The sequence below is a fragment of the Micromonospora sp. NPDC047527 genome, assembly GCF_040643015.1.
Taxonomy (GTDB): domain Bacteria; phylum Actinomycetota; class Actinomycetes; order Mycobacteriales; family Micromonosporaceae; genus Micromonospora.
In genome coordinates, this window is the sequence record NZ_JBEYTK010000001.1 from 317,290 (window position 1) to 373,858 (window position 56,569).

The 56,569-nt window shown below is 71.5% G+C and carries 53 protein-coding genes; 14 read left to right on the top strand and 39 right to left on the bottom strand.

Translation table 11 applies throughout. The features are described from left to right. Both ABZ808_RS01320 and ABZ808_RS01325 read left to right on the top strand, forming a co-directional pair. A partial coding sequence (locus tag ABZ808_RS01320; RefSeq protein ID WP_356999241.1) for a hypothetical protein occupies window positions 1–246 on the top strand: 246 nt, incomplete at its 5' end. A gap of 227 nt (window positions 247–473) precedes the next feature. Then, entirely contained in the window at window positions 474–761 is a 288-nt protein-coding gene (locus tag ABZ808_RS01325) for a hypothetical protein (protein ID WP_356999243.1), read from the top strand. A 75-nt stretch (window positions 762–836) separates the two neighbouring features. Here the strand turns inward: ABZ808_RS01325 and ABZ808_RS01330 are convergent, their stop codons facing one another. The 3 genes from ABZ808_RS01330 to ABZ808_RS01340 form a co-directional block, all read right to left on the bottom strand. Continuing rightward, window positions 837–1,277: a hypothetical protein gene (locus ABZ808_RS01330; protein ID WP_356999245.1), complete on the bottom strand. Its 441-nt coding sequence runs from the start codon at window positions 1,275–1,277 to the stop codon at window positions 837–839. 83 nt (window positions 1,278–1,360) lie between these two features. After that, a complete protein-coding gene (locus ABZ808_RS01335; protein WP_356999247.1) occupies window positions 1,361–1,753 on the bottom strand; it encodes an ester cyclase in 393 nt (130 codons plus the stop codon). A gap of 24 nt (window positions 1,754–1,777) precedes the next feature. Beyond that, a complete protein-coding gene (locus ABZ808_RS01340; RefSeq protein ID WP_356999249.1) occupies window positions 1,778–2,464 on the bottom strand; it encodes an SDR family NAD(P)-dependent oxidoreductase in 687 nt (228 codons plus the stop codon). Window positions 2,465–2,575: 111 nt separating this feature from the next. Here ABZ808_RS01340 and ABZ808_RS01345 point away from each other — a divergent pair, with 111 nt between their 5' ends. From ABZ808_RS01345 to ABZ808_RS01360, 4 genes are all read left to right on the top strand, one after another. Beyond that, on the top strand, window positions 2,576–3,181 hold the full coding sequence (locus tag ABZ808_RS01345; RefSeq protein ID WP_356999252.1) for a TetR/AcrR family transcriptional regulator: 606 nt from the start codon (window positions 2,576–2,578) through the stop codon (window positions 3,179–3,181). Between the two features lie 86 nt (window positions 3,182–3,267). After that, entirely contained in the window at window positions 3,268–4,713 is a 1,446-nt protein-coding gene (locus tag ABZ808_RS01350) for a hypothetical protein (protein ID WP_356999254.1), read from the top strand. After that, window positions 4,706–8,878 (top strand): hypothetical protein, encoded by a 4,173-nt coding sequence (locus tag ABZ808_RS01355; RefSeq protein ID WP_356999257.1) that lies wholly within the window; start codon window positions 4,706–4,708, stop codon window positions 8,876–8,878. The genes ABZ808_RS01350 and ABZ808_RS01355 overlap by 8 nt, the downstream gene beginning before the upstream one ends. Window positions 8,879–8,918: 40 nt before the next feature. Further along, window positions 8,919–10,295 (top strand): AbfB domain-containing protein, encoded by a 1,377-nt coding sequence (locus ABZ808_RS01360; protein WP_356999260.1) that lies wholly within the window; start codon window positions 8,919–8,921, stop codon window positions 10,293–10,295. A 26-nt stretch (window positions 10,296–10,321) separates the two neighbouring features. Here the strand turns inward: ABZ808_RS01360 and ABZ808_RS01365 are convergent, their stop codons facing one another. Further along, window positions 10,322–10,765, bottom strand: coding sequence for a MerR family transcriptional regulator (locus ABZ808_RS01365; RefSeq protein ID WP_356999263.1), 444 nt, complete (start codon window positions 10,763–10,765; stop codon window positions 10,322–10,324). An 84-nt stretch (window positions 10,766–10,849) separates the two neighbouring features. Here ABZ808_RS01365 and ABZ808_RS01370 point away from each other — a divergent pair, with 84 nt between their 5' ends. After that, on the top strand, window positions 10,850–11,791 hold the full coding sequence (locus ABZ808_RS01370; RefSeq protein ID WP_356999266.1) for an oxidoreductase: 942 nt from the start codon (window positions 10,850–10,852) through the stop codon (window positions 11,789–11,791). Window positions 11,792–11,903: 112 nt separating this feature from the next. Here the strand turns inward: ABZ808_RS01370 and ABZ808_RS01375 are convergent, their stop codons facing one another. From ABZ808_RS01375 to ABZ808_RS01390, 4 genes are all read right to left on the bottom strand, one after another. Then, a complete protein-coding gene (locus ABZ808_RS01375) occupies window positions 11,904–12,782 on the bottom strand; it encodes a fructosamine kinase family protein (RefSeq protein WP_356999269.1) in 879 nt (292 codons plus the stop codon). Between the two features lie 164 nt (window positions 12,783–12,946). Further along, complete coding sequence (locus ABZ808_RS01380; RefSeq protein WP_356999272.1) at window positions 12,947–14,077, bottom strand: DUF4241 domain-containing protein; 1,131 nt, start codon at window positions 14,075–14,077, stop codon at window positions 12,947–12,949. A 124-nt stretch (window positions 14,078–14,201) separates the two neighbouring features. Beyond that, window positions 14,202–15,656, bottom strand: coding sequence for an alkaline phosphatase PhoX (locus ABZ808_RS01385; RefSeq protein WP_356999275.1), 1,455 nt, complete (start codon window positions 15,654–15,656; stop codon window positions 14,202–14,204). 106 nt (window positions 15,657–15,762) lie between these two features. Further along, complete coding sequence (locus tag ABZ808_RS01390) at window positions 15,763–16,521, bottom strand: IclR family transcriptional regulator (protein ID WP_356999277.1); 759 nt, start codon at window positions 16,519–16,521, stop codon at window positions 15,763–15,765. Between the two features lie 262 nt (window positions 16,522–16,783). Between ABZ808_RS01390 and ABZ808_RS01395 the strand changes: the two genes are divergently transcribed. Genes ABZ808_RS01395 through ABZ808_RS01405 form a run of 3 tightly spaced genes read left to right on the top strand, consistent with a single transcriptional unit; the run spans window position 16,784 to window position 21,261 of the window. Further along, entirely contained in the window at window positions 16,784–17,980 is a 1,197-nt protein-coding gene (locus tag ABZ808_RS01395) for a fumarylacetoacetate hydrolase family protein (protein ID WP_356999279.1), read from the top strand. After that, entirely contained in the window at window positions 17,977–19,491 is a 1,515-nt protein-coding gene (locus ABZ808_RS01400) for an aldehyde dehydrogenase family protein (RefSeq protein ID WP_356999281.1), read from the top strand. Before ABZ808_RS01395 ends, ABZ808_RS01400 begins: the two co-directional genes overlap by 4 nt. Before the next feature lie 42 nt (window positions 19,492–19,533). Then, complete coding sequence (locus tag ABZ808_RS01405; protein WP_356999283.1) at window positions 19,534–21,261, top strand: IlvD/Edd family dehydratase; 1,728 nt, start codon at window positions 19,534–19,536, stop codon at window positions 21,259–21,261. 73 nt (window positions 21,262–21,334) lie between these two features. Here the strand turns inward: ABZ808_RS01405 and ABZ808_RS01410 are convergent, their stop codons facing one another. From ABZ808_RS01410 to ABZ808_RS01425, 4 genes are all read right to left on the bottom strand, one after another. Continuing rightward, complete coding sequence (locus ABZ808_RS01410) at window positions 21,335–22,570, bottom strand: cellulose binding domain-containing protein (RefSeq protein ID WP_356999285.1); 1,236 nt, start codon at window positions 22,568–22,570, stop codon at window positions 21,335–21,337. Between the two features lie 220 nt (window positions 22,571–22,790). After that, complete coding sequence (locus ABZ808_RS01415) at window positions 22,791–23,762, bottom strand: PaaX family transcriptional regulator C-terminal domain-containing protein (protein WP_356999288.1); 972 nt, start codon at window positions 23,760–23,762, stop codon at window positions 22,791–22,793. A gap of 90 nt (window positions 23,763–23,852) precedes the next feature. Beyond that, window positions 23,853–24,461 carry a class I SAM-dependent methyltransferase gene (locus ABZ808_RS01420; RefSeq protein ID WP_356999291.1) on the bottom strand — a complete coding sequence of 203 codons (609 nt, stop codon included), beginning with the start codon at window positions 24,459–24,461 and terminating at the stop codon, window positions 23,853–23,855. 37 nt (window positions 24,462–24,498) lie between these two features. Further along, on the bottom strand, window positions 24,499–25,431 hold the full coding sequence (locus ABZ808_RS01425; RefSeq protein ID WP_356999293.1) for an SDR family oxidoreductase: 933 nt from the start codon (window positions 25,429–25,431) through the stop codon (window positions 24,499–24,501). Window positions 25,432–25,527: 96 nt separating this feature from the next. Between ABZ808_RS01425 and ABZ808_RS01430 the strand changes: the two genes are divergently transcribed. Beyond that, window positions 25,528–26,103 carry a TetR/AcrR family transcriptional regulator gene (locus ABZ808_RS01430; protein WP_356999296.1) on the top strand — a complete coding sequence of 192 codons (576 nt, stop codon included), beginning with the start codon at window positions 25,528–25,530 and terminating at the stop codon, window positions 26,101–26,103. Between the two features lie 69 nt (window positions 26,104–26,172). On the opposite strand, the gene ABZ808_RS01435 is transcribed toward ABZ808_RS01430, so the two are convergent. From ABZ808_RS01435 to ABZ808_RS01490, 12 genes are read right to left on the bottom strand one after another with little or no spacing between them, the layout of a single operon-like run. Next, a complete protein-coding gene (locus ABZ808_RS01435; RefSeq protein ID WP_356999298.1) occupies window positions 26,173–26,589 on the bottom strand; it encodes a RidA family protein in 417 nt (138 codons plus the stop codon). Then, window positions 26,586–27,299 (bottom strand): fumarylacetoacetate hydrolase family protein, encoded by a 714-nt coding sequence (locus ABZ808_RS01440; RefSeq protein ID WP_356999301.1) that lies wholly within the window; start codon window positions 27,297–27,299, stop codon window positions 26,586–26,588. The genes ABZ808_RS01435 and ABZ808_RS01440 overlap by 4 nt, the downstream gene beginning before the upstream one ends. After that, window positions 27,296–28,318 carry a 4-hydroxy-2-oxovalerate aldolase gene (dmpG, locus tag ABZ808_RS01445; RefSeq protein ID WP_356999304.1) on the bottom strand — a complete coding sequence of 341 codons (1,023 nt, stop codon included), beginning with the start codon at window positions 28,316–28,318 and terminating at the stop codon, window positions 27,296–27,298. Before dmpG ends, ABZ808_RS01440 begins: the two co-directional genes overlap by 4 nt. Next, window positions 28,315–29,226: an acetaldehyde dehydrogenase (acetylating) gene (locus ABZ808_RS01450; protein ID WP_356999307.1), complete on the bottom strand. Its 912-nt coding sequence runs from the start codon at window positions 29,224–29,226 to the stop codon at window positions 28,315–28,317. The genes dmpG and ABZ808_RS01450 overlap by 4 nt, the downstream gene beginning before the upstream one ends. Further along, the gene (locus ABZ808_RS01455; protein WP_356999309.1) at window positions 29,223–30,017 is read right to left on the bottom strand and encodes a fumarylacetoacetate hydrolase family protein; all 795 of its coding nucleotides are present in this window, start codon (window positions 30,015–30,017) and stop codon (window positions 29,223–29,225) included. The genes ABZ808_RS01450 and ABZ808_RS01455 overlap by 4 nt, the downstream gene beginning before the upstream one ends. Next, window positions 30,014–31,492 carry a 2-hydroxymuconic semialdehyde dehydrogenase gene (locus tag ABZ808_RS01460; RefSeq protein ID WP_357002690.1) on the bottom strand — a complete coding sequence of 493 codons (1,479 nt, stop codon included), beginning with the start codon at window positions 31,490–31,492 and terminating at the stop codon, window positions 30,014–30,016. Before ABZ808_RS01460 ends, ABZ808_RS01455 begins: the two co-directional genes overlap by 4 nt. Window positions 31,493–31,539: 47 nt before the next feature. Next, window positions 31,540–31,788 carry a EutN/CcmL family microcompartment protein gene (locus ABZ808_RS01465; protein WP_356999312.1) on the bottom strand — a complete coding sequence of 83 codons (249 nt, stop codon included), beginning with the start codon at window positions 31,786–31,788 and terminating at the stop codon, window positions 31,540–31,542. Beyond that, a complete protein-coding gene (locus tag ABZ808_RS01470; protein WP_356999314.1) occupies window positions 31,788–32,114 on the bottom strand; it encodes a BMC domain-containing protein in 327 nt (108 codons plus the stop codon). The genes ABZ808_RS01465 and ABZ808_RS01470 overlap by 1 nt, the downstream gene beginning before the upstream one ends. Before the next feature lie 20 nt (window positions 32,115–32,134). Then, the gene (locus ABZ808_RS01475) at window positions 32,135–32,425 is read right to left on the bottom strand and encodes a BMC domain-containing protein (RefSeq protein WP_354824231.1); all 291 of its coding nucleotides are present in this window, start codon (window positions 32,423–32,425) and stop codon (window positions 32,135–32,137) included. Between the two features lie 20 nt (window positions 32,426–32,445). Then, window positions 32,446–33,273 (bottom strand): 2-amino-5-chlorophenol 1,6-dioxygenase subunit alpha, encoded by an 828-nt coding sequence (locus tag ABZ808_RS01480; RefSeq protein WP_356999317.1) that lies wholly within the window; start codon window positions 33,271–33,273, stop codon window positions 32,446–32,448. Continuing rightward, complete coding sequence (locus ABZ808_RS01485; protein ID WP_356999319.1) at window positions 33,266–34,252, bottom strand: tRNA U-34 5-methylaminomethyl-2-thiouridine biosynthesis protein; 987 nt, start codon at window positions 34,250–34,252, stop codon at window positions 33,266–33,268. Before ABZ808_RS01485 ends, ABZ808_RS01480 begins: the two co-directional genes overlap by 8 nt. Then, window positions 34,249–36,288: a hydantoinase B/oxoprolinase family protein gene (locus ABZ808_RS01490; protein WP_356999322.1), complete on the bottom strand. Its 2,040-nt coding sequence runs from the start codon at window positions 36,286–36,288 to the stop codon at window positions 34,249–34,251. The genes ABZ808_RS01485 and ABZ808_RS01490 overlap by 4 nt, the downstream gene beginning before the upstream one ends. A 121-nt stretch (window positions 36,289–36,409) precedes the next feature. Between ABZ808_RS01490 and ABZ808_RS01495 the strand changes: the two genes are divergently transcribed. After that, window positions 36,410–37,237 (top strand): IclR family transcriptional regulator, encoded by an 828-nt coding sequence (locus tag ABZ808_RS01495; RefSeq protein WP_356999325.1) that lies wholly within the window; start codon window positions 36,410–36,412, stop codon window positions 37,235–37,237. A gap of 5 nt (window positions 37,238–37,242) precedes the next feature. Here the strand turns inward: ABZ808_RS01495 and ABZ808_RS01500 are convergent, their stop codons facing one another. The 8 genes from ABZ808_RS01500 to ABZ808_RS01535 form a co-directional block, all read right to left on the bottom strand. Next, window positions 37,243–38,865 carry a thiamine pyrophosphate-binding protein gene (locus ABZ808_RS01500; protein WP_356999327.1) on the bottom strand — a complete coding sequence of 541 codons (1,623 nt, stop codon included), beginning with the start codon at window positions 38,863–38,865 and terminating at the stop codon, window positions 37,243–37,245. Further along, window positions 38,862–39,623 carry an enoyl-CoA hydratase/isomerase family protein gene (locus ABZ808_RS01505; RefSeq protein WP_356999330.1) on the bottom strand — a complete coding sequence of 254 codons (762 nt, stop codon included), beginning with the start codon at window positions 39,621–39,623 and terminating at the stop codon, window positions 38,862–38,864. The genes ABZ808_RS01500 and ABZ808_RS01505 overlap by 4 nt, the downstream gene beginning before the upstream one ends. Further along, complete coding sequence (gene purB, locus ABZ808_RS01510; RefSeq protein ID WP_356999333.1) at window positions 39,620–40,978, bottom strand: adenylosuccinate lyase; 1,359 nt, start codon at window positions 40,976–40,978, stop codon at window positions 39,620–39,622. The genes ABZ808_RS01505 and purB overlap by 4 nt, the downstream gene beginning before the upstream one ends. Continuing rightward, window positions 40,978–42,543, bottom strand: coding sequence for a class I adenylate-forming enzyme family protein (locus tag ABZ808_RS01515; RefSeq protein WP_356999336.1), 1,566 nt, complete (start codon window positions 42,541–42,543; stop codon window positions 40,978–40,980). The genes purB and ABZ808_RS01515 overlap by 1 nt, the downstream gene beginning before the upstream one ends. A gap of 3 nt (window positions 42,544–42,546) precedes the next feature. Beyond that, window positions 42,547–44,556: a hydantoinase/oxoprolinase family protein gene (locus ABZ808_RS01520; RefSeq protein ID WP_356999339.1), complete on the bottom strand. Its 2,010-nt coding sequence runs from the start codon at window positions 44,554–44,556 to the stop codon at window positions 42,547–42,549. Window positions 44,557–44,587: 31 nt separating this feature from the next. Further along, on the bottom strand, window positions 44,588–45,346 hold the full coding sequence (locus ABZ808_RS01525) for an ABC transporter permease (protein WP_356999342.1): 759 nt from the start codon (window positions 45,344–45,346) through the stop codon (window positions 44,588–44,590). Window positions 45,347–45,414: 68 nt separating this feature from the next. Continuing rightward, window positions 45,415–46,299: an ABC transporter ATP-binding protein gene (locus ABZ808_RS01530; RefSeq protein WP_356999345.1), complete on the bottom strand. Its 885-nt coding sequence runs from the start codon at window positions 46,297–46,299 to the stop codon at window positions 45,415–45,417. Further along, on the bottom strand, window positions 46,296–47,258 hold the full coding sequence (locus ABZ808_RS01535) for an ABC transporter substrate-binding protein (RefSeq protein ID WP_356999348.1): 963 nt from the start codon (window positions 47,256–47,258) through the stop codon (window positions 46,296–46,298). The genes ABZ808_RS01530 and ABZ808_RS01535 overlap by 4 nt, the downstream gene beginning before the upstream one ends. Window positions 47,259–47,401: 143 nt before the next feature. On the opposite strand from ABZ808_RS01535, the gene ABZ808_RS01540 reads away from it, so the two are divergent. Further along, complete coding sequence (locus ABZ808_RS01540) at window positions 47,402–48,283, top strand: MaoC/PaaZ C-terminal domain-containing protein (protein WP_356999351.1); 882 nt, start codon at window positions 47,402–47,404, stop codon at window positions 48,281–48,283. Between the two features lie 46 nt (window positions 48,284–48,329). Here ABZ808_RS01540 and ABZ808_RS01545 read toward each other — a convergent pair whose 3' ends face one another. After that, the gene (locus ABZ808_RS01545; RefSeq protein WP_356999354.1) at window positions 48,330–48,623 is read right to left on the bottom strand and encodes a helix-turn-helix transcriptional regulator; all 294 of its coding nucleotides are present in this window, start codon (window positions 48,621–48,623) and stop codon (window positions 48,330–48,332) included. A 77-nt stretch (window positions 48,624–48,700) separates the two neighbouring features. Between ABZ808_RS01545 and map the strand changes: the two genes are divergently transcribed. Next, window positions 48,701–49,519 (top strand): type I methionyl aminopeptidase, encoded by an 819-nt coding sequence (map, locus tag ABZ808_RS01550; protein ID WP_356999357.1) that lies wholly within the window; start codon window positions 48,701–48,703, stop codon window positions 49,517–49,519. A gap of 21 nt (window positions 49,520–49,540) precedes the next feature. On the opposite strand, the gene ABZ808_RS01555 is transcribed toward map, so the two are convergent. From ABZ808_RS01555 to ABZ808_RS01580, 6 genes are all read right to left on the bottom strand, one after another. After that, complete coding sequence (locus ABZ808_RS01555; RefSeq protein WP_356999360.1) at window positions 49,541–50,119, bottom strand: carboxymuconolactone decarboxylase family protein; 579 nt, start codon at window positions 50,117–50,119, stop codon at window positions 49,541–49,543. Window positions 50,120–50,310: 191 nt separating this feature from the next. Next, complete coding sequence (locus ABZ808_RS01560; protein WP_356999364.1) at window positions 50,311–51,675, bottom strand: cation:proton antiporter; 1,365 nt, start codon at window positions 51,673–51,675, stop codon at window positions 50,311–50,313. Window positions 51,676–51,817: 142 nt separating this feature from the next. Then, on the bottom strand, window positions 51,818–52,342 hold the full coding sequence (locus ABZ808_RS01565; RefSeq protein ID WP_356999366.1) for a helix-turn-helix domain-containing protein: 525 nt from the start codon (window positions 52,340–52,342) through the stop codon (window positions 51,818–51,820). Between the two features lie 52 nt (window positions 52,343–52,394). Then, window positions 52,395–53,840, bottom strand: a complete 1,446-nt coding sequence (locus ABZ808_RS01570; RefSeq protein WP_356999368.1) for an MFS transporter — start codon at window positions 53,838–53,840, stop codon at window positions 52,395–52,397. Between the two features lie 680 nt (window positions 53,841–54,520). Continuing rightward, window positions 54,521–55,264 carry a helix-turn-helix transcriptional regulator gene (locus ABZ808_RS01575; protein ID WP_356999370.1) on the bottom strand — a complete coding sequence of 248 codons (744 nt, stop codon included), beginning with the start codon at window positions 55,262–55,264 and terminating at the stop codon, window positions 54,521–54,523. A 468-nt stretch (window positions 55,265–55,732) separates the two neighbouring features. Next, window positions 55,733–56,539, bottom strand: a complete 807-nt coding sequence (locus ABZ808_RS01580) for a TIGR03084 family metal-binding protein (protein ID WP_356999373.1) — start codon at window positions 56,537–56,539, stop codon at window positions 55,733–55,735. Window positions 56,540–56,569: the final 30 nt, after the last annotated feature.

Consider the following 56,569-nt stretch of genomic DNA (forward strand, 5'->3'; position numbering starts at 1 on the left):
CGGTCGGAGTCGCACCGGTCGGAGTCGCACCGGTCGGAGTCGCACCGGTCGGAGTCGCACCGGTCGGAGTCGCACCGGTCGGAGTCGCACCGGTCGGAGTCGCACCGGTCGCACGGGACGACCAGCGGGGCTGCCCGGATGGCCGCTCCCCGCGCCGAGCGGGAGTACGCCGAGACGCAGCAGGGGGAGTCGAGCTACCAGTCGACCAGCCAGCGACGCAAGGGCAAGGCACGGGCGAAACGCTGACGCCAGTCTCCACCGGGTGGGGCAGAGGTGCGGGCCGGCCTCTGCCCTGCTGACAGCAGGCGGCGCCCTGACCAAAACAACCGGTCAGGGCGCCGCTGCGCCGTTTTCGACGGCTGCCTCCCCGGGGGCGACGGGCTGTCGGCGGATGGTGCGATGCGGTGGCCGATCGCATTGCGGCGCGGATGTCGTGGCGAGAACGAGCGCGGTCCGGGATAGCCTTGCCGGATATGGCTACCTATCGCAGCGCCTCAGTGCTTCTCGCCTCGGACGGCACCAGGACCCCCGGCACCGCCGCGCTCTTTGCTGAGCCCGCCCGCAAGGGCGGGGTCCCGCCGTGGGCAGGCGACTTCCGACCCGCCAACAGCGCCGGCAACGGCCCCAAGAACGCGGTCGGTAAGACCTTCACGTTGGAGCTGCCTGACGGCAGCACCGGCACAGTCGTGGTCCAGAGCCTCAAGCGGGGCAAGGGCGGCGTCGTGCTGGCGTTGATGGGCGAGGACGCGCCCCCCTTCTGAGTCGCCACCGCCAGTGGTGGTGGCTCGGGCCGGGCTGCCCTGGCCGGCGGGCGGGCCGCCGACCAGGGCCGTCGGTCAGCGGCGACCGGCGGCCAGGGCGACGAGGTACTGTCCGCCGCCCGCGTCGACGCTCGCGGTCACCGGCAGTCCGGGCACCAGCCGGGAGAACCGGTCGACCAGCCAGTCCGCCGCCTCCTGGGCGTCCCTCTTGCTCGGACAGCGGGCCACCAACTCCCGGCCACCCTTGCGTTCGAGTCGCTCGGCGACGGCGATCAGCGGCGCGGGCTCCACCACGTGCAGGCGGTCCGGCCAGGCGATGACCACCTTGACCGCGCCCTTGCGGGTGTTGCAGGCCCGGTGCGCGAGTCGCTCGGCGACCTTGGCCTTCTTGTCGGCGGTACGGCTGTCGACGCTGGGACCACGCGGGTCGTTCACCGACCTGTCGGCGTCGACCGGCTCGTCGCACACCCAGCATCGCCAACCGTCACGCGCGGCGACGTCATCGAGGAGACTCATCCGAGCAAACTAGCCTGTCAGGATGACAGGCCTCTGCCGCGTCCGCTCGGGGGAGCGAGCGGACGCGGCAACCATGGATGCTGTCAGGCGGTCAGTTGCCGAAGCATCTCGGCTGAATCGTGCAGGGCCGTCATCTGGACGAACCGTCCGTCGCTGACCTTGTAGATGGCGTACTCGACGATCTCGAAGGACCTGCCGGACGGCGGCACACCGAGCCACTCCTTCACCGGCGTGCCGGTGTTGATCGCGCGTACGGCGATGCGGTCACGGTCGAACAGCAGTTCCTTGACCTCCCAGCGCAGGTCCGGGACGGCGTCGACGTCGTGCTTCTGCACGTTGAGGACGTCGTCGCGGGTGCCGGGCTCGCCGTTGAGCATCACCGTGTCGTTGATGAACTCGTCCATGCCGTCGAACTTGTGGGCGTTGAGGTCGGCGACGTAGCGCAGGTACCAGTCACGCAGGTTGTTGTCAGTCATCAGATTTTCTCCTGTTTCTCGGTGTTACCAGTTGAAGGGGCCGAACTCATCGGTGAAGGTTCCGGTGGGCCCGTCGGGGCCGAGCGTGGCCAGGTGTACGACCGTCTTGGCGCTCTCCGCCGGAGACCGTCCGAATCCGTAGGCGGCGGTCATGTCAGTGGCGGTGGCGCCAGGCTCGATCGCGTTGAACTTGATGCCCGGGTTCGCCTTGGCGTACTGGATCGTCAGCATGGTGGCCGCCGACTTGGACGCCGCGTAGAGCGCCGCCGGGAGGTTGTATTCGGGACGTTCGGGGTTGGTGACCGCCCAGAACGATCCGAGGCTGCTGGAAACGGTGACCGCCGTCGGGTTCGACGACTTGCGCAGCAGAGGCAGTGCTGCCTCGGTGACGCGGACGATCCCCACCGCGTTGGTGTCGAACACCCGCAGGGCTTTGGGGCCGCTGAGAGGGCCGTCGCCGAGGATGCCCGCGTTGTTCACCAGGACGTCGAGTCGGCCCTCCGCCGAATTGATGGTCGCCAGCGCGCCGTTCACCGACGCGTCGTCGGTGACGTCGAGCTGCACGAACCGTGCGCCCAACTCGGCCGCGGCTTTCTCGCCTCGTTCGACGTCGCGTGCGCCCATGTAGACGTTGTGGCCCAGTTCGAGAAGTTGTCTGGCTGTCTCGAAACCGATGCCCTTGTTCCCACCGGTGATCAGCGTGACGGTCATGTGTTTCCCCTGCTCTTTTGTACCGCTCGGTTGCCGGGTAACCGTAACAGGTTTTGTACTGAGCGGTAGGTGAGCCGGGTCACGATTTGTACCGCGCGGTACTATGGGGTCATGAGTGCGACATCCACGGGCGGACGACCCCGGGCCTTCGACGAGGAGGCGGTCCTCGACCGGGCGGTCGAGGTCTTCTGGCGACACGGCTACGAGGGCGCGTCCCTGAGCACCCTCACCAGCGCCATGGGCATCAACCGGCCGAGCCTGTATGCCACGTTCGGCAACAAGGAGCAGCTGTTCCAGCGTGCCTTCGCCCGCTACCACGAGACCCAGCTGACCAGCGCCCGCGCGGCACTCGAACAACCCACCGCGTACGCCGTCATCGAGGCCTTTCTGCGCGCCAGCGCCGACGGCCTCACCGCCAGTGACCACCCCGCGGGGTGCCTCTCCATCCAGGGCGGCCTGGCCTGCTCGCCGGAGAACGCCCGCATCGCCGAGATCCTGGCCGCCGGGCGGGCCGACACCGAGTCCGCGCTGGAAGAACGACTGTCCCGTGCGGGGACCGAGGGGGACCTCCCGGACGGCATGGACGCCCGGGCGCTGGCGCGATTCGTGATGGCGCTCAGCGAGGGTCACGCCGTCCACGCCGCTGCAGGCGCGACCCGCGAAGACCTCCAGGCCTCGGTCGACATCGCGCTGCGAGCCCTCGCGCTCCACCCCTGAGGCGGCGGTGAGGTAGCCCGGACTGGCAGAAGAGCCCTCCGTGCGGCCGTGTTTTCGATGGACGACGGTCACTATCCTCTGAGGCCATGGGCACCCAAGGTGACGATCGTCGTCTCTACCCGAACCTGACCCACGATCTCGTGGTCGTGGTGCCGGGGATCATGGGTAGCGAGCTGTACGACACGGTTCGGCGGCGAACTCTCTGGGGAGCGTCGGTGCCCCTGCTGCTCAGGTCCTGGCTGGACGGTGCGCCCCTGCGGGACCTGGCCCTCGACGAGCGTGAAACCGCCGGCGAGTACGGGCGCGTCCGTCCGACCCGACTGCTGCGCCTGCCGGAGTGGTTGCCGTTCCTGCGCGGGGCCGAGCCGTACACGAGGCTGGTCGACGCGGCACGCGGTTGCGTCGTGGATCCCCGGGCACTGCTGGAGTTCCCGTACGACTGGCGCCTCCCGGTCGGCCACAACTCCGGCCTGCTCGGCACCTCGGTGCTGGCGGCCCTGGAGCGGTGGCGGGCCACCCCGGAGCACGAGGGCGCGCGTCGCCGTCACCCCACCGGTCGCCCCGCCATGGTGGTGATGGTGGCCCATTCCATGGGCGGCCTGCTCGCCCGCCAGGCCGCCGCCATCCCGGGCATGCGCGAGCTGATCCGCGCCGTGGTGACCCTGGGCACCCCGTTTCACGGCTCCCTGAAGGCGGCGGCGCTGCTCAACACCGGCGTGGGCCTGCCCGTCCCGCTGCCCAGCCACCGACCGCTGGCATCCCTCGGACGCCCCGACGCCGACGACGGCGTCCGGGCGCTCGCCGCCACCCTGCCGGGGCTCTACGATCTGCTGCCCAGGTTTCGGTGTGTGGACGACGGCGGCGACGGACGCCATCTCACCTGCGCCGACGTGCGGGCACTCGGCGGCGATCCGGACCACACCGAGGCCTGGGCGAGCCGGCAAACCGCCACGGTGGGCACCCTCGACGACCATCGGCTCGTCCTCGGCGGAGCGCAGCCGACTCCGCAGAGCCTGCGCCTCAGCGACGGCGTCGTCACGCTCCTGCACACCGAACTCGGTACCAGCAGGTCGAACCGTTACGGGGACGGCACGGTGCCCACCGGATCCGCCGAGCTGCCGGGCCTTCGTCCGGTCCGCTTCGCGCAGCAGCACCAGGATCTTGCCCGGGCCGACGCGGTGCTCCGCGAGGTGACCCGGACGCTACGGGAGCGCGATCTCGACCAGCTCGGGCCGCCTCTCGGTGACGACGAGGGCGTCGGCGTCGAGGTGCCGGACACCCCGGTCGCGGCCGGGCTGGAGTGGACGGCGACGGTCCGTGGGGTGAGCCGTCCCTCCGAGGTCGAGGCCGCCGTCGTCGCACTCTCCAACGGACACCGCCGGGTGCCGTGGCCCGTCGAGATCCGCGACGGCTCGGTCCAGGTCCCGGTGACACTGCCGGCCCCCGGCCTCTACCGCCTGGAGTTGACGTCTCGCGCCGGCATCATCAGCCAGGTCGTGCTCGCCGGGCCATCGAGCGGCGCACATGGGTAGCGACGAGGCGCCGCTTCTCGTCCCCTTCCCGATCGGCAGGTACCGCGACACCAGCTGGCCCGAACTGGACGTCGACGCCGAGGTCGGTCGGCTCCACGCCATCCTGGCGGCATTCGGATGCGAACACCTGCCGTGGTCCGTGCCGCCCGAGGAGCGAGGGTCGGACGCGGTGACCGACCGGCTGCGCCTGTGGAACCAACAGTGGCCCCGGCGCGACACCATCATCTACTGGCTGGGCCACGGCTACCGCGACAGCCAGACGGCGCTCCTGGCGCACTACCTCACCGACCAGCGGCACCCCAGCGGCATCATCCCCGCCCAGATCGGCAACGAACTGGGCTACCGCGGCGACGGCGAGGCGCAGCCACCGTGGACCCTCGTGATCATCGACGCCTGCACCTCGGCGACGTTCGTCCAGCAACTCACCGCGTACGTCACCGGTCAGACCACGGCCCGGCGACTGCTGCTGTTCGGCACATCCGGCGACGGCCAGACCCGGCTCGGGGAACTGAGCCGCCAGCTCGACCAGACCCTGCGTACCCACTACGCGCGCAACGACCGGATCCCGTTGGCCGAGCTGGTCAGCCAACTGGAGACCGACGGTCTGCGCGGCGCGTACGTCGCCAGCCTGCGCATGCCGGCCGACGCGGCGCTGGTCCGACGGCACGCGCCAGTGCCCGTCACCGCGCCCGTGGACCTCGCCGCCGAGGTGGAGCAGGCGATCAACGCCCTCAGCGAAACCGAACGCCTGCACTTCGTCCGGCCGCTCCGGGGCGGCGAGGCCGGTGACCTGAGCTGGTACTTCACCGGACGGGCCACCGAGCAGCGGCGCATCGCGGGCTGGTTGCGCGAGCACGACCACGGTCTGCTGCCGGTCATCGGTGACCCGGGGGTGGGCAAATCAGCGCTCCTGGGCCAGGTTCTCGTCCAGTCCAGGCCGCCGATGCGTACGGTGCTCGCCCAGTTGGGTCTCCACCTGACAGCCGACCAGGAGGGTCGGCCCGACGACGACGTGTTCACCGCCGCGCTGCTGCTGACCGGGTTCGACCGCCGGTCCCTGGCACTGGCCATCGCCGAGGCCGGCGGGCTACCCGCGGTGCCGCCACACAACGACCCCCGGCTGCTCGCCGACTGGCTGGCTGACGGACTGCCGCCCGTCACGCTGCTCGTGGACGCCCTCGACGAAGCGCAGGAGCCCGAGGTCGTCGCCATGATGCTCGCCCGAATCGCCGAGCGGTCCGGCATCCGCGTCATCGTCGGCACCCGTCCGACGACCTCTCTGCTGGAGGCGCTGGGAGATCAGCCGGCCATCAGAGTCGAGTACGACGAGTCGACCGCCGTGGAGTACGTGGTGAGCCGACTCACCCACGCGTTCCCCGAACTTCCGGCGAAGGCGGCACTCACCTCCGCACGGCAGATCGCCGGGGGCGGTCGGGACTTCCTCTTCGCCCGCCTCGCGGTGGGCGAGCTGCTGGACCGTCCGGCTCTTCTCACCGACCCGACCGCACTCGACGCCGTCCTCGCACGCGGCCGTGGCGGGATCTTCGCCGACTGGCTCGACCGGGTCAGCGCAGAGGTGCCCGCGGTGCCGAGGTTGCTGCTGGCGCTCGCCTTCATGCGCGGTCGAGGTCTGCCGAGCGCGGCCTCGATCTGGGCGACCGTCGCGGAGGCGCTGACCGACGGGCCGCGGATCACCACCAACGACATCGCCGCCACCGTCCGGCGGCACGCGGCCGGCTATCTCGTCGCCGACCTGGAGAACGGCGCGACGGTCTACCGGTTGGCGCACAACGTCTACCAGCAGGTACTCCGCGAGCGCCATCGCGCCGACGAGGCCGCCGTACACCTGGTGATCGTGCGGGCGCTGCTGCGGCTCGCCGGTAACGCCGGCGACGCTCCGCCGCCCTACCTCATCGCGTACCTGTCCGCACACGCGGCGGCGGCCGGCCAGGCCGGATGGCGTGAACTGGCGGGCCGCCCACGGATTCTCGACCTGCTGGACGGTGCCCGGCTGCGGACCGACCTCATCCGCGACGCCCTCGGCACCCCCGACCTGCCGGCGGAGATCAGGGGGGCGACCGCCGCCGGCCACCTGCTGGCCACCGCCCGGCACGCCGACCGACGGGGCATCCGCGAGGTCGCCATGGCGCGGTACGCCGGCGTCAACCGATTCTCCGGGTACGACGACCGCGACTCCTGGTCTCTGGACGGCGCCTGGCTGGCCCGGGAGACGACGCATGCCATGGTCGGCCGACACCACGGGCTGGTGCACGCGCTGACGGCGTTCACCGGAATGGGCCGCACCCGACTGGTCAGTGCCGGCGACGACGGGGTCATCCGGCTCATCGATTCGGCGACCGGGCAGGTCGATCGGCTCGGGAGGCACGGCGGCCCCGTCTGGGCCCTCACCACGGTTCCCGAGGCGGACGGCCGCCACCTCGTCGTGTCGGGCGGCGCCGACGGCACGATCCGGTTCTGGGACCCGTACCGTCGCCGATCCCGACCGGAGCCGCTGGTGGGGCATGTCGGCCGGGTGCGTGCGCTCGCAGCGGTGGCCACCGGGGATCGCCTCCTGCTCGTCTCCGGGGGAGAGGACAGGCTGCTGCGGGTCTGGGATCTGAAAAGCCATGAGCTGTTGTTCGTCTGCGCGGGGCACGAGCACTGGATCATGGCGGTCACCGCCTTCACCAGCGTGGACGGGCAGCCCTTGGTCGCCACCGCCGGTCGTGACCGGCACCTGCGGATCTGGGATCCACTGACCGGCGAGCCGCGGGGCGTCCTGTCCGGCCACACCGACTGGGTCTACGACGTCACCAGTTTCACCGGCCGGGGCCACCAGTCGCGTCTCGCCTCGGCGGGCGGTGAGGGTCGCATCCGCATCTGGGATCCGCAGACCTGCCGGGAGGTCCAGCAGCCACTCCGGGTCGCGGGCCCGGACGGTATGAGGGCGGTGCACACGGTGGCGTCGTGCACCGGGGTTTCCGGTGCCGCGCTGCTCGTCTCCGGCGGTGACGACCGCATCGTGCGGATCTGGGACCCCAACGCGGGCGAGGAGATCCTGGTCGATCCAGAACGGAAGCACCGTCGTGGCATCCGGGCGGTGGCCGTCTTCTCCGACCAGCGACAGTTCCCGGTCGTCGCCTCGGCAGGGCACGACCACGACGTCCGGGTCTGGAACCCGTACGCCGAACCGCCGTCGGGCACCGCGGGCCGACGCCACATCGGTCGGGTCCTGGCCGTCGCGGTCTACCCCCGGCGGCGACGCCAGATGCTCGCCAGCGTCGGTGCCGATCGGAAGGTCCGGATCTGGTCGACCTCCGACGCCGAGCAGGCGGGGGACTTCATCGCGGGGCACCGAGGCGCGATCAACGCGGTCCTGGCGGCGACCGACCCCAGCGGCGCGCCCTGTCTGGTCACCACCGGCAGGGACCGGACGGTACGGATGTGGGAACCGGGCAGTGGCCGCCAGATCGGTGAGGCGAACTGGCGGCACACGGCCGAGGTGCTGACGCTCGCGGGCTTCCGTACCACCGCCGGAGAGCAGTTCGTGGTGAGCGCCGGCGTCGACAAGACGGTGGCGCTCTGGGCACTGAACACCCGCGGCCCGCGCCTGCGTGCCGTGCTGGAGGGGCACTCGGGCTGGATCAGGGCTGCCGCCGTGTTCCGCGCCAACGACGGGAGCCGGAGCGTACGCGTGGCGACCGGTGGCGACGACAGCACCATCCGACTCTGGGATCCCCTGCTGAAGCAGGAGGCCGACGAGCCGATCAGGGTGCGCGCCAAGCGGGTCCTCTCGCTCGCGGCCTACGAGGTCGGTGGTCGATGGCTCATCGCCTCGGGTTGGCGCGACGGCACCCTCCACCTGTTCGATCCGGCGTCCCGGCAACCCGCGGCCACCCCGGCCCGGGCCCACGCGAGCGGCGTGTCAGCCGTCACCACGTTCACCACACCCGCTGGGCGCCTCCTGCTCGTCACCGGCGGTTGGGACCGGACCGTACGGCTGTGGGACCCGCTGACGCTGACGCCGGTGGCCGTGCTGCCCCTTCAGGTGACCGTCAACAGCCTCGCGGTGGCCGGTCACCACATCGTGGTGGCCGCGGTGGAGGGTGTGCTGCTCGTGCACCCTGGACCGCTGCCCGCCGAGCATCGACCCGCCCTCGGCTGAACGCCCGCTGACAGCCAACCCCTCGAGAGGAAACCGTCTCATGAGACTGACAACCCGCTGGCGCGCCATCGCGTCCGTGATCGTGTCCTTCGCCCTGGTGACCACGACCCTGGTCGCCATGCCCGCACAGGCGGCGAACCCGATCGTGACTCGATTCGCCGGGGACCCGTCAATGCTCGTCGCCAACAATCGCGTGTACGTCTACGCCACGGACGACCAGGGCAACAGCGGTACGTACTGGGACTCCAACGCGTGGCGGGTCTACTCGTCGAGCAATCTCGTCGACTGGACCGACCACGGCGCGCCCTTCTCGGTCAGCGGATTCTCCTGGGCGACGCGGTACGCCTGGGCGCCGTCCGCGGTGCAGCGCAACGGGTACTACTACCTGTACCTTCCGGTCGACCGGACCAAGATCGGGGTGGCACGCAGCACGTCGCCCACGAGCGGCTTCAGTGATCCTCGTGGCAGTTCCCTCGTGGAGCGCGGGCGCGACGCCAACACCGGCGAGGAACCGATCGACCCAGCGGCCTTCGTCGACGACAACGGGCAGGCGTACCTGTATTTCGGCGGTGCCCGCGCACCGAAGGTGATCCGGCTCAACGCCGACATGATCTCGACCTCCGGCGGTGTCCAGAACCTCACGATCACGGGCACCGGCAGCAGCACCGCCTTCGGCGAGGCCGGGTTCGTGCACAAGCGCAACGGGATCTACTACTTCTCGTACTCCACCGGCTGGCCCGGCCAGATCGCCTACGCCACCTCGAGCAGTCCGCTCGGCCCGTTCACCTATCGCGGGATCCTGCTGGACTACACCAACAACAACACCAACCACCACTCGATCGCGGAGTACAACGGCCGCTGGTACATCGCCTACCACCGCAACGGTCTGCCGGGGAGCAACGACTACCGGCGATCCCTGGCGATGGACTACCTGAACTACAACAGCGACGGAACCATTCAGCGCGTCACCCAGACCAGCGTCGGCGTCGGCACGCCCACGCTGCCGGTGAACCGCTTGCAGTCGTACAACTTCGCCGACCGCTACGTACGGCACGCCAGCTACGACGTCCGAATCGACGCGAACGTGAGCCCGTCGGCCGACAGCCAGTGGCGGATGGTGCCCGGCCTGGCCAACGCGTCCAGTGGCTACGTCTCGTTCGAGTCGGTGAACTTCCCGGGCTACTATCTCCGGCACTTCGACTACGACTTCTCGCTGGCCCGTAACGAGGGCACCGCGCAGTTCGCCGCCGATGCCACCTTCCGACGGGTGGCCGGGCTGGCCGATTCCGGCGCGGTGTCGTTCCAGTCGTACAACTTCCCGGACCGCTACATCCGGCACTGGGAGTACCTGTTGCGGCTCGACCAGATCACCGACTCCACCGGACGCGCGGACGCCACCTTCCGCGTCACCAGCTAGACCTTGGGGAGTCTGACCCGGGGGCGTCAGCCGACCTGGTGTCGGTGCGCCCCCGGCACGGGCGGTGGTTCCTGTTGCCAGGGATCTCCGGTGCCGCCGGCGGCGAGGTGTCGCTCGTAGCTGGCCACCTTGGTGTCGACGAGGTCGAGACAGTCGCGCAGTTGGGCGAGCTGCCCGGTGATGTGCTGCCGGTGTTCGCGCAGCAACGTCAGCCGCTCGGCCTCGTTGCCGCTGCCCTCGCGGACGAGTTGGGCCAGGCGGCTGATCGTGGTGAGGGGCATTCCGGTGGCCCGGAACTTCACGCAGTTCACCAACCACTCGACGTCCCAGGCACTGTAGACACGTCGGCCGGCCCGGTCGCGCCGCACCTCGCTGGCCAGCAGACCCGCCCGCTCGTAGAGCCGCAGCGTGTGCACGCTCAACCCGGTGCGCCGCGCCACCTGCCCGATGCTCAGGTCCCCGTCCGCCATGGCGTCGACGGTAGCCCGTTGACCGTCGTCCGTTGACCGTCGCCCGTTGACCTAGACCTTGGTCTAGCACCTAGCGTCCGGGCCATGACCAGCGACACGACCCACACCACGTTCGGCGCCCACAGCACGGCCGGAGACGTCCTCGGCGGGATCGACCTCACCGGCAGGACGGCTGTCGTCACGGGCGGCTACTCCGGCCTCGGCCTCGCCACGACCAACGCGCTCACCCGAGCGGGCGCTCGTGTCGTCGTCCCCGCCCGTAGGCCGGACGACGCGCAGCGGATGCTGGCCGGCGTGGGCGGGGTCGAGGTCGACCAGCTCGACCTCGCCGACCTCGCGTCCGTCCGGACGTTCGCCGACCGGTTCCTGCGCGACCACCCGAAGCTCGACATCCTGATCGCGAACGCCGGGGTCATGGCCTGCCCGGAGACGCGGGTCGGGCCGGGTTGGGAGGCACAGTTCGCGATCAACCACCTCGGCCACTACGCGCTGACGAACCTGCTGTGGCCCGCGCTCACCGCCGCCCGGACGGCCCGGGTGGTCTCGGTCGCCTCCGGACGTGACCCGTCGTGGCGGATCCGCTGGGATGACGTGCAGTTCGAGCGCGGCTACGACAAATGGGTGGCCTACACCCAGTCCAAACTCGCGAACGTCCTGTTCGCCCGCCACCTCGACCTGCTCGGAAGGCCGTACGGCGTCCGCGCCTTCTCGGTCAACCCCGGCTGGATCCTCACCCCGCTGCAACGGCACCTCGCGGTCGAGGAGATGGTCGCCGCTGGCTGGATCGACGCGGACGGCACTCCGAAGCCGGGCCTTTTCAAGACCGCCGAGCAGGGCGCGGCGACGCAGGTCTGGGCCGCCACGTCGCCCGATCTCGACGCGGACGGCGGCGGCTACTGCGCGGACTGTCGCATCGTCGTCGGCGGCGACCCCACCGAAAGCGGCGGCGACCCCTCGGACAGCGGTGCGGCGGCCCGCCTCTGGGCGCTCTCGGCCGACCTGACCGGCCTCGGCCTCGTCCACTGAGCCTGGCCCGGCCGGCCCGCGCACACCCGCGGCGCCGCGCGTCCATGCCCCGAGCGGCCCTGAGAGGCCGTGCCCGAGCGGTTCGGCCATGCCGAGCCGAGGGCACCTGCGGTCAGGTTTGCGTACGGAACGGGGCGAGGGTGGCGCGGATCTGGTCGGCCGCGCCCCAGTCGTCGTCGAACTGGGCCAGCACGGCGAGATGCTGCCGCAGTTGGACGATCGGCATACGGGCCCGCCAGTCGCTGTCGAGCGAGGTCAGTTCCGCGTACACGTCGAAGAAGCGTCGCGCCTCGGGCGGGGGAGCAGTGGACCAGACGTGGGCGAGGTCGACCTCGGCCCACATGTAGGACACGGCGGGGTCGATCAGCGCGGGCTGCCCGTCCGGCGTGGCCAGGATGTTCTGTGCCCACAGGTCACCGTGGGTCAGGCAGGCCGGTCGGTCGGGAAGCAGGTCGGGCAGCCTGTCGCAGAGCCGTTCCAGCGCCGCCCGGTCGCCGGGGTCGAGTGCCGCGTCGACGCGCGGCTGCCCGAGCCAGCGCAGCAACCGGTGCTGCGCGAAGAAGGCGAAGCCGTCGTCGTCCCAGGTGTTGATCTGGCGGCGGCGGCCCAGCCAGTTGTCGTGGTCCCAGCCGAAGCGCGGGGAGGTCGTGCTCAGGTGCATCCCGGCGAGCGCGTGCGCGAACCGTTCCCAGAAGTGCTCGTCGTGCGGCCTCGGCCGCAGCACCGACAGCACCAGCAGGTCCCGGCCCGCAAGGATCACCTCAGGCGTCGCCACGCCGCCGCGCTCGCACAGGGCGGTCAACCCGTGCGCCTCCGTGACGAAGACGTCCTCGGCCGGTGCGTCGGCGAACGCCTTGACGAACACCGCGGGCGCGTCCCGGCGGGTGGCTATGCCGGCGAGCGCCGCGAGCCCACCCGTCACCGGCTCGACCGCCACGACGTCGCGCATCCCGGCCCGGTGCAGGCGTTCCAGCAGGATCTTCGAATCCATCGGGCCGCACTCCCTTGGGGCCGGGGCGTCTGCCGGCCGATCGTAGGGGACGGTTGACGATCGAGGAACAGCTCCACGTCGCACCGTTTCGCCGTAGCATCGTCAGGCGTCCGGGCTCGCGGCTCGAACCGGCTGACGTTTGTCGGCTCGCGAGTCCTGTCAGCTCAGTCGTCGTCCTCGTCGTTGTCGGTGGGGAACAGCAGCATGTCCGCGACAAAGCAGGTCACGCTCTCGGCAGCGTCATAGCCGATCCAGGTGGGGTAGGCACCGTCGCCCCAGCCGCTGGACCAGGCGACCATCGCTCCGGAGTCAATCGTGCGATGCCGGGGATCGATCAGGCCGTCGAGGGTCAGCCAGACGTCCTTCATCCGCTCGCGGGCGTCCGCATCGACGAAGCAGGCCATGCCCGCGTCCACGCCGAACCCGAAGAACTCCCGATGGCCCAGATCGATCGGCTCCTGGCCATCACGCAAGGCCAGCTCCCACCGCACGGTGGGCCGGTCGTTGACGTCAAGGCGGGCAGCGCACACCCGGCGGTGGCGCGGGTCGTCGAGGAAGGTGGCAAGGCTGATCGAGACCGGGTACGCGCCCGCTGGCACGCTGACGGTGAACGGCTCGGCGTCGAACTCCAGCGACGAGGGGTCGGCCGCCACCAGACGGCCGGAGGTCAGGCGAAGCTCCCCGGCCTGATGAACCGACAGGCGAAGCCGCTTGTCGTGGATGTCGACGATGGCGCCGGAGACGAACAGCTCCGCAATGCCGTCGGGCCGCAGGGGACGGGGCGGTCGCCACGGCGCGCGGGTCTCCACGCGCACCGGCAGCTCGTGCTGGACGGCGTCGACAATCTCGGCGGATGCCTCCCCGGCGAGGCGCAACAGCTCGTTCCATTGGCCAAAAGCCGGGATGGGAAGCCTTGGTGGTCGCTGCTCCGACGTGGACTCCTGCCGGGCACCCCGGTCTCCGCGCGGCTCCACGATGTCGGCACGCATTCCGGAGATGCCGTACGTCGTGGTTGTCCTAGCCGCGACGTGCGGATACTCGTACTTGCCCGCGTCGGCTGGGCCATCCCAGGTGCGGGCTTCGCGCAGGAACAGGTCGCCTTCGTCGGTGCCGCGCAGCAGGTGCCGAGACAGTTGCCTGTCAGCGGGGTCGAATCGAGTGATTCGGCAATACCCATCGCTCCAGGACAGGTCCATCACCGCGCACAGCCGACCGTTGAGCAACAGCAGGACGGTGTACGGCTCGCCCACCGCGTCGCGTGCTCTCGCATCAACCGACGTCAACGGGTTGACCACGCCGGCGTCCCACCCGTCGCAGTAGACAGCCTCAAGCCTCGCTGGCACGGCGGTGACCCTACCTGCCGCCTCGACCCGCGTCGTGGGGGCCAGGCCGGTCGCCTGACCCCCACTGGTGTGGGCGTCAGCCCAGGTACTTCTCCCACGGGCCGGTGATGGCCAGGGTGAGGCCGGGGTCCTGCATGTTGACGAAGAGGACCTTGCCGTCGGCGGTGAAGGTCGGCCCGCAGAACTCCGAGTCGTTGAGCTGGTTGCGGGCGATCGCGTACGTCGGGCCGCCCGGAGTCGCGCTGAGCACGTGGGAGGCGCCCGAGCCGTCCTCGGCGAGGACGAGGCTTCCCCACGGGGTGACTGTCACGTTGTCGGGGCCGTCGAACGTGAGGTCGTTGTACCGGACCGGCGTCCCCTCCTCCGAGGCGGTCTGGTGCGGGAAGTACGTCACCAGTTGAATCGTCTGGTCCCTGTAGTTGTAGAACCAGACCATGCCGTCGTGCGGAGCCGCGTCCGCCGGCAGGTCACCGTCGTCCCAGGCGTAGGAGTTGACCACGTACACGCCCTCGTCGGTGCCCCACACGCCCTCGAACTTGCGGCCGCGGGTGACCTGGCCGTCGGTGAACTGCTCGCGCACGGGCTTGTTGCGCGCGTCGCGGTCGGGCACCTCGATCCACCGGACCGGGAAGGGCCGGCCCAACTGGGCGGAGGTCAGGTAGGCGACGTCGGGCAGCACCGAGCCGTCGTCCATGATGATCTGCATCGCGGCGAGTACCCCCGCGTTCGGTGCGAGACGGGTGAGCACGCCCGGCCCCAGCTTCACGCCGTGTGGCGCCGTCCAGCGGTAGAAGAGGCCGTTGGGCTCGTCGGCGTCCTCGGAGAGGTAGATCCTGGTGCGGTCCCTGTCGACCGCCAGGGCCTCGTGGGAGTAGCGGCCCAGGCACTTGACCGGCCTCGGGTCCGCGCTGCCGTCGGCCCAGACCTCGAAGACGTAGCCGTGGTCCTTCTGGTAGACGCCGGACCGGCCGCCCTCTTCCCACTCGTCGCCGGCCCGGTCCTCGGTCTCCTCGCAGGTGAGCCAGGTCCCCCAGGGGGTCGGCCCGCCGGCGCAGTTGGAGATGGTGCCGGAGAGGGCGACGAACTCACCCAGGTTCCGGCCCGCACGGTCGGTCTTGATCACGGTGCAACCGCCGGCGTCGACGGCACCCGGGTCGTACACCGTGCCCTTGACGTGCGGCACTCCGAACTCGGCGCCGGGGTCGATCTCGTGGTTCTGGATCAGGTGGTAGCGACCGCTGCCGGCGTCGTAGACAGCCATGCCGTCGTGGTCGGCCGGGGTCACGCCCTGGCCGCGGTCGAGCCGGGTGACCCCGGTCCGGGTGACCACTGTGTAGCTGAAGCCCTTGGGCAGGGCCAGGATGCCCTTGGGGTCGTTTACGAGCGGGGGGAAGGGCACGGGCCCGGCCTTGACCAGCGGGTGCGGCCGGCCCGGGCTGGCCTGCGCCAGCGACGGCAGCCCGCCGGCGACGGCAAGGCCCACGCCGGCGGCGGCGCTGCCCGCGAGGAAGGTACGACGAGAGGAAGGCACGTGGATCAGCTCCTGGTCCAGGCAAGTGCGACGCCTGACAGCCAATCCGCGTGGACCGACTCCGACACGTCATCGATGCGATCGACCGGTGACATCGGAGTGACGATCAGGGGGAGGGAGGTGTGTAGCCGAGCTCGCGTGAGATCTTGTTCGCGGTCTCCAGCAGGAGCGGAATGGCGCTCATCAGCTCGTCGAGGCTGGCGATGACCTCGATCGCCGTCATCGAGGCGGCGGCGATGACCTGCCCTCGCGAATCCCTGACCGGTGCGGCCACACACATCACGTACGCGTCGTGTTCGCCGTTGTCGGTGGCCCAGCCGCGTTCGCGGATGCTGGTGAGTTCGGCTTCGAGGGAGTCGTGGTCGGTCAGGGTGGTGTCGGTGAACCGTTCGAAGACCACGTGGGCGAGGAGACGGCCGCGCTCATCCGGGGGCAGGTAGGCCAGGATCGTCTTGCCGACGGCGCTCGCGTAGATCGACACCGCGCGCCCGACCCGGGACGGCAGCTTCACGGCGTCGAACGCCTGACTGTCGACCTTGTCGATGTAGATGATCTCGTCGCCGGTCAGCTGCGCCAGGTGTACGGTGTGGCCGGTCTCGCGCTGGAGCGCACGGAGGTGCGCGGCGGCGAACTGCCGCAGGTCCATCGAGCCGAGCGCGAGCTCGGACAACTCGATGACCCCGCTGCCGAGCACGTAGGTGCCCGCGCCGGTCCGGCGCACGAAGCGGGCGGCCTCCAGCGTCTGCAGGATCCGCAGGGCCGTGGACTTGTGGACGCCGAGCACCTCTGCCGCCTCCGTGAGCGACATCGGGTGCTCCGCCGACCGACGGATGAGGTCGATCGCGCGGCGAATCGATTGCGCCAAGACCCTGTCTCCCCTCGCACGGCGGGTTGACCCGTCGCTGTCGTTGCGTCATGTGCAATGTAGTTCACGGGCCGCGCAATCATTGCTTGACACCGTTGCACATAGCGCTACGATCGTTGCAATTTCCTCCGATTGACTCTGATGGGTATTGGTCGCCCCGTCGATCGCGGCGAAGGGCTGGGCGAAACATGAAGATCGTCGCTGTCGACACACCGGTCGTCGGCTTCCACCGCGCCAACCGCGCCATCGTGGAGAGCGGCTCATGACGGAACTGTCCGCTGGTGCGGACTGGTTCGGTTCCCCCGCCGAGGCGCTGCCGGACGACGTCGACCAGAGTGTCCTCATCGGTCGGATCTGGGACCCGTCCGTCGACGGCCCCTCGCCCGTCACCGTGCGGGACGGCGAGGTCATCGACCTCAGCCACCTGTTCCCGACCATCCGGGACGTGTGCGAGCTGCCGGATCCCGCCGCGACGGTGGCCGGGCTCGACGGGCCACGGGTGGGCGACTTCGGGGAGATCCTGGCCAACACGGCCGCCGCGTCCCCGGACCGTACCCGGCCCTGGTTGCTGGCCCCGGTCGACCTCCAGGCGCTCAAGGCCGCGGGCGTGACCTTCCCGGTCTCGATGATCGAACGCGTCATCGAGGAGCGGGCACGGGGAGACCTGGCGGTGGCGGCGGACATCCGTCGGCGCATGTCCGACGACATCGGCACCGACCTGTCCAGCCTGGAGCCGGGCTCGACAGAGGCAGAGAGGCTCAAGAACCTGCTGGTCGGCGAGGGCCTCTGGAGCCAGTACCTGGAGGTGGGGATCGGCCCGGACGCGGAGATCTTCACCAAGGGACAGATCCTCTCCGCCGTCGGCACCGCCGTGCCGGTCGGTGTGCTCGCCGCGTCGACCTGGAACAACCCGGAGCCCGAGGTCACGCTCATCGTCCAGTCCAGCGGCCGGATCGTCGGCGCCACCCTCGGCAACGACGTGAACCTGCGGGACGTCGAGGGCCGCTCGGCGCTCCTGCTGCCGCTGGCGAAGGACAACAACGCCTCGTGTTCCCTCGGCCCGCTGATCCGGCTCTTCGACGAGCGCTTCGGCCTGGAACAGGTGCGTGAGCTGAAGGTGGGTCTGGAGGTCTGCGGGGTGGACGGCTTCCGACTGGAGGCGGTCTCGGAGATGACGCGGATGTCGCGCGACCCGGAGGCGCTGGTGCGTCAGCTGATCGGCCCACACCACCGCTACCCCGACGGCGCCGCCCTGATGCTCGGCACCATGTTCGCGCCCATCCAGGATCGGGACCGCCCCGGCGAGGGCTTCACCCACAAGGTCGACGACGTGGTGCGGATCAGCTGCCCGTCACTCGGCACCCTGGTCAACCGTGTGCGGCACGCGGAGATGTGCGAGCCCTGGCAGTTCGGGGTCCGGGATCTGATGGCCAACCTGGCAAAGAGAGGACTGCTGTGAACGTGGTCAGCACGGTCGATCCGCGCGACGGCCGACGCCGCGCGACGGATCTCACCGAGACCGACGAGTCCCGGCTGGAGGCGATCGCCGGCCAGGCGTCCGGGGCGGCGCGGTGGTTGTCCGGTCTGGGCAGACTCGGCAGGGCGGAGATGCTGGACGCGATCGCCGCGTCCCTGGAGTCCCACCGCGCGGAGTTGGTCGCCGCCGCGGAGACGGAGACCGGGCTGAGCCACGCGCGTCTTGACCAGGAACTCACCCGGGCCGCGCTCCAGTTCCGTCTCTTCGGCGACGTGCTGCGCGACGGTGGGTACGTCGAGGCGGCCATCGACCACGCGGCCGAGACACCGCTCGGGCCCGGCCCGGATCTGCGGCGGATGCTCATACCCCTCGGGCCGGTCGCCGTTTTCGGGGCCAGCAACTTCCCGTTCGCGTTCTCGGTCGCCGGGGGCGACACCGCCGCCGCGCTCGCCGCGGGCTGTCCCACCGTCCTGAAGGCCCACCCGTCGCACCCGCTGACCTCGCACGCCTCCGCCGAGGCGATCGGGTCGGCGGTCCGCGGCCTGGGCGGGCCCGACGGCGTGATCGCCACCGTGTACGGGGAGCAGGCCGGTCGCGCACTGGTGCGCCACCCCGCGATACGCGCGGCGGCCCTGACCGGTTCCGTCGGCGCCGCGCGTGCCATCCAGGCGGCCATCGACGAACGGCCCGATCCCATTCCCTTCTACGCCGAGCTGAGCAGCGTGAACCCGATCGTCGTCCTGCCCGGCGCGTCCGCCGACCGGGCCGACCAGATCGCCGAAGGGCTGTTTGTCTCCTTCACCGGCTCGGGCGGTCAGCTGTGCACCAAACCGGGTCTGGCGTTCGTGTCGTCGGATCCGGACGGTGAGCACCTGGTCGACGCGCTGCGGGGGAGGGTCGCCGCCTCGGGCGGCACGGTGCTACTGAACGAGCGCATCCGGGACGCGTACGAGAGCGGGGCCAGGGCGTTCGAGCGGGCCGGCGCTGAGGTCGTGGCGCGGCCCGTGGTCGATCCTGGCGTGGGTTTCACAGTCGCGCCGACGCTCCTGGAGGTCGGTCTGCCGGGGCTGACCGCCGAGATCGCCGACGAGTGTTTCGGCCCGCTCATGGTCGTGGTCCGGTACCGCGACGTCGCCGACCTCGACGCCGTGCTGGCGACCGTCGCGCCGTCGTTGACCGGCTCCGTCCATCTCGGACCGCGCGATGATGCCGCCGTCGTACGCCGGCTGGCCGACGTTCTCGCCGCCAGCTCGGGTCGCATCGTCTTCGACGGATATCCCACCGGTGTCCGGGTGTCGTGGGCCCAGCACCACGGTGGGCCCTGGCCGTCGACCAATGCCGTGCACACCTCGGTGGGCGCCACGTCGATCCGGCGATTCCTTCGGCCGCTCGCGTGGCAGAACGCGCCGGAATGGATCCTCCCCGAGGAACTGCGCGACGAGTACACCGTCATTCCCCGGCGCGTCGATGGACGGCTCGAATTCGACCTCTGACGCCGGCGCCCGTCAACATCCCGATGACAGAGAGGTGTGCTGATGTCGACGACAGATCGACCGCGGCGTAGCGCCGAGTGGTTCGGTGCCGAAGGCCGTAACGGGTTCGTCCACCGGTCCTGGATGCGTAACCAGGGGTTCGCGGACGACGTCTTCGACGGTCGCCCGGTGATCGGCATCGCGACCACCTGGTCGGAGCTGACACCCTGCAACGCCCACCTGCGCGACCTGGCCGAATCGGTGAAGCGCGGCGTGTGGGAGAGCGGCGGCCTGCCGCTGGAGTTCCCCGCGATGAGCCTGGGCGAGCCCCTCATGCGACCCACGACCATGCTCTACCGCAATCTGCTGGCGATGGAGTTGGAGGAACTCGTCCGCGCCAACCCGCTCGACGGGGTGGTGCTGCTCTCCGGCTGCGACAAGACCACCCCCGGCCTACTGATGGGCGCGGCGAGCGTGGACCTGCCGACCCTCATGCTGACCGGCGGCCCGATGCTCAACGGCAAGTTTCGCGGCCAGGACATCGGCTCGGGCACCGTCGTCTGGCGCTTCACCGAGGAGGTGCGGGCCGGCCGGATGACCGTGGCCGACTGCGCGGAGGCCGAGGTCGGCATGTCCCGCAGCCGGGGCCACTGCATGACCATGGGTACGGCCTCCACGATGGCCTGCGTGACCGAGGCGCTGGGGGTGCAGATGCCGGGGGCCGCCGCCGTGCCGGCCGTCGATTCGCGCAGGTACGCGCTCGCGCACGCCGCCGGCCGCCGGATCATCGCCATGGTCGAGGAGGACCAACGACTGTCCACGGTGCTCACGCGGCAGGCGTTCGAGAACGCCATCCGGGTCAACGCGGCGATCGGCGGCTCCACCAACGCCGTCGTCCACCTGCTCGCGATCGCCGGACGCCTCGGCGTTCCATTGTCACTGGAGGACTTCGACACACTCACCGCCGACGTGCCGATGCTTGTCAACCTGATGCCGTCGGGGACGTACCTCATGGAGGACTTCGCCTACGCCGGCGGGGTCCCGGCGGTGATGACGGAGATCGCCCCGCTGCTGCACCTCGACCACGTCACGGTCAGCGGAAAGAGTGTCGCCGACAACATCAGTGGCGCCCAGTGCTGGAACCGGCAGGTCATCGGCACCCTCGCGGCGCCGTTCCAGCCCGCCGGGTCGGGCACGGTGGTGCTGCGCGGGTCGCTCGCGCCGTCCGGGGCGGTGCTGAAGGTCTCCGCCGCCTCCGCCCACCTCCTCACGCACACCGGCCCGGCGCTCGTCTTCGACCGGATCGAGGAGTACGTCGTCGCGGCCGACGATCTGGACCTCGATGTCACCCCGGACACGGTGATCGTGGTGCGGAACGCCGGGCCACGGGGCTACCCCGGTTTCCCGGAGGTGGGCAACGTGCCCATGCCACGGCGGCTGCTCGCCGCCGGCATCACGGACATGGTGCGGATCTCCGACGCCCGCATGAGCGGCACCGGGTACGGCACCTGCGTCCTGCACGTGGCCCCGGAGGCGTCGGTGGGCGGCCCGCTCGCGCTGGTGCGTACCGGTGACCTGGTCCACGTCGACGTCCCGACGCGACGCCTGGACCTCCTGGTCGACGACGCGGAACTCGCGCTACGTCGTGCCGCCTGGCAGCCACCCCCGCTGACGGCTGACCGGGGCTGGACGCGGCTCTACAGCGAGCACGTCCTGCAGGCCGACAGGGGAGCCGACCTCGACTTCCTCGTCGGTGGCAGCGGCAGCGCCGTGCCCCGACACTCACACTGACCGGCGGCGGAACACCCTCGGCGGGCCGGTGATCGGGCACCGGCCCGCCGAGGGGCTCACGCGGTGGTGGAAATCAGCTTCCGGTGCAGGTGGCGGTGGCGCCGCTGCCGTTCCCGGTGCCCTGGAACCCGAACGTGGCAGTCTGGCCGGCGGCCAGTCGCCCGTTGTAGCTCTGGTTCGTGACGGTGATGGTGCCGCTCGTGCCGCTGTTGACGCCGTTCCACAGCGAGCTGACCGACGCCCCGCTCGGCAGGTTGAGGGTGACCCGCCAGCCGGTGAGCGCGCTGGCTCCGGCGGTCACGGTGACGTTGGTGACGAATCCGCCGTTCCACTGGTCCTGCACGGCGTAGACAGCGGTGCAGGCCGGGCTGCCGGTCGGGGGTGGCGTGGTGGGCGGTGGGGTGGTGGGCGGTGGGGTGGTGGGTGGCGGCGTCGTGGGCGGCGGGGTGGTGGGCGGTGGGTTGTCGCCGAGCGTCAGGTTCTTCTGCTGGACGGTCCACTGGGTGCGGCACAGCCCGCAGTTCGCGCCGACGAAGTTGCCGCCGGCGGTCGTGTCACCCTTGAGACGCCACTTGAAGTAGAGCACCGCCACGCGGCCGAACTCGCCGCCGTTGGTCTGGTCGTAGGTGCCGCCGTGACCGACGTTCAGGTTGCCCATGAAGGCCGGCAGCCCGGAGGGCAGCTTGCCCCAGTCGTCCATGGCGTTCGGGTAGGCGATGTCGCTGGGACCGCCGACGAAGTAGGCGATTGGCTTGGTCAGTCTCCGCAGTTGGTAGTCGTCGGCGTCGTTCAACAGGCCGCTGCTGAAGATGCCGGTCGTGGTGACCCGGGGGTCGCCTGAGACGGCGTACGCCTCCAGACCTCCGCAGGAGAAGCCCGCGACGGCGACCTTGGACGTGTCGATCTTGTTGTAGTACTTGCTGCCCTGCCGGGAGTTCTCCGCGACGGCCCAGTCGATGGACTGGGTGAGCATCTGGGAGTTGGTGGAGCCGGACCCGTTCGGGGCGCCGTTGGCGATGGCGAGGAAGCCGTGGGAGGCGATCTCGCGGAGGAAGTTGCCCTGGGAGAGGCCGTTGGCCGAGCATGCGCCGTTGCCCCACACGACGATCGGAAGGCGCTCGGACGGGAGCGTCTGCGGGCGGAAGATGGTGTGGTTGGCCAGGGTGGCCGACGTCTCGTAGTCGGCCGGATAAGGCCCGGAGCCGCCGACCGCGGCGCTGGCCGGCGTCACGCCGATCGCCATGATCACGGACGCGACCGGGACGATGGTGGCCGCCAGCCCGGCGTAGACCTTCGATCTTTTTCGCATTGACCCCTCCAGGGATATCGCGACGGCGCTCCCTGTGACGGCGGCGGCGATCGTGCGGTCGCGTCGCGACCAGCGTGGTCGGCGCGGGCCACGGGCCGGGTGGATGTGGGCGGCGTCCACCATCCGGCCGCGGTCGCCACGGGCGATCCGACGGGAGCTGTATGCACTTACTATCACCGCCGTAACGAAAAGTGTCAATGTCTGGTCTGCTGGGCCGCTGTCAGCCTGGGCGGGGCCGGCTGCCGTGCGTACCGCCGGTCGGCTCCGGTCGCGCGGGATCCCGCGAAGCCTGGAAGTGGGTGATCCAGGACGCGGCGTCCGGCCAGTGCGGTGACGCCACCTGGACGAGACGCGCCTGTGCGAGCGAGCCGAGCGTGGAGTGGATGTCCAGGAAGGTCTCCCTGGCCTGCTGGCGAGGCCAGGGCTGCGGCAGCAGATGCGGGGGCAGATCCGGGTCGGCGTCCGCGAACTTCCGCCAGGAGTCCATGGCGGAGGTCCGCGCCACCAGTGCCCTGGCCGGGGCCACCTGCCCGGCGAGGGCGTCAACCCGCAGCTCCGCGTACTGCTGGATGAAATCCGAGTACGCGGCAGCGAGACCGGTCAGGTCGTACGCGGAGGCTGGGCCGTGCGGCCCCGACTCGTCGTCGAACCGGACGTGCATGACCGACCACCGCGCACCCTCGACGTGGTGCAGCAGCTCGGTCAGCGACTCCTTCGCCGGCGCGGCGTCGGTTCCCGGCCGGATCCACACGCTGTCGTACAGGCCCACGAAGCGCAGCGCGCTCAACGCCTTGCGTACGGCGTGACGGGAGGCCTGGCCGGCGTTCGGAATCGAGAACGACACCAGCACCCACTCGCCGGTCCAGTGCGGCTGGTGGGCGCCGAAGGTCAGGAAGTGACGCATCCGGGAGCGGTGCTTGGCGATCGCCTGGGGCGTGAGGTGATAGACCGGCGACCGTCCGGTGCCCCGGGCCGCGATGAGACCACGTTTGACCAGTCGGGACAACGCGGCGCGGGCACTGGCTTCGCTGACCCCGAACTCCCGCAGGATCGCGATGACCGCCGACGACGGCAGGTCGGCGTCCGAGGAGTCGAGATATTCGCCGAGCAGGGTCGTCAGCAGATGCTGCGGGCTGGGCCCGACCTGGGCCCGGGGAACTCGGACGTCGTCGGCCGGCTCTGGGGCGTTCACCCCATCAGATTGCCCCACCGCGTCGCGCTCATCTCGCCGACCTGCGGTGAGACGGGCCCTGAGCGCGGCAGACCAGGTCGCCTGGGCGGCTCATCCTCCGGTCGCGATGGCCGCGATGGCACCATGCGGTCGATGCTGGCCGTCGCCGGGCCGCCGCAGACGCTCGACCTCCGTGAAACCGGCTCGCGCCAGCCGCTCGGAGACCTCGTCGAAGGGCCAGCGATAGGCCGTCGTGACCTTGTGGTCGAAGGCGGCGACCTCGTCACCGTCGAAGAGACCGAGCACCAGCATTCCGGACGGGGACATCGCTCGCCGGAACTCGGCGAGCACACCGTCGAACTCCTGCGGCGGCAGGTGAATCAGTGAGTACCAGGCCAGGATGCCGGCCAGGGAGTGGTTGGCGACGTCGAGGCTCTCCAGCGACCCGAGCTGGTACCGACCGTTCGGGTGGGTCGCCCGCGCGTGGGCGATGAACTCTCCGACCAGGTCGAGACCCGTCGCCTCGACGCCCAGCGCGCGGAGGTGGTCGGTGAGGTGGCCAGGACCGCAGCCCAGGTCGAGCACCAGGCCCGGTCGGCCCGCCAGATGCCGCCCGATGAAGGCGAGGTCGTCGGGGTGTACCTGCTCGCTGGTGCCGAACAGCCCGATGTAGACCTCGGCGACGGATGCGTACGCCTGCCGAACCCGCTCCACGTTCACCGCCCGACTATAGGAGCCCGCGGGGTCGCAGGGTTGCTCAGGCGAAGTAGTGGCCGAGCGCGAGGTCTGCGATCAGCCCAGGCCGAGTCGGTTGCCAGTCGAGCAGGTCACGAGTGACATGCGCCGAGGCGGGTCCGTCGATTCCCCAGAGGGCGCCAAGCCAGCCGACGTAGTCGCCAGCCTCCTCGGGGCTGACCGAGACGGCGGGGACGCGCAGGTGGGCGGCGAACGCCTCGGCGACCGCGCGGATCGGTACGCCCTCGTCGTCGACCGCGTGCAGCACGGAGCCGGCGGGCGCGGACTCGACGGCGAGGCGGAACAGCCGTGCGGCGTCATCGCGGTGGACGGCGGGCCAGCGGTTGCTGCCGTCACCGACGTATGCCGCAGCGCCCTTGTGGCGGGCGAAGCCGACCGCGGTGGTGGTGAAGCCGTTGTCGCCCTTGCCGTGGGTGGCGGGTGGGAGCCGCACGAGCGAGGAGCGGACCCCGTGGTCGGCGAGGGCGAGAGCGTGGCGCGCGGTAGCCATCCGTCCGTCGGCACCGCTGATCGTGCCGGCGCTGCCGATGTCCGGGGTCAGCCCGTCGCGTTCGGTGGCGACGACACCGGACGGTAGCCCGAGCACGCCGAGGATGCCGGAGGCCATGACGAAAGGCTTGTCGGTGCCGGCGAGGGCCTCGCCGAAGGTGTCGACCGCCGTGCGATCGGCGGTGGTGGCGCCGGCAGCGTCGCCCGCGAAGAACAGGTCGTGCTTGAACGCGAGGTGGACGACGCCGTCGGAGGAGGTGGCCCCGTCGCGGAGGACGTCGAGATCGTCCAGCGATCCCGCGCGGACCTCGGCTCCCATCGCCCGCAGGGACTGGGCCGCCGCGTCCGAGCGGGCCAGGCCGGTGACCTTGTGGCCGGCGGCGATCAGCTCGGGGACGAGCCCTCGACCGACCCAACCTGACGCTCCGGTGACAAACACGTGCACGGGGACCTCCCTATTTCTAGAACGATCGTGCTAGGAATGAAGATAGTACGATCGCTCTAGTAACTGCAAGGCGAGCTGGATCACGAGGCGGAGCTGATGGGGCGGCCGGTCAATCACCAGCGGCGGGCCGACCTGCTCGACGCCGCGGTCGACTACGCGGTCGAACACGGGTTCGCCGAGCTGTCGTGGCGGCCGGTGGCCAGCGCCCTGGGGGTGTCGACCACGACGCTGGTGCACCACTTCGGCACCAAGGAGCAGATGCTTGAGGCGATCCTCGGGCGGTTGCGGGAGCGGACGTTCGCCGCCACGAGCGACGCGGTCGGCGACCAACCCGACCTGGCCTCGGCGGCGCGGGCGGTCTGGGCGCGCACCTCCGACCCGCGCCAGTCAGCGGAGTTCCGGCTGTTCTTCGCGGTCTACGGACGAGCCCTGCAGGCGCCGCAGCAGTTCGTCGAGTTCCTCGATCGGGTCGTGGCCGACTGGATGCGCTCCCTGGTCGACGCGCAGGGGCCGGGCACCGACCCGGCGGCGGCGACCCGCACCGCAACCCTGGTCATCGCGACGATCCGCGGCTTGCTCCTCGACCTGCTGACCACCGGTGACCGCGACCGCATCCAGGACGCCGCCGAGACCTTCCTGGCGACGCTGGAGCACGACGCGCCGCCGCGCTAGGCCGCGGGTGGCACCCGGTGCGAGCCTGGTTCGGGGAGGGAGGCTGGGACGTGGCGCAGGCCACTCCGGTCACCCGGCCGGCAACACCGCGATCCCCTGCATCTCGATCAGCAGGTGCGGGTGGGGTAACTGGTGCACGGCCACGGTGGTGCGCGTCGGCCCGGTCTCGTCGAAGAACTCGGCGTACACGTCGTTGTAGCCGCCGAAGTCGTTCATGCTGACCAGGTACGTGGTGACCTGCACGAGGTCGGAAAGGTCCGCGCCGACGTCGCGCAGGATGTCACGCATGTTCTCGACGACGGCACGGGTCTGCGCGGCGATGTCCAGCGACGTGGTGCCCATGGCGTCCACCGTCGCACCGGCGATCGTGTTGTCGGGGCGGCGGCTGCTCGTACCGGACACGAAGACGAGACCGCCCGCGACCTTGACGTGCGGGAACCGGCCGCGCGGCACGGCCTTGCCGGCGACGACCCGGGCCCCGCTCATGCCGACGCCCGCAGCGACGCCGTGCCGAGCTGCTCGACGGTGACCCGCACGTGCGCGCCCGGCCGCAACGGCACGGCGGCCGTCGCCGCGCCGGCCAGCAGCACCCAGCCGTCGCGCAACTCCCCGGCGAGGCGGGCCGCCTCGGGCAGGGCGCGGCGCGGGTCGCCGAGTATCGCGGCGGTGGAGCCGACCTGCGCGACGCGGCCGTCGACCTCCAGCAGCACGCCGAGGTTGTCGACGCCGTCCGGCACCGGCCGCCACGGCCCGACGACGAAGCCGGAAGCGGACGTGTTGTCCGCGATCACCTCCGGCAGGGTGAACCGGAAGTCCACGTAGCGGGAGTCGATCAGCTCGATGGCCGGGGCGATCGCGGCGATCTCGCCGCCCTCGACGAGGAACGCGACCTCCGGCTCGACCTTAGGGTGGATGCGCCCGGACAGGTCGACGGTGCCGCCGTTGGGTACGTGCATCGCGTCGGTGAGCCGGCCCCAGATCACCTCGTCGACGCCCATCTGGGTCATCTTCGCGCGGCTGGTCAGGCCCAGCTTCAACCCGACCAGGGCCTCGCCGCGGTCCAGCCGTCGCGCCACCAGGGCCTCCTGCACCGCGTACGCGGTGGTCACGTCGAGGCCGGCGTCGGCGCCGAACTGCGCGACCGCGGTGTGCGACACGGCGGCCTCGTCGAGGCGGCCGGCGAGGGTGTCGATCACTTCGGGTCCTTTCCGGCGTCCCGGAGCAGGTCCAGCGCCACGTCGACGATCATGTCCTCCTGGCCGCCCACCATCCGGCGGCGGCCCAACTCCATCAGGATCGTGCGTACGTCCACCCCGTAACGCCCCGCGGCGCTCTCGGCGTGCCGCAGGAACGACGAGTAGACGCCGGCGAAGCCCAGCGACAGCGTCTCCCGGTCCACCCGCACCGGCCGGTCCTGCAACGGGCGCACCAGATCCTCGGCGGCGTCCATCAGCGCGAACACGTCGCAGCCGTGCTGCCAGCCGTTCAACTCCGCCACCGCGACGAACACCTCAAGCGGCGCGTTCCCCGCCCCGGCGCCCATCCCGGCCAGCGAGGCGTCCACCCGGCGCACCCCGTGCTCGACCGCGACGAGGCTGTTCGCCACCCCGAGCGACAGGTTGTGGTGCGCGTGGATGCCGATCTCCGTCGCAGGGTCGAGCACCTGCCGGTACGCGTCCGCCCGCTGCGCCACGTCCGCCATGGTGAGCCGGCCACCGGAGTCGGTGATGTAGACGCAGTGCGCCCCGTACGACTCCATCAGCTTCGCCTGCGCCGCCAGGGTGCCCGGGTCGGCCATGTGCGACATCATCAGGAACCCGGCCACGTCCATGCCGTTGTCCCGGGCCCAGGCGATGTGCTGCGCGGAGATGTCCGCCTCGGTGCAGTGCGTCGCCACCCGCACGCTCGTGACGCCGAGATCGTGGGCGGCCCTCAGGTCGGCGATCGTACCGATGCCCGGCAGCAGCAGCGTGGTCAGCTTCGCGCGGGTCAGCACGGACGCGGCCGCGCTGATCCAGTCGGCGTCGGTCGCGGCGCCGTGGCCGTAGTTGACGCTGGATCCGGCGAGGCCGTCGCCGTGCGCCACCTCGATCGCCGCCACCCCGGCGGCGTCCAGCGCCGCCGCGATCTCGGTGACCTGCCCGATCGTGTAGCGGTGCCCGATGGCGTGCATGCCATCGCGCAGGGTGACGTCCTGGATGTAGAGGTCGGTCACGACGAGGCCATCCGTTCGGCGGTGCGCAGCGCGGCGCTTGTCATGATGTCGAGGTTGCCGGCGTACGCGGGCAGATAGTGACCGGCGCCGGAGACCTCCAGGAAGACAGCGACCTGAAGGCCGGTGAAGTGCCCGCCGAGCGCCGGCACGTGCGCGTCCACCTCGGTGAACTGCACGTCCTGCTTGAGCCGGTAGCCGGGCACGTACTGCCGCACCGACGCCGCCATCGCCTCCACCGACGCGGCGATCGCCGCCCGGTCGGCGTCCACGTTCGGGCACAGGCAGTAGACGGTGTCGCGCATCAGCAACGGCGGCTCGGCCGGGTTCAGCACGATCACCGCCTTGCCGCGGCCCGCCCCGCCGACCACCTCGATGGCACGGGCCGTGGTCTCGGTGAACTCGTCGATGTTGGCGCGGGTGCCCGGCCCGGCCGAGCGGGAGGCGATCGAGGCGACGATCTCGCCGTACGCCACGGGCGCGACCGCGGCGACGGCCGCGACGATCGGCACGGTCGCCTGACCGCCGCAGGTGACCATGTTGACGTTGCGCTCGCCCAGGTGGGCATCCAGGTTCACCGGCGGTACGACGTACGGGCCGATCGCGGCCGGGGTCAGGTCGACCACCCGGATGCCGTGCTGGCGAAGCACCGCGTCGTTGTGCCGGTGCGCGCCCGCGCTGGTGGCGTCGAAGACGATGCCGACGTCGGCGAACTCCGGCATCGCGACGAGCCCGTCGACACCCTTCGCGGTGGTGGCCACGCCGAGGCGGCGAGCCCGGGCCAGGCCGTCGGAGGCCGGGTCGATGCCGGCCATCGCCACCATCCGCAGCGACTCCGACAGCCGCAGCACTTTGATCATCAGGTCGGTGCCGATGTTGCCGGAGCCGATTACCGCCACGCCGGTGGTCATGCGTCACCCTTCGAGAAGCAGGCCCGGACGCTGCCCAGGCCGGAGATCCGAGCCTCGTACGCGGCGCCCGGGGTGACCGTCACCATCGGCCCGAGCGCGCCGGACAGCACGGTGTCCCCGGCGCGCAGCGGCCGACCGTTCGTGGCGAGCGTCGCCGCCAGCCAGGCGACGGCGTGCAGCGGGTTGCCCAGGCACGCCGCCCCGGCGCCGACGGAGACCGGCTCGCCGCCGTGCTCCAGCACCGCCCCGCACAGCCGCAGGTCGACGTCGCGCACCCGGCGTGGGGTGGTGCCCAGCACGTACCTGCCGCTGGAGGCGTTGTCGGCCACGGTGTCCACGATGGAGATGTCCCAGCCGGCGATCCGCGAGTCGACGATCTCGATGGCGGGCAGCAGGTGATCGGTGGCCCGCACCACGTCGGCGACGGTGACCTGCTCGTAGGAGAGGTCCCGGCCGAGCACGAACGCCACCTCCGCCTCGACGCGCGGTTGCAGCAGGCCACGCAGGTCTATCTCGGCGCCGTCCGGGACGGCCATGTCGCCGAAGAGGACCCCGAAGTCGGGCTGGAAGACGCCGAACGCCTCCTGCACCGTCCGCGACGTCAGGCCCACCTTCGCGCCGACCGGCCGGCGGCCCTCGGCGAGCCAGGCCGTGACCTGCGCCTGCTGCACGGCGTACGCGGCCCGCAGGTCGCCGGCCGGCAGCAGGTCGTCGCGCAGCGGAGCCCGGGCAACCCCGGTGGCGTACGCCTCGCGCAGCGCCGCCGCCGCGGCTTCGATGTCGGCGCTCATCCGAGGTCCACGCAGACGTTGGTGAGTTCGGAGTAGAAGTGCAGCGAGTGCGTGCCGCCCTCACGACCCACACCGGACGCCTTCACCCCGCCGAACGGGGTGCGCAGGTCCCGCAGGAACCACGTGTTCACCCAGACCAGGCCGGCGTCGAGCCGCGCCCCGGCCCGGTGCGCGCGGCCCACGTCGCGGGTCCACACGGTGGCGGCCAGGCCGTACTCGCTGTCGTTGGCGAGCGCGAACGCCTCGTCCTCGTCGTCGAACGGCGCGATGTGGCAGACCGGCCCGAAGATCTCCTCGCGGACCGTACGGGAGTGCTGCCGAAGTCCGGTCAGGACGGTGGGCTGCACGTACGAGCCGCCGTCGCGGTCGTCGCCGAACACCGGCACACCACCGCCGGCCAGCACGGTGGCACCCTCGGCGCGGGCCAGTTCGTAGTGGCCGAGCACCTTCTCCCGGTGCTTTCCGGAGATCAGCGGCATCGTCATCGTCGCCGCCTCCGACGGCCAGCCGAACGCCAACTCCTCGGCACGCTTCGCCAGCCGGGCCGCGAACTCGTCGAAGACCGGCCGCTGCACGTACAGCCGCTCGGTGCACAGGCACACCTGACCGCCGTTGGTGAAGCTGGACCGCACCGAGCCCTCGACTGCCGCGTCCAGGTCGGCGTCCGCGAAGACCAGCCCCGCGTTCTTGCCGCCCAACTCGAACGAGACGGCCTTCACGCCGTCCGCGGCGGAACGCATGATGGCCGAGCCGGTCGAGGACTCGCCGGTGAAGGTGATCGCGTCCACGCCGGGGTGCCGGGTGAGCGCCTCGCCCGCCGAGCCGGGACCGAAGCCGTGCACCAGGTTGAAGACCCCGTCGGGTACGCCGGCCGCGGCCATCACCTCGGCCAGCACGGTCGCCGACGAGGGCGTCTCCTCGCTGGGCTTCACGACCACGGCGTTGCCGCACGCCAACGCGGGCGCCACCTTCCAGGTCAGCAGCAGCAGCGGCAGGTTCCACGGAACGATGATCGCCACCACGCCGACCGGCTTGCGGACCGCGTAGTTCAGCGCCCGCCCACCGCCCGCCGTGACGGTGGTGAACGACTCCGTCGGCGTGGCCGTGATGACGTCGGCGAACGCGCGGAAGTTCGCGGCCCCGCGCGGGATGTCCAGGGTGCGGGCCTGGGACACCGACTTTCCGGTGTCGGCGACCTCGGCCGCGACGAGGTCGTCGAAGCGGCGTTCCAACTCGTCGGCGACCCGGCGGAGCACGACGGCCCGTTCGCCCTCACCCATCGCGCCCCACGGCCCGCGCAGCGCGGCCCGTGCGGCGGCCACGGCCGCGTCCACCGTGGCGGAGTCCGCTTCGGCGACGTGCAGGATCGTCTCGCCGGTCACCGGCGACACCTTCGCGAACGGGGTGCCGCCGGTGACGAATTCACCACCGACGTAGTTGGGCAGCAGCAGGTCGCCGCTCGGACGGCCGTCGATCAGGCCGCTCGGCCAGCGGGTGGTACGCCCGGATGTCATGGCGGTCCTTATCGTTCGATCGTGGAGTCGGCGACGAGTGCCACGATGGCCGCGTCGGCCGTCGGCTCACCCGTCGCCGCGGCGGCCGCCTCGTCGGTGGCGACCAGCACGACGGTGCCGACGCCCACGTTGAGCGGGTCGATCGCGACGAGGTCGGGCCCGTCGGTGCGGGGCCGGACCAGCACCAGCCGGCGGCCCTGCAACGCCGGCAGGATCTTGTCCGGCCAGACCTTGGCGATGACCTCGCCGAGCATCATCAGGCGTCTCCCCGCAGGCTCGCCATGACCTCGCGGATCCGGGAGGCCTCCGGGTCCTCCAGCAGCGCGGCAGTGGTGGGGTGGGGCTTGGGGTACACCTGCGAGCTGCGCAGGTCGCCGTGTGCCCGGATGGCGGCCTCGCCGGAGGCGACGGCCTGTCGAACGGCCGCGAGGGTGCCCTGCACGGCGACGGCGAGGTAGCCGCTGGTCACCCGCTCCACGGCGATGCAACGGACGTCCGCAGTTTTGATCATGGCTTCGATTCCGGCGGACAGGGCCACGACGCCCCGGGTCTCGACGATGCCGATGGCGATGTCAGAAGGCATGTGCTGTTCTCCTTACCGGGTCAGTTGCCGACGAGACGGGGGTCGACGGCGAGCGCCGACACCGCGTCGCAGGGGCTGGCGAAGACGATGGAGTGGACCGTCCGGCTCTTGGCCTTGGCGGTCGCCTCGCCGATGTCGACGGCCTCCTCGACGGTGGCCAGGTCGCCGCGCAGCGCGACGGCGACGATGCCGCCGCCGAGGCGGACGACGCGGGTCACCTCGACCTCGGTGGCCTTCACCATCGCATCGACCGCGTCGAAGATGGCGGTGTAGCCCTCGGCCTCGACGAAGCCGGCAGCCATGTTCCGCATGGTTTCTCCTTTTCCAGTGTTTAGGGCAGGTTCCAGGACAGGACGGCGCCGCCGGTGCCCCAGAGCGGTCCGTACCCGTGCAGCTGCGCCGGTCCGGTCGCCGCCCCGGCGCCGGCGGCGAACGCCAGCGCGCGGAACTGGCTGTCGGCCTGCGCCTGGCGGGCGAAGTCCTCGCGGATCTTCAGCGCCTCGTCGACCTTGCCGGCGGTCAGCAGGTCCAGCACCCGCCGGTTCCAGCGGTCGTGCGCGGGGTCGCCGATGTGGTCCTCGTGCGGCTCGATCCACTGCTGGATCAGACCGGACGACATGCCGGAGACCACGACGACGGCGGCGCGTACGCCCGCCTCGCGGGCCGCGGCGGCGCCGGCCGCGCCGACGTCGGCGAGCGTCTGCGCGTCGGCGTACAGGTTGCACGACACCTGTGACCAGCGCAGCTCACGGCCCGGGTCGAGCAGCGCCGAGGTGACGATGGTGCCGGTGTCGATCGGGAAGCCGTCGTAGCGGGTCCGCCGGGCCTGCATGCCGTCCTTCTGCACCTGGTCGGCCCACCGCTCGGTGAACGGCACGTCGAAGCGCAGGTCGTAGCGGAGCAGGCCGTAGTCGTAGGCGTACCAGTTCTCGTCGACGTGCTCGCCGCGCGGGTTCGGGTCGCACTGGAACTGGTGGCCCAGAACCGTGAACCACTGCGTGGACAGCAGCAGCACCACGTCGGGCTTGAGTCGGCGCAGCCGGTCGCCAACGTCGCGGGCGGCGTTGGCCAGGTCGGCCCAGCACTGCGCGGGCTTCTCCGCCAGCAGGTGCGGCATGCCGGGCAGCAGCGCCCCGGCGATGATCCCGGTGTCAGGCACGGCGGTCTCCTTCGGGCGTCCACTCGACGACCGCGTTGCCGGTGCCGATGATCGTGCCGTAGCCCATGACGTCGCCGGGTATCTGCGGCCAGCCCATCGCGGCCAACATCCAGGTGAGGCTGCCCGCCTTGGTCTCCGACGCGGTGGCCTCGATGTGCTCGGGGATCAGCTCGCGCAGCGGCGCGGTCGGCCCGCGGCGGATCGCCTCCAGCAGCTTCATGTCCCAGCGGTACTGGTGGTTGTTGTACGGGTGCTCGCGTTCCATGTCCTCCGGCAGCTCCGGCTCCTCGTGCCAGTGCAGGTGCGACAGGGAGTTGGAGGCCAGCAGCACGGCGCGGCGGCCAGTGCGCTCCACGGCCCGGCGGGTCGCCTCGCCCAGCACCTCCATCTCCTCCAGCGACGCGTCGGAGTAGAAGTACGGGTTGTTGTTGGCCGACAGCGACACCACCGGGATGTCCCAGGCGGGGTTGACCAGGTGCAGCGCGCCGATCGTGGCGTAGTCCACCCGTACCCGTGGGTCCCGCAGTTTGCGGGTGACCAGGCCGAGGTCGCTGGCCTCGTCGGCGATGGCCTCGCCCAGCTCCACGTCGGAGCGGAAGTCGTAGGAGTACCGGAACAGGTGCGGGAAGATCGGCTCGACGGAGACGCCGCGCGGGTTGGGCACACAGTTGACGTGGTGACCGACCATCGTGATCCAGTGCGGGGCGTGCACGATCAGCACGTCCGGGCGGTGCACCTCGCGGATGCGCTTGCGCAGCCGCTCGTACGCCCAGCGCAGCACCTCCCAGCCGCCGGTGGAGCGCGGCTCGTTCTGCGGCGGGTTCTCCGCGTAGATCAGGTGTGGCGGGTGCGGGCTCATGATCCCGGCGACGATGCCGGCGCGGGCGGACGCCTCCTGCGGCAGCCGCTCGGTGGTGCCGGTGCGGCCGACGCCGCCCGGACGGGCGGGCGCCACGGGCACCCGGAAGACTCTGCTCATGCCGGTCCCTCCCCGGTCGTGCCCCGGTCGGCCAGCACCCGCACGAACGTGCGCTCGTCGGGTTCGGCGCCGAGGATCTGCAGCCCGTCGTCGTCGAGGGCCAGTTGGTCGTCGGCCAGGCCGGCGTCGTGCCGGACCCAGGCCCGCAGGGGCGCGGGGTGCGTGCCGTGGATCTCCACGAGGGCACCCTCGGCCAGGCCCGCGCCGGGTGCCACGTAGACGATCCGGCGCCGGCCGCGCTCCCCGGCGTACGGCTCACGGTCGGTGGTGGTGACGCGCAGCCACCGCCGCCCCCCGCGCATCTCCTGCCGGGTCGCCGCGGTCCCGCCGAGGTCGACCCGGCCGTCGTCGTCGAGCCGCAGCCCGTAGCGGCGTTCGGCGTCGGCGGCGCTGAGGTATCCCTGCGTCACGTCGTCGGCGACCTCGGCGGGTTCGCGGTCGAGCGGGTCACCCCACCCGCCGCCGCCGGCGGACTCCATGACGAGGACGTCGCCGGCGCGCATGGTGAAGCCGGCGACCTTGCCGGGGGTCGCGAAGTCGACCCGCTCGCCGCTCGCGCGGCGCACGAACGTGACGGTGGGGGCGCCGGGGCCGCCGTGGTGCAGACCGTACGGCGGCACCGTCGTGCGGTCGGTCTGCACGGAGTAGGCGCCGGTGCTGGCGAGCAGCCGGGTCTCGCGCCGGCTGCCGAGCCCACCGCGGCGCGTCCCGTCGCCGCACGAGCCGAGGCGCAGTTCGGACGCGTCGATGAGGATCGGGATCTCGGTCTCCAGCCGTTCGACGGACTGGATGGTGGAGATGTCCCCGAGGTCGACGGGGTTCATCGCGCTCGGCCCGTCGGATTCGAGGAATCCACCGTTGCCACCCGCGGGGTAGTCGTAGTACAGGTAGGGCCGGCCGGTGCGTTGGTCCACGCCGCCGATGAGGTTCTGGAAGGTGGTTCCGAATTGGTCGGCCGCGATGAGGTCGGGTGCGACCTGGCTCAACGCGGCCATGACGGCGGAGATGACGCGCTTGCGCACCTCGCTGTGCGCGTTGGCGGGGGCCGGGTAGGCGACGTGCACGACGGTGCCCTGCTCGGTGTGCACGCGCAGCGGGCGGAAGGCGCCGTGGTTGACCAGACCACCGGGGTCGAGCGCGCTCTTGACGGCGATGAAGACGCCGGCGACGGTCATCGCTCGCGAGGAGTTGACGACGGCGGCGACCTGTGTGGACGAGCCCCGGAAGTCGGCGTCGATCTCGTCGCCGTCGACGGTGAGCACGCAGCGCACCAGCGCGGGGTCGTACCGGCCGTCGGTGTAGAGGTCGAGGTAGTCCTCGTAGCGGTAGACGCCGTCGGGCAGCTCGCGGATGCGGTCGCGCAGTCGCTGCTCGGTGCGGTCCATGTTGGCGGCGACGCTGTCGAGCAGCAGTTCGGCGCCGTAGCGGCCGACGAGTTCGCGCAGCCGGCGCTCGGCGGTGTGGCAGGCGGCGATGCAGCTCTCCAGGTCACCGCGTCGCTCGTCGGCCATCCGCACGTTGGCGAAGAGGATGGCGTACGCGGCGGCGTTGGGACGGCCCTGCTCGATCAGCTTGATCGGCGGGACGCGCAGTCCCTCCTGGAGGATCTCGGTGGCCTGCCCGGAGACGCTGCCGGGGGTCATCCCACCGATGTCGGCCCAGTGCATGCGTACGCAGGGAAAGAGGAACAGCTCGTCGTCGACGAAGACCGGGGTGATCAGGGTGACGTCGTTGAGGTGGCTGCCGCCGCGGTACGGATCGTTGACCATGTAGAGGTCACCGGGGCGCATCTCGTCGGCGAAGTCGGCGAAGATCTCCGCGACGGAGGCGGGCATGGCGATGACATGCCCGGGCATGTCGCGCCCCTGGGCGACCATCTGACCCTTCGGGTCGAACAAGGCGCAGGAGAAGTCCTGCGCGTCCGCGATGACGGGGGAGTGCGCGGTGCGAAAGATCGTTTGGCGCATCTCGCGCACGATCGAGATCAGACCTTCGGTGACGATCTCGAGGTCGATCGGGTTCAACGTCTTGGTCATGCGACGCCTCATGTGTTCCGGCTCGTGGTGCCAAGTGGCTTGGCTCTGACCTCCCGTGGACCACATTGTGGTCCGTGGTTTATATTATGAAACACTACCAAGCGAGAAAGTGGGAAGCAAGATGTCGCAGGCCGCAGGACCGTCCCCAGCTGCGGAGGAGCCCGTCACCCGGGAGTCCGGCACCCAGGCGCTCGACCGCGCCCTCAGCGTGCTGCTGGCCTTCCGCAGCGGGAGCGTCGAACGCAAGGTCAGCGACGTCAGCCGCGAGCTGGGACTGCACAAGTCGACCGCCAGCCGGCTGTTCCGGGCCCTGGCCGACACCGGCTTCCTGCAACGCAACGACGAGACCGGCGCGTACCGGCTCGGCGTCACCGTCTTCGAGCTGGGCGCCCGCTTCCTCTCCGGGCTCGACATGCACGCGCTGGCCCGGCCGCTGCTGCACCAGCTCGCGCAGGACCAGGGCGAGTCGGTCAACCTGTCCATCCGCGACGAGCTCGACGCGCTGTCGATCTACATCGAGCACGGCACCCGCAACGTGCAGCTCGTCTCCCGCCTCGGCCGGCGCATCCCGCTGTGGTGCAGCGCGGCCGGCAAGGCGCTGCTGCTCGACCACGACGACGAGCAGATCCGTGCCCTGTTCGTCGACACCGAGTTCACGCCGCTGACCCGCAACACCGTCGCCGACCTCGACACGTTCGCCGAGCGGATGCACCAGGCCCGCGAGCAGGGGTGGGCGCTCAACGACGAGGAGAGCGAGGAGGGCCTGCGCGTCGTCGCCGCGCCCGTGCGCGACCAGTTCGGCCACGTCACCGCCGCGATCAGCGTCTCGGGGCCGATCTTCCGCCTCGACGAGGCCCGCGTCGCCGAGCTGGCCGCCGCCGCCGTCCGGACCGCCGACGAGCTGTCGCGTCAGATGGGCCACGGCGTGGGCGCGATCTGGGGACACTGACCGGCTCAGAAGTGTTCCTGCACGGCGTCGGGGTGCACCCGCACGTGCAGCAGGGCGGGGCCGGTGACCGGCAGCACCGCGTCGAACGCGGCGTCGGCGCCGGCCTCGTCCGTCACCGTCCACGACGGCACGCCCAGTGCCCGCGCCACGGCGGCGAGGTCGCGTTCGGGGAAGCGGGCCAGCGCCGGATCCACCCCGCGCGGGCGCAGCTTGCGCACCTCCGCCCCGTACGCCGCGTCGTCCAGGACGATCAGCAGCACCGCGGCGCCCGTACGGGCCAGCGTGTCCAGCTCACCCAGCCCGGTGAGCAGGCTCCCGTCGCCCTCGAACGCCACCACCGGCCGATCCGGACGACCCACCGAGGCGCCTACCGCGAACGGCAGCCCCACGCCGATGCTTCCGAAATCCCACGGGGCGATCAGCGCCCGGTCCACCGCTGGTGAGTCCAGCAGCAGGTTCGGCCAGCCGCCGAAGTGCCCCACCCCCACCACCGTTGTGCGGTGCCGCGGCAACCGCCGCGCGCACACCCGCAGGAACGCCCGCGGGTCGATCCGGTCGGCCGCCCGCAACGGGACCAGCCCGGCGAACGGGTCCGCCTCGGCCACCTCCCGCGCCAGCTCCGCCGAGCGCCACTGTGGCCGCGAGATCGGCGGCAGCGCGGCGGCCACCGCGGCGGCCACCGCCCCCGCGTCACCCACCACCTGGGCGTCCACCGGCCAACGGGCGCCCAGCGCCGCCGCGTCGATGTCGACACCCACCACCTCGGCCTGGGCGAACAGCCGGCCGTGGTCCGCGGTCCACCGGTTCAGCCCGGCCCCGAACGTCAGCACCAGGTCCGCCTCGCCCAGCACCCGCCGGGTCAGCGGCCGGGCCAGCCCACCGGCCACCCCCAGGCAGTACGGGTGGTCGGCGAAGACGCCCGCGGCCATCAGCGTGGTGGCCAGCACCGACCCGCTGCGGTCCGCCAACTCCCGTACCGCCGCCGCGGCAGCCTCGGCGCCCCGGCCGGCCAGCACGACCGGCCGCTCTGCCTTCCGCAGCCGCTCCGTGAGCATCACCACGTCGTCCGGGTGCGGGGTCGGCGGCCCCGACGGGCGCGGCCGGACCACCGCGACGGGCGGAGGCACGTCCTGTGGGACGTCCTCGTCCTGCAGGTCCATCGGCACATTCAGCACCACCGGCCCACGGGCCGATTCGGCCAGCCGGAACGCCGCCGCGACGTCCCGGACCGCGCCCGCCGCGCCCACCACCGGCACCACGCGGCCCGCCGTCGCCAGGGCGAACGGCTGCTGCGGGAAGTTCTGCACGTGCCCCGGGTCGCCGGGCGGGGTGTCGCCCGCCACCAGCACCAGCGGGGTGCCCGCCTGGCGGGCGATCGTCAGCGCGGCGCCCGCCACCGCCAGCCCCGGCCCCTGGGTCACCGTGGCCACCGCGCACCGCCCGGTCGCGCGGGCGTACCCGTCGGCCATCATCACGGCGGCGTTCTCGTTGCGGGCCGCGACGAACCGCACGCCGTGCCGGTCCACCAGGTCGCTGACGAGGAACATGTTGGCGTCGCCCAGCAGGCCGAACACCGTGTCGACGCCGTGTGCGACAAGCGCGTCGGCCAGCAACTCGTACACCTTCACCGGCGCTGGCCCTTCGGGTAGGCGCCGGCCGGTCGCAACGCGACGCTGAGCGCACCCAGGTACGAGTCGTTGGCGGCGGCCTCGAACCGCGGCCCGGCCAGGCGCGCGGCCCGTTTCGTCATGGACCGGCCCACCGGCGACACGGCCAGCAGCCGGTCGACCACCGCGTCACACGCCGGGCCCAGCTCGTCCGCCGGCACCGCCGCCGTGACCAGGTCGTGGCGCAGCATCTCGGCCGGGTCGATCCGGTCGCCCAGCAGCAGCCAGCGCTTCGCTCGGTCCGCACCCACCAGATCGGCCAGGATCGCCATGCCGCTCCAGGTCAGCGGGATGCCGAAGGTGACCTCCGGGAACGTGAAGAAGCAGCTCTCCGCCGCCACGCGGACGTCCGCGGCCAGCCCGAGCACCGCGCCGGAGCCGATCGCCGGACCGTTGAACGCGGTCACCGTCGTCTGCTCCAACCGGTACCAGCGCTCCACCAGCTCGGCCGTACGGCGCTGCACGTGCATCGTGGCGGACGCGTCCAGGGTGGCCAGCTCGTCCAGGTCGGTGCCGGCGCAGAACGCCGACCCGGCGCCGGTGAGCACCACCACCTCCACCTCGGAGTCGCGGCCCACCTCGTGCAGCACGTCCTCGAACCGGGCCAGCATCGCCAGGTCGAAGCTGTTGCGCCGATGCGGCCGGTTCAGCGTGATCCGGGCCAGCCGGCCCGCTCGGTCGAGCAGCACGGAAGACCCGGAGGACGGTTCGGTGATCATGGTGACTCCGAGGTGAGTAGGGCGCGGTCCACCAGGGCGGCGGCGTGACCGACGTACGACAGCGGGTCCAGCAGCCCGGCGACGTCCTCGCCGGGCAGGGCGGCGGCGACCTGCGGGTCGGCGCGCAGCACGTCGGCGAACGGGCGGTCCTGCTCCAGGCTGTCGCGCACCACCCGCATCACCAGGTGGTGAGCCTCCTCGCGGCCCAGCGTGCCCGCCAGCCGCAGCATCACGGCCTCCGACAGCACCAACCCGCCGGTGATGTCGAGGTTGGCGCGCATCCGGTCCGGATTGACGCCCAGGTCGCCGAACACCTCGACCAGGCGCTCCAGGGCGCCGCCGATGAGGATGAAGCACTCCGGCAGCAGCTTCCACAGCGTCATGCCGACGCCCATGTCCCGGTCGTCCTGCGCGACCATCGTCTGGAGGGCCAGCGGCACCTGCGCGCGTAGCGTGCCGGCCGCCGCGATCACCGCCTCGCAGCGGATCGGGTTGCGCTTGTGCGGCATCGTGCTGCTGCCCACCTGGGTCGCGCGCTGCGGCTCGTACGCCTCGCCGATCTCGGTGCGGCCCAGGAAGTACACCTCGCGGGCCAGCTTCTCGCCGCTGGCCGCCACCAGGCCCAGCACCATCAGGCACTCGGCGAACCGGTCCGAGGTGGCGTGCCACGGGGTGTCCGCCACACCCAGGCCCAGGTCCTCGGCGACGATCCGCTCCAGCGCGAACGCCTGCGGCCCGTACCCGGCCATCGTGCCCGCCGCCCCGCCCATGCTCGTCACGAGCAGTCGGGCGCGCAGTTCCCGCAGCCGGTCGCGGTGGCGCTGCAACTCGCTCTGCCACACCGCGCAGCGCAGCCCGAACGTCGTCGGCAGCGCCTGCTGGCCGTGCGTACGCGCCGGCATCGGGGTGCTGCGGTGCCGCAGCGCCAGCCGGCGCAGCAGCCGCACCAGCTCGTCGAGTTGGCGTCCGACGATGTCCAGGCCGGCGCGGGCACGCAGCACGAACCCGGTGTCCATGACGTCCTGTGTGGTGGCGCCCAGGTGCACGTACCGCCCCGCCTCGCCGGGGCACGCCGCGGTCAGGGCGCGCACCAACGGCACCAGCGGGTGCACGGTGTCCGCGGCGTCGGCGGTCAGCGCCGCCGTGTCCAGCTTCTCCAGCCGGGCCGTCGCCGTGATCGCCTCCGCGGCGGAGTGCGGGATGATCCCGAGTGACGCCTGACCGCGGGCCAGCGCGGCCTCCACGTCCAGCCAGGACTGCATGAGCTGCCGGTCGTTGAACACCCCCCGCATCTCGGCGTTGCCGAAGAAGCTGGTGACGGTCAGCGAGTCGAGGAAACAGGACCCCAGGTGCATCAGTTCTCCCCCTCGAACAGCGCCAGCGCGGCGCGCCGGTCGACCTTGCCGGACGGCAGCAGGGGCAGCCCGGCGACCGCGCGTACCCGTGTGGGCAGCTTGTGTCGGGCCAGCCGCCCGGCGGCGGCGGCGAGCACCACCTCGGGGTCGAGCCGGGCGTCGGGCGCGGCGACCAGCAGCGCGCCGACCTCCTCACCCCAGCGCGCCGACGGCACGCCGAGCACACACGCCTGGCCGACGGCGGCGTCGTCGAGCAACACGGCCTCCACCTCGGCCGGGCTGACGTTCTCGCCGCCACGGATGATGAGCTCCTTGACCCGGCCGGTGAGCGTGAACACCCGCTCGGCGGTCAGCGCGCCGAGGTCGCCGGTGCGCAGCCAGCCGTCGTCGGTCAGAGCCGCGGCGGTGGCGTCGGGGTCGTCGACGTACCCGGCCGCGACCGACTCGCCGCGGACCAGCAGCTCACCCGGCTCGCCCGGCGGCACGGCGTGCCGGGTGCCGGGCCGCACCACGGCCGCTTCCAGGCCGGGCACGATCCGGCCGACGGTCAGGCCGACCGGGGCGCAGCTGCCGTCGCCCGGGTCGACGCTGATGGTCGGACCCGCCTCGGTCTGGCCGTAGACGACGGCGGCGCGGTCCAGGCCCAGCACGCGCACGGTGCGCTCACGCAGCGCGGGCGGGCACGTCGCGCCGCCGAGGAAGCCGACCCGTAGCGACGACAGGTCCCACCGGCCCGGCTCGCGCTCGACCCGGTCGGCGAGCATCGTGGCCATCGTCGGGACGGCCTGCACCACGGTGCAGCGGTGCCGCTCGATGAGGTCCAGCACGGTCTCCGAACGGAACCGCCGCGTCGACACCCAGAGCGCCCCGGTGACCAGGGCGAGCACGGCGCCGCTGCTCAGCCCGGCGGCGTGCGCCAGCGGCAGCGGTGAGGCGAGGATGTCGGCCGGGCGCAGCCCGGCCGCCTGGGTCGTCCACTGCGCGTTGCGCACCAGGTTGCGGGCGCTCAGCGCCACCATCTTGGCGGGGCCGGTGGAGCCGGAGGTGAACTGGATGTTCAGCACGGCATCGGCGTGACCGGTCGGTGCCGGTGCGGGGTCTGCCCAGCCGGTCAGCGCCGCGAGCGCGCCCCGACCGCCGTCGTCGTCGAGCGTGTGGATGCCGTCCGGCGCGTACGGCGTACCGGCCAGCGCGGCGGCCGCCTCGGCGGGCGCGTTCCGGTCGCGGATCCGCGCGGCCACGAACAGCCGGCGCGGCCGGGCCCGGGCCACCGCCTCGGCCAGCTCCGCCGCGGTGAGGCCCGGGTGCAGCGTGACCAGGGCGGCGCCGCGCCAGGCCGCCGCCGCGAGCAGCGTCAGCCAGGCGAGGCTGTTCTCCGACCACACCGCGATCCGGTCTCCGCGGCCGATCCCCTGGGCGGCCAGGACGGCGGCGCCCCGGCCCGCCAGCTCGGCGAACTCGGCGTGCGTGACCGGGCGGTCCAGTTCCGCGAACGCGTACAGCGGCCGGTTCGGGCACCGGGTCGCCCCGTCGAGCAGGACGGCGTCGAGAGCGAGGTGCGACACGGGTCAGTCCCGGGTGAGTAGCAGGTTGCCGTGCTCGTCGGCGGCGCCGCGCCAGCCGGCCCCGACGACGGTGGTGCTGCCGTTCTCGCGCACCACGGCCGGGCCGGTCACCGTGTCGCCGGGGGCCAGTTCGGCCCGTCGCCACACCGCGGCGTCCACCCAGCCGTCCAGCCCGTACAGCCGGGTTCGGCCCGGTTCGGCCCTGCCGGCGGACGGTGCGGCGAAGCGCACCTCGGGGCTGGGCCCGAACGCGGTGAGCCGACAGTTGACGATCTCCGCCGGGTGGCCGGTACGCACGTAGGCGTACCGCTCGGCGTACGCGTCGTGGAACGCCGCGACCAGGTCCTCGGCCCGGGCGGGCAGGTCGTCCACCGCGACGGCCAGGTCGTGGCTCTGCCCGCGGAAGCGCATGCCCACGGTCAGGGCGAACGACACCTGGTCGGCCTCGATGCCGTCCTCCGCCTTGAGTTGCGCCCGGGCGGCGTCCTGTAGCTCCGCGACGGCCTCGCGCGCCGCGGCCAGCCCCGGCTCGTCGGCGGCCACCAGGACGGTACGCACGTAGTCGTGCCGGGCGCGGGCCGTGACGAACCCCAGCGCCGAGAAGTTGCCCGGCACCGGCGGCACCAGCACCCGGCGGATGCCCAGCTCGTCGGCGAGCGCCGTGGCGTGCATCGGCCCGGCCCCGCCGAACGGCATCAGCACGAAGTCGCGCGGGTCGTGCCCGCGGGCCACGGAGATCTCCTTGATCGCGCTGGTCATCTTGATGGTGGCCAGCCGCAGGATGCCGTGTGCCAGCTCCATCTCGTCCAGCCCGAGCTGCCCGGCGAGCGCCGCCGCGGCAGCCGTCGCCGGCGCCCGGTCCAGCAGCACCTCGCCGCCCAGGCTCTCCTGCGGGTCGAGGTGCCCGACCAGCAGGTGGGCGTCGGTGGTGGTCGGTTCGGTGCCGCCACGGCCGTAGCAGGCCGGGCCGGGCGTGGAGCCCGCGCTGCGCGGCCCGATCCGCAGCTCGCCGCCGAGGTCACGCCAGGCGATGGAACCGCCGCCCGCCCCGATCGTGTTGATCTCCACCTGGAAGGTGCGGTTCGGGTACCCGGCGATCGTCCCGTCGCTGGTCATCAGCGGCGAGCCGCCCTTGATCAGGCAGACGTCGGTGCTGGTGCCGCCGATGTCGCAGGTGATCACGTTCGAGTGTCCGGCCAGGCCCGCCACGTAGACGGCGGCCGCGACACCGCCCGCCGGGCCGGAGAGCGCCAGGTTGATCGGCAGGCGGCTGGCCTCGTCGGTGGAGACGACGCCGCCGCTGCTGGTCATGATCGACAGCGGGTGCACATACCCGGCGCTGGCCAGGGCGGTGCCGAGCCCGCGCAGGTAGTCGGCGACGGCGCCACGGACGCTGGCGTTGAGCACCGTCGTGGCGAACCGCTCGTACTCGCCCTGCTCCGGCACGACATCGGAGGAGACCGTGCAGACCAGGTTCGGGTGGCGTTCGGCGAGCCGCTGCGCCGCTGCCCGCTCGTGGGCGGGGTTGCGGTACGAGTGCAGCAGGCAGACCGCGACGGCTCCCGGCCCGGCGGCTGCCACCCGGTCCAGCACCTCGTCGAGGTGGCCCGCGTCGAGTGGTTCGGTGACCGAGCCGTCGGCGGCGACCCGCTCGCGCAGCGCGTGCCGCAGCGAGCGGGGCGCCAGCGACGGGCGGGCCGCTTCCTTGACGCTGTAGAGCTGCGGGCGGTGCCCGAGGCCCATCTCCAGTACGTCGCGGAAGCCGGCGGTGGTGACCACGCTGACCGGGTCGCCGGAGCCCTCCAACAACGCGTTCGTCACCCGCGTGGTGCCGTGCACGAAGCGGTCCACCGTGTCCAGCGAGACGCCGAGCTTGGCGAGTCCTTCGAAGATCGCGGCCGCGGGGTCGTGCGGCGTCGACAGCGTCTTCGCCTCGGCGAGCCGTGCGGTGGCCGGCTCGTAGACGATCACGTCGGTGAACGTGCCGCCGATATCGACGCCGATGCAGAGCATGCGGGGGGTGCCTTTCGTGGGAGGGGGACCGTCAGAAGGTGACGCCGTAGCGGCGCAGCGTGGTACGCGTGACGGTCCGCAAGATCCAGTCGAAGAGGTAGCCGAGCAGGCCGAGGGCGAGGATGCCCACGAAGACCCATTCGGTCTTGGCGTAGTTGCGGGCGGTCCAGATCAGCGAACCCAGCCCGCTCTGCGCCGCGACGATCTCCGCGGAGACGATCGTCAGGAACGAGTTGCCCATGGCGAGCCGAGCGCCGGTGACGACGTGCGGCACTGTGGACGGCAGCACCACCGACACGAGGCTCTGCAGCGGCGAGGCGCCCAGGGCGCGGGCCGCCCGCAGTCGCAGATCGTCGACGGCCAGCACCCCGGCCAGGGTGTTGAGCGCGACGATGAAGACGGTGGTGTAGAAGATCAGCGCGACCTTGGACGCCTCGCCCGGGCCGAGCCAGATGATCGCCAGCGTGACGAAGGCGATCGGTGGCACGAACCGGAAGAACTGGATGTACGGGTCGAGCATCAGTCGCAGCCAGGGGATGCACCCCATGAGCAGCCCCACCGGCACGCCGATCACGACGCCGAGCGCCCAGCCGGTCAGGATGCGGGTCGACGAGGCGCTGATCGAGGCCCACAGGGTGCCGTCGCGGATCAGGTCGACCGCGCCGTTCCAGGTCAGCATCGGCGACGGCAGGAAGAACGCCGTGTAGTTGCGGCTCACCAGGTCCCAGACGGCGATGCCGAGGGCCACCGAGAGCACCGACAGCCCGACCCGTGTCAGCTGGGGTCGCATGGTTCGCCGGCGTGCCGAGTGGCGCGGCCCGACGGGGGTGGGCGCCGGGTCCGTACGCACGTCGACGGTCATCGTCCCGCCCCTTTCTGGTCGCCGGTCGGCCGGCCGTCGTGCCCGTCGTCGAGCCCCTGGGCCCGCAGGGTCCGGGCCACCTCCTCGCCGATGTCCTCGCGCAGCTGCCGGAACAGGGCGGCGCTGGCCGGGTCGGTGAGGTCACGCGGCCGGGGCAGGTCGCATTGGTACACGTTCTTGATGGCGGCGGCGGGGCCGGCGGTCATGGTGACGATGCGGTCGCTGAGCAGGATCGCCTCGCCGATGTCGTGGGTGACGAACAGGATGGTGGCGCCGGTGTCGCGCCAGATCCGGTCCAGCTCGACCTGCATGACCAGCCGGGTCTGGGCGTCCAGCGCCCCGAACGGCTCGTCCATGAGGATGACGGAGGGCTCGTTGGCGAGCACGCGGGCGAGTTGCGCCCGCTGCCGCATGCCGCCGGAGAGCTGGCTGGGGAACCGGTCGGCGCTGTGGCTGAGCCCGACCATCGCCAGGTAATGGTCCTCGATGGCGGTGCGCTTCGCCTTCGGCATGTTCCGCATCCGGGGGCCGAACGCGACGTTCTGCCGGACGGTCAGCCAGGGGAACAGCGCCTCCGCGCTCTGGAACACCACGCCGCGCGCCACGTCCGGCCCGGTGACCGGAGCGCCGCCGCAGGAGACCTCGCCGCTGGCCGGGGTGACGAACCCGGCGACCGCGTTGAGCAGGGTGGACTTGCCGCAGCCGGAGGGCCCGAGCAGGCAGATGAACTCGCCCGCCGCGATGTCGAGTGTCGCTCCGCGCACCGCGTCGAAATCGCCGAAGCGGATGTCGACGTCGCGTAGGGAGACGGGGGCCCCGCCCCGGCCGGTCGAGGACGACCGGCCGGTCGGGGACGCCGTACGCGTGCCGTGGGGCGTCACGCCACGCCCCTGACCATCACCGTCGCAGGGTCAGCGGCCTTCTCCACGATCTTGCTGTCCTGCTGGAACTTGGCGATCTCGGTGTAGCGCTGGAGGTCCTCGTCGGTGAAGTCGCGGACCTTGCACTCCACGCCCTGCAGGAGGTTCTGGGCCTCGGCCGCCGGGACCTTGATCGCCTTCTCGGTGACCGCGCCGGCCTTGGCGGCGTCGGCGGTGAGCTGCTCGCACGCCTTGCCGACGGTGTCGACGACCTTCTTGGCGGCGTCCTTGTTCGCCTCGTACCAGGCGCCGTCGACGCCGATCACGAGGTTGTAGACGTAGCCGATGTCGCCGCTGGTGAGCAGCACCTTGCCGCCGTTCGCCACACCGCGCGACGGCCACGGCTCCCACATGATGTAGCCGTCGACGTCGCCGCGCTGCAGCAGCGCCGGCATCTCGGCGGGGGAGGCCTTGACGAACTCGACGGCGTCACGGCTGATGCCCTTGGCCGCGAGGACCTTGTTGGTGGCGTACTCGTTGACGGTGCCGGGCACGACGCCGTACTTCTTGATGGCGGCGACGTCGTTGATGCCGGAGCGGGCGACGAGCTTGATGAAGCTGGGCGACTGGGAGAAGACGGCCAGGCCCTTGATGTCGCCACGGGTGGCCCGGTTGAGCAGGCTGGACTCGGTGCTGGCGGTGACCTGGCCCTGCTTGGCCAGGATCGCGTCCAGGCCGCCGGTGCCCTCCTGGAACTGGGTCACCGTCACGTTGACGCCGGCCGCGGCGAACAGCTTGTCCTGGTCGGCCAGGTAGATGGGGGAGTACGCCGGGTCGACGCCCACCCCAAAGGTGACATTGGCGGACGGTGCGGTGGCGGCGCCACCGGCCTCGTCGGCCGTCTGGTTCTCGGCGCACGCGGCGCCGGAGACCGTTATCAGCAGAGCCGCGGCCGCTACCCGCAACGTTCGCATCTTCATGGCTACCTCAGTCTCCGACTGGCTCATATGGTGGTCCGTGTTGCTCAATGTGGGACGGTACTGTGCGGCCGCGCACACCGTCAAGGGATCACGGCCCGCTGACCAGGGGTTGGACACAATCCCCCTCACGATCGAGGTTGCTCATGACCCCCAGCACGGGCCCCGAAGTGCCCGATGACCGTTTCTGCCCCGCCGCGTTACGCCGCTGGCGGCACACCGTCGAGCGGCGGTGGGTCAGCGGCGACGCGTTGCTCTACGCCCTCGGCGTCGGCGCCGGGCAGCGCGACCCCGCCGCCGAGTTGCGCTTCACCACCGAGAACTCCGCCGGCCACCCGCACGCGGTCCTACCGACGTTCGCGGCCCTGCTCGCCGCCGATCCGCCCCCGCTCGGCGACCCGGCGGCCGTCCGCCACGCCGAACAGTCCCTGTGGCTGCACCGCGAACTGCCCTCCGCCGGTACGGCCCGCGTCACCGCCGCCGTCACCGCCGTGTACGACCAGGGCAGCGGCGCCCTGGTCCGCGTCGTCTCCCGGATCCGTGACGTCCAGGGCCGCCCGTTCGCCACCGCCGTCGCCGGCTTCTTCGTCATCGGCGCCGGCGGCTTCGGCGACGACCGGGCACCCGCGCCCGCCTGGCTGGCCCCCACCGGGCCGCCCGACCACGAGATCCGCTACCCGGTGCCCGCCGACCAGGCCCTGCTCTACCGGCTCAGCGGTGACCGGAATCCGCTGCACAGCGATCCGACGGTCGCCGCACGTGCCGGTCTGCCCCGGCCGCTGCTGCACGGGCTCTGCACGTACGGCTACGCGGGGCGCGCGCTGCTGCACACGGTGGCCGGATCGGACCCGGCCCGGCTGCGTCGCGTCGACGCGCGCTTCACCGCACCAGTGTATCCGGGCGACACCCTGACGATCCGCGTCTGGCGCCACCGCCACGGCGCCGCCTTCCAGGCCGTGGACGGCGCCGGCCAGGTCGTCCTCGACCGGGGCGTCGCCCGGGTGCGGCCACCCTCGGCTGAGTCCTGAGAGCACATCCGGGCGCTCCGCTGGAAGCTGAGCGGCGGGGCCCGCTCTACCGGAGCACCTGGGCGGCCGGCCTCCAGGACGACTGGCCGATGGGCATGTCGGCCATCCAGATCTCGGCCAGGTCGGCGAGCGGGACGTCGAGGGCCTGGCTGAGGCACACCACGGTGCCGAACGCCGGCGCGGGAAGGCGGCCCGCCTCGATCTTGCGCAGCGTCTCGGGGGAGATGCCGGCTGCCAACGCCACCTCGACGAGGCTACGGCCGCCGCGCGCGGCCCGGAGGGCGGCTCCGAGGCGCTGGCCCGCGGCGATCTGTTCGGCGGTGAGGGGTTGGCGAACCATGCCACCAGGATAGTCCCTCCGGAGCGCCGCCGATCTGGCGTGGTATAAAAATACCGCTAACGGAGAGGGAGGCTGTCGTGATCGAGCTCAAGTCCGCCGAGGAGATCCGCCGGATGGCGGTGGCCGGCCAGTTCGTCGGCGAACTGCTTGCCGAGCTGAGCGGTGTCGCCGCGGTCGGCGTCAACCTGATGGACCTCGAACACCACGCCCGCCGCCGGATCGCCGAACGTGGCGCCGAATCCTGCTACTGGGACTACGCCCCGTCGTTCGGTCGTGGCCCCTTCCGCAATGTGCTGTGCCTGTCGGTCAACGACGCGGTGCTGCACGGCCTCCCGCACGACTACGTCCTGCGAGACGGTGACCTGCTCAGCATCGACATGGCGGTCGGCATCGACGGCTGGGTCGCCGACTCCGCGCTGTCGGTCATCGTCGGCAGCCCCGACCCGGCCGACGAGAAGCTGATCGAGGCCACCGAGGTCGCACTGGAGGCCGGCATCGCCGCCGCCCAGCCCGGCGGCCGCCTCGGCGACATCTCCGCCGCGATCGGCGAGGTCGCCCGCTCCTACGGCTACGGCGTCAACGCCGAGTTCGGCGGCCACGGCATCGGCCGCACCATGCACGAGGCACCGCACGTCTCCAACGACGGCCGCCCCCGTCGTGGCCTGAAACTCGACCCCGGCCTCACCATCGCCATCGAGCCCTGGTTCTGCCGTTCCACCAACAAGATCAAGTTTGACGAGGACGGCTGGACGATCCGCTCCGCCGACGGGTCCCGCACCGCCCACTCCGAGCACACCGTCGCCATCACGGCTTCCGGCCCCCAGGTCCTGACTCGCCGCCCCACGCAGGGCGCCACCGCGACCGACCCCATCGACCGGTCCGCCGCGACCTCCTGACCCCGCCGTTTGGGGCTGGGCTCAGCTGACCGGGGCGGCGGCCGGCGGCACGGGCAGCACCGATCCGTAGCCGGCCTCGATGATCCGACGCGTCGTCTCGGCGTAGGCGTCCGGACCGACGGGTGCGAAGGTGCCGAGGCCGTCGACGTACCTGTTGAACATGCAGAACGCGGCGGCGATCAGGACGGTGTCGTGGATTTCCAGGTCGGTGGCGCCCTCGGCGCGGGCGTTGGCGACCAGTTCGGTGGTGACGTTGCGGCCGCTGATCTGGACCGCGCCGGCGATGCGCAACAGTGCCCGCAGCTTGGCCGAGATCGGGGCGGTGTCGAGATCGGCGCGTACCTGGTCGACGAGGGTCATGCCCTCGTCCAGTTGCGCCGCGGCGAACGCCGAGTGTGACGCGCAGCAGAAGGTGCACTCGTTGCGCCCGGAGACGTACGCGGCGATCAGTTCCCGCTCGCCGGCCGGGAGCGAGTGCGGTGCGCGCAGCAGCACCTCGGCCAGTTCGTTGAGCGGCTTCGCCGTCTCCGGGCGGTACCGCATGGGGCCGGTGATGCCGGGAAACTGCTTCTCGTCGACCCCGAGATCGATGTGCGCCATGGTCGTCAACCCTCTCCGCCGTACGCGGTGGGCCCAGCCGGACGACGCCTCCGCTCAGACGACTGCCCGCGTGGGGCGGCGGGACCGCCGCCCGACCATGCTCCCATCCGGCCCGTCGGGGGCGTTTCTCTGATCGTGCTCTCCCGGCGACGCGGTGCCGGCGGCTGTCGCCGCACGCCGGACGGGAGGGCTCAGGGGGGCGGTGACCCGTCGGTCGTGGTCGGCGGTGCCGCCGCCACCGGACTTCGGCCCCGCCAGGTGTCGTGTTCGAGCAGACGCAGCCGTTCCTCCTCGCCCTCGGCCATCTGCCTGGTGGCGTACCGCATCAGGGGTGGTGTCATCAGCGAGGTGACGATGGCGACCAGGACGACGACGGTGTACATGGCCGTGTTCAGGACGCCGAGACGCAGGCCGGTGAGCGCGACGATCACCTGGATGACACCGCGGGCGTTCATCCCCGCGCCGAGGGCCACCGCGGACCACCTGTCGAGCCGGCCGATCCACGCACCGAGGAACGCGCCGGTGAACTTGCCGACGATCGCCACCGCCAGCATGGCGAGCCCGGTCAGCAGCACGGCTGGCTCCACCAGCGCGGTGAGGTCCATCCGCAGGCCGGCGGTGGCCAGGAAGATCGGCGCCAGGACCGACAGCACGATCGCCCGCAACGGCGCGAGGAGCACCTGGGCCGACCGGGTGGTGGCGATGAGGATTCCCGCGATCAGCGCGCCGAAGAGCGCCTCCATGCCCAGCGAGTGTGTGATCACCGCGCCGATCAGCACGATGATGACGGCCGAGGCCACCGCCGGCCCGGAGTCGCCCGAGCGGGCCGCGCGTTCCATGACGCGGCGGACCAGAACTCGGCCCACGGTGGCGGCGAACGCCACGAACCCGATCAGATACCCAACGGCGACGCCGACGGCACCGACGGTCAGGCCAACCGTCGCCGCGGCGGCCACCAGCGAGAGCAGGAGCCACCCGACCACGTCGTCGATGACGCTGACGGCGAGGGTGAGCTGACCGATGTCGCGGTGCAGCAGACGCATGTCCGAGAGGGTCTTGGCGATGACGGGTACGGCCGAGACGCAGATCGCCACCCCGACGAGGAGCGCGAACGTCCACCGCTGCGCGTCCGGTGTGGCCGATACCGAGGCCGGGATCAGCAGGCCCAGGCCGATGCCCAGAGCGAGCGGGATCAGCAGTCCACAGATGCTGACCGCGGTCGCGGCGCGCCGGTGGCGGCGCACCACCGACAGGTCGACGTGGGTTCCGGTGACGCCGACGAGCAGCAGGAGGCCGAGCTGTGCGACGGCGTCCAGCAGGTGCATCTGCGCCGGGTCGTTGGGTAGCAGCCATCCGGCGATCCCCGGGGCGAAATGCCCGAGCAGGGACGGGCCCAGAATGACGCCGGTGAGCAGTTCGCCGACCACGGCGGGCATACCGAAGCGTTCGGCGAGCGCGCCGAGCAGGCGTGCGAGCAGCAGCAGGACCGTGATGGCGGCGAGGAAGACCAGGAGCTGATGGTGGGCCAGTGGTGCCGGAGTGGCGGACAGGACCACGGGGACGACCTCCTCGCCGGATGCGTCCCACAATTCTCCGCCCGGGACGCGTCGCTGGCGTCTCCGGAGATGCCCTCCCGGTCGGTGCCGACGTGCTCCGATGCCCCTCCTGGGCGCGGCTCATCGAGCCGCCGGAGCGGGGTCAGGAGCCGGCGGGCGGGACCGAGGCGAGAGCGGCCGGAGGTGCGTCGTCCACCGTGGTGCGCGGTTGCGGCGCGGTGGTGGACGAGGTGGTCGGCCGGGTGGTCACCTCATCCATGGGGACCGGCCCGCCGCACGAGGTGCAGACCGTCACCAGCTCGACGCGGTGGCCGCAGCTGGTGTGGATGGTCTCCCGCTCGGGTGGCCCGGCGCCGGCGCTGTGCTTGTCACCCCACTGCATCAGCGCGGTCAGCACCGGCGCCAGCTCCCGGCCCCGGGGAGTCAGCCGGTACTCGTGCCGAAGTGGACGGTGTTTGTAGGGGACCCGCTCGAAGATGCCCGCCTCGACGAGGGTGTTGAGGCGTTGGGCGAGGACGTTGCGAGCCATCCCCAGGTCGCTGAGGAACGAGTCGAAGCGGCAGTCACCCACCATCGCGTTGCGGATGATGAGTAGCGTCCAGCGCTCGCCGACGATCTCGAGAGCGCGTGCGATCGAGCAGTTCTGTCCGTACCCGCGTCGAGACATTGAGTTATCGTAGTGCCCGCCAGGCCCTGAGAGCTGTGGGAATTGCCGCATCTCACGCGTCCGCCCGTCGGGCTGGTTGATGGTTGCCGCCGTGTCGGAGCAGCAGCGCCGCCAGCACCCCGACCACGGCAAGGACGGCGGCGACCGCGAACGCGGTGTGCAGGCCGTCCGCCACCCGCCCCGGTGCCGCAGGCACTCCGGGCGCCGTCTGGTGCGCGACGAGAACTGCCGACACGATGGCGAGCCCGATGGCCCCACCCATGCTGAACGAGGCGTCGGTCAGGCCCGAGGTGGTGGGCGAGTCGGCGTCGGTGGCTCCGAGGGTCACGGCGATCTGCGCGGCCACGAAGGCGGCTCCCGTGCCCACGCCGATGACCGGCAGCACGCCGATGAGGTGCCCGGCGGCCAGTGGGCCAGGCACCATGGCCAGCGCCAGCAGACCGCCGCCCACCATGGCCATGCCGCCCAGGGCGACCGTCCGCAGCCCGTGCCGCAGTGCCACGGCCTGACCGGCGTACGACCCGATGACCGACGGCAGGGTCAGGGCGACCATCAGGATGCCGAAGCGGCTCGCGGAGAAACCCAACGACTCCTGGCTGTACAGGGCGATCAGCAGCAGCACGCCGTCGACGATCGTGCCGGCGGCGAACAGCACGACGAGGCCGGCCAGTCGGGTACGGGAGCGCAGTAGTCCGGGGCGTACCAGGGGACGGGTGGCTCGTGACTCGACGGTCAGGAAGAGCAGGAGCAGCATGATCGCGCCGGCCAACCGCAGCAGGGCCGCGACGGCCGAGCCCCCGGGGGTGAACGCGCCGACGATCGTCCAACCGAACAGGGCGAGGGCGCCGACCAGGATCGCCGTGCCGACCACGTCCAGCGGACGCCCGGCGGGAGCGCACCGGTCGGCGGGCAGGAGTGGGACGAGGAGCGCGGCGGCGAGACCCACTGGCACGTTCAGCAGGAACACCCAGCGCCAGCCGGGCCCGTCGGTGAGCACCCCGCCCAGCAGCAGCCCGCAGGTGCCGCCGAAGGCCCCGATCAGGGTCCACAGGCCGAGCGCGCGGGACCGGGCCGGGCCGTTGCCGAGGGAGAGCGCGAGCAGCGGCAGCGCGGTCGTCGCGACCAGCGCCGCGCCGACGCCCTGCAGGGCGCGGGCCGCGATCAGCACAGCGCCGGACCAGGCCACGGCCGACAGCAGCGAGGCGGCGGTCACCAGTGCCAGGCCGGCGGTGAAGAGCCGTCGGCGGCCGAACATGTCGGCCAGGCGGGTGCTGAGCAGCAGCATGCCGCCGAAGCTGATCAGGAACGCGGACATGACCCACTGCACTGTCCCCGTGGACAGGCCCAGGCCACGTTGGATGCTCGGAATGGCGACGTAGACGATGGTGCTGTCTACTGTCACCATCAGGAACGAGGCGCCGAGCGCGCCGAGGGCCAACCGTTGACGTCTGCCGAGCCGCACCGCCGATGGCGACGGTCCACTGAAGTTGTCCACCATCCAGCCCCTTGGTTTCCCCGTGGTGCGGGAGCTAGCCGCATCCGTAAGCGGCAGACGTGCCGCGGGTCTGACCGGCCCACGACGGGCCACGGCTACGACAGACCCGAGGTGCCACGGCCGGGGGTGTGTCTGGGCGCGTCCCCGGGCTGCCGCTGGCGCGGCGTTGCCTACAACCACTCAGTGCGGATTAAAAACTGACGTTGGGCAATGAAGATAGCAGCAGAGCCTCCCTCGCACGACCCTGCGGGCCGGAGTCGAACGACAGCGAGCACATCACAACAAGACTGCGACCATGAAGGTGGATGGTGGTGTGGTCGAAGTGCATGTTGCACGCGATTATCGACGCCGTCTTCTAACCGATTTCCGGCAGGTTGGCCGCGACGGTCACCAGTGCTCCAACGGCGTTGTGGACGGACCGGACCACTGTCGCGGGCCGCTACGCCGCCCGGCGGCCCAGCGGGTGTGGGCGACGGCTGCGGGCGTCGTCGACCGCGAGGTTCGGCCCCGGCCGTGGTGCGACTCGACCTCGGGCGGGGTCGTCGATCAGCGAGTGTCGGCTGCCGTGCTCGGCGCGGAGGCTCCGCGCCGGTGGAATCGTGCGGCGACGGGCCATCCCCGAGTCGGCCGTGGCTGAGCAGCCCTGGCCGACGGTGTCGGGCGGCTACCGGCGGCGTGTCGGATCAGCGGATGGGAAGAGCCAGCAGGATCGGCGGGTCGAGCGGCGTAATTCGTCGTAGGTGCAGGTCGACCTCTGTCGATCCCGGACGCCGGCAGATGGTCAGTGGGCCGTGCGCGCCGATGAGGGCGTCCTGGTCCTCGAAGGTGGGGCGCCAGTAGTTCTGCTCCTCGCGGAGCCGGGAGTAGGCGAGGACGTACCACTGCCCCGGTGGTGGGCTCTCCAACCGGTAGGGGCCGGGGCGTTCGAGGACGGTGCAGCTCGCTGGCCGCCCGAGTGGCACGGGGTCGCGGAAGAGTCCGATGAAGACGGTGCGCTCCGCGTTGTGGTCGGACTCGGGGGCGTGCACGGTGCCGCGGATCGCGGTGACCGGCGGCTGGACAGTCGGTCGTAGGTCGACGGGAACCTGCGGGGTCACCCCTCCCAGCCTGCGGAACGTGCTCGGCGAGACGCCGACGCTGCTGCTGAACCGGGAGCTGAAGGTGCCCACGCTGGCGTAGCCGACCTCATGGGTGATCTCGGTGACGCTCAACGAGGTGGACAGCAGGAGTTGTTTGGCGCGGTGCAGCCGCATGACCATGAGGAAGCGCCCCGGAGAGATGCCGGTGGTCCGTTGGAAGATCCGGGTGAAGTGGAACTTGCTGAACATCGCGGTCCTGGCCATGCCGTCCACGGTGTGCTCTTCGGCAAGATCCTCCCGAATTGACCTGATGACTCGACCGACGGCTCTCTGGATAGAGTCTTCCATCGCATCCCCCAATCCGATGGTTGGTGCGCGTGTGACACAGGATTTCGTGGCGGTGACTCGACCTGTCAGGTCTAGCGTGTGGCGATACGCGTTCCGCTTGCCGCCGGGTTGTTAAGCCGGCGGCAATTGCGTGTTTAAGAACTGACAGGGATAGACATAGGGAAATGATTGGCGACGGTGGGCTTATGTTAGCCCGCACCGGACCGGCAATCAATACACATATTTCCCCAGGTGGAGATACAGTTTCGTTAGGAGACTGGTCAGGGGTGACGAAAATGGACGCTTGCCCCGTATGTGATGACAGTGGTATGTGTTGCCGGGCAATGTCTGACTGTTCGATCCGGTTTGTCGGTTGACGACCTGGTCGGCCTGGTGGAAAAGGGGCGATCCGTCGTCCCGTCCAGTGGACGGAACGGTTGCGGACGGATTTCCGACGCTGTGTCGGGTGAAATCCGGGTCAACCGGGTGCTATGACTGTCGGGTTCGGGCGAACTGGCCCGGCGACCGTCCCGAGCCGGCCGGCCCCCGGTACGCCTGGGCGATGTCCAGCCAGCGGTCGGCCTCGCTGCCGACCGCCCGCAGGGCCAGGTCGTCGCGGTGCCGGCGGCGGGTGGTGAGCAGGCAGAAGTCCTCGGCCGGGCCGCTGATCCGCTGCTCGGCGTCCTCCGGGCCGAACGTCCAGGCCGCGCCGGAAGGGGCGGTGATCTCGAACCGGAACTCGACGTCCGGCGGCGTCAGCCCGCGCGCCAGGTACCCGAAGTCCCAGGTCCGGACGGCGAACGCGACCAGGTGGCCGAGGCGGTCGGTGGGGGTGCGGTGCACTCCCAGGGCGTCCGCGACGTCCTGGCCGTGCCCGAAGACCTCCATCATCCCGGCCGCCGCGAGCACCGGTGCCGGCAGTGCGCGTACCAGCCACGGCACCGGCTGGCCGGGCGGCACCGCGGCGAGCGCCTTCTCGGCCGTGGCCCGCTCGGCACGCCAACGGGACAGCAGGACCGCGGGCGGCTCGACGACGAACTCGGCCATGGCGGCCGCCACGTTGGCGTCGAAGTCGTCGCTGAGTCGGGAGGTCACCTGCTGGAACATGGCCGGCTGCGCGGCGGCCAACCCGGCGAGTCGGAAGGTCGCCGCCAGGTGGGCGATCTGGTGCCGGATCGCCCAGCCGGGCGCCGGGGTGGGAGTGTCCCACCGGTCCGCGTCCAGCTCCGAGACCAGGGCGTCCAGGGCCTCGCTCTCCGCGGTGAGATCGGCGATCACGTCGGGTGCCTGGGTCACGTCGTACCCTCTTCCTGATAGTCGTCACGG

Excerpts from the sequence above, each read along its gene's own strand:
- ABZ808_RS01405 (WP_356999283.1), top strand. The coding sequence starts at position 19,534 with ATGTCGACGACAGATCGACCGCGGCGTAGCGCCGAGTGGTTCGGTGCC.
- ABZ808_RS01525 (WP_356999342.1), bottom strand. The coding sequence starts at position 45,346 with ATGCGACCCCAGCTGACACGGGTCGGGCTGTCGGTGCTCTCGGTGGCC.
- ABZ808_RS01570 (WP_356999368.1), bottom strand. The coding sequence starts at position 53,840 with ATGGTGGACAACTTCAGTGGACCGTCGCCATCGGCGGTGCGGCTCGGC.
- ABZ808_RS01520 (WP_356999339.1), bottom strand. The coding sequence starts at position 44,556 with ATGCTCTGCATCGGCGTCGATATCGGCGGCACGTTCACCGACGTGATC.
- ABZ808_RS01465 (WP_356999312.1), bottom strand. The coding sequence starts at position 31,788 with ATGATGCTCGGCGAGGTCATCGCCAAGGTCTGGCCGGACAAGATCCTG.
- purB (WP_356999333.1), bottom strand. The coding sequence starts at position 40,978 with ATGCACCTGGGGTCCTGTTTCCTCGACTCGCTGACCGTCACCAGCTTC.
- ABZ808_RS01375 (WP_356999269.1), bottom strand. The coding sequence starts at position 12,782 with ATGGATTCGAAGATCCTGCTGGAACGCCTGCACCGGGCCGGGATGCGC.
- ABZ808_RS01430 (WP_356999296.1), top strand. The coding sequence starts at position 25,528 with ATGGGGCGGCCGGTCAATCACCAGCGGCGGGCCGACCTGCTCGACGCC.
- ABZ808_RS01470 (WP_356999314.1), bottom strand. The coding sequence starts at position 32,114 with ATGCCTTCTGACATCGCCATCGGCATCGTCGAGACCCGGGGCGTCGTG.
- ABZ808_RS01565 (WP_356999366.1), bottom strand. The coding sequence starts at position 52,342 with ATGTCTCGACGCGGGTACGGACAGAACTGCTCGATCGCACGCGCTCTC.
- ABZ808_RS01435 (WP_356999298.1), bottom strand. The coding sequence starts at position 26,589 with ATGAGCGGGGCCCGGGTCGTCGCCGGCAAGGCCGTGCCGCGCGGCCGG.
- ABZ808_RS01355 (WP_356999257.1), top strand. The coding sequence starts at position 4,706 with ATGGGTAGCGACGAGGCGCCGCTTCTCGTCCCCTTCCCGATCGGCAGG.
- ABZ808_RS01340 (WP_356999249.1), bottom strand. The coding sequence starts at position 2,464 with ATGACCGTCACGCTGATCACCGGTGGGAACAAGGGCATCGGTTTCGAG.
- ABZ808_RS01575 (WP_356999370.1), bottom strand. The coding sequence starts at position 55,264 with ATGGAAGACTCTATCCAGAGAGCCGTCGGTCGAGTCATCAGGTCAATT.
- ABZ808_RS01535 (WP_356999348.1), bottom strand. The coding sequence starts at position 47,258 with ATGAAGATGCGAACGTTGCGGGTAGCGGCCGCGGCTCTGCTGATAACG.
- ABZ808_RS01325 (WP_356999243.1), top strand. The coding sequence starts at position 474 with ATGGCTACCTATCGCAGCGCCTCAGTGCTTCTCGCCTCGGACGGCACC.
- ABZ808_RS01370 (WP_356999266.1), top strand. The coding sequence starts at position 10,850 with ATGACCAGCGACACGACCCACACCACGTTCGGCGCCCACAGCACGGCC.
- ABZ808_RS01395 (WP_356999279.1), top strand. The coding sequence starts at position 16,784 with ATGACGGAACTGTCCGCTGGTGCGGACTGGTTCGGTTCCCCCGCCGAG.
- ABZ808_RS01545 (WP_356999354.1), bottom strand. The coding sequence starts at position 48,623 with ATGGTTCGCCAACCCCTCACCGCCGAACAGATCGCCGCGGGCCAGCGC.
- ABZ808_RS01555 (WP_356999360.1), bottom strand. The coding sequence starts at position 50,119 with ATGGCGCACATCGATCTCGGGGTCGACGAGAAGCAGTTTCCCGGCATC.
- ABZ808_RS01455 (WP_356999309.1), bottom strand. The coding sequence starts at position 30,017 with ATGAGCGCCGACATCGAAGCCGCGGCGGCGGCGCTGCGCGAGGCGTAC.
- ABZ808_RS01450 (WP_356999307.1), bottom strand. The coding sequence starts at position 29,226 with ATGACCACCGGCGTGGCGGTAATCGGCTCCGGCAACATCGGCACCGAC.
- ABZ808_RS01350 (WP_356999254.1), top strand. The coding sequence starts at position 3,268 with ATGGGCACCCAAGGTGACGATCGTCGTCTCTACCCGAACCTGACCCAC.
- ABZ808_RS01490 (WP_356999322.1), bottom strand. The coding sequence starts at position 36,288 with ATGACCAAGACGTTGAACCCGATCGACCTCGAGATCGTCACCGAAGGT.
- ABZ808_RS01540 (WP_356999351.1), top strand. The coding sequence starts at position 47,402 with ATGACCCCCAGCACGGGCCCCGAAGTGCCCGATGACCGTTTCTGCCCC.
- ABZ808_RS01330 (WP_356999245.1), bottom strand. The coding sequence starts at position 1,277 with ATGAGTCTCCTCGATGACGTCGCCGCGCGTGACGGTTGGCGATGCTGG.
- ABZ808_RS01495 (WP_356999325.1), top strand. The coding sequence starts at position 36,410 with ATGTCGCAGGCCGCAGGACCGTCCCCAGCTGCGGAGGAGCCCGTCACC.
- ABZ808_RS01475 (WP_354824231.1), bottom strand. The coding sequence starts at position 32,425 with ATGCGGAACATGGCTGCCGGCTTCGTCGAGGCCGAGGGCTACACCGCC.
- ABZ808_RS01410 (WP_356999285.1), bottom strand. The coding sequence starts at position 22,570 with ATGCGAAAAAGATCGAAGGTCTACGCCGGGCTGGCGGCCACCATCGTC.
- ABZ808_RS01335 (WP_356999247.1), bottom strand. The coding sequence starts at position 1,753 with ATGACTGACAACAACCTGCGTGACTGGTACCTGCGCTACGTCGCCGAC.
- ABZ808_RS01365 (WP_356999263.1), bottom strand. The coding sequence starts at position 10,765 with ATGGCGGACGGGGACCTGAGCATCGGGCAGGTGGCGCGGCGCACCGGG.
- ABZ808_RS01360 (WP_356999260.1), top strand. The coding sequence starts at position 8,919 with ATGAGACTGACAACCCGCTGGCGCGCCATCGCGTCCGTGATCGTGTCC.
- ABZ808_RS01345 (WP_356999252.1), top strand. The coding sequence starts at position 2,576 with ATGAGTGCGACATCCACGGGCGGACGACCCCGGGCCTTCGACGAGGAG.
- ABZ808_RS01485 (WP_356999319.1), bottom strand. The coding sequence starts at position 34,252 with ATGAGCAGAGTCTTCCGGGTGCCCGTGGCGCCCGCCCGTCCGGGCGGC.
- ABZ808_RS01505 (WP_356999330.1), bottom strand. The coding sequence starts at position 39,623 with ATGATCACCGAACCGTCCTCCGGGTCTTCCGTGCTGCTCGACCGAGCG.